The sequence below is a fragment of the Aliiglaciecola sp. NS0011-25 genome, assembly GCF_040370605.1.
GTDB classification, from domain to species: Bacteria; Pseudomonadota; Gammaproteobacteria; order Enterobacterales; family Alteromonadaceae; genus Aliiglaciecola; species Aliiglaciecola lipolytica_A.
On the sequence record NZ_BAABWR010000029.1, the window covers coordinates 1 to 49,343 of the forward strand.

31 protein-coding genes and 1 pseudogene are annotated in these 49,343 nt (G+C 41.3%); 13 read left to right on the forward strand and 19 right to left on the reverse strand.

Translation table 11 applies throughout. From position 1 onward, the window contains the following. Window positions 1-430: 430 nt before the first annotated feature. The 8 genes from ABWV72_RS19330 to ABWV72_RS19365 form a co-directional block, all read right to left on the reverse strand. The gene (locus ABWV72_RS19330) at window positions 431-1,048 is read right to left on the reverse strand and encodes a PEP-CTERM sorting domain-containing protein (protein WP_353372487.1); all 618 of its coding nucleotides are present in this window, start codon (window positions 1,046-1,048) and stop codon (window positions 431-433) included. Between the two features lie 358 nt (window positions 1,049-1,406). Next, window positions 1,407-1,991, reverse strand: a complete 585-nt coding sequence (locus ABWV72_RS19335) for a c-type cytochrome (RefSeq protein WP_353372489.1) — start codon at window positions 1,989-1,991, stop codon at window positions 1,407-1,409. 20 nt (window positions 1,992-2,011) lie between these two features. Next, window positions 2,012-2,461: a cytochrome C gene (locus ABWV72_RS19340; RefSeq protein ID WP_353372491.1), complete on the reverse strand. Its 450-nt coding sequence runs from the start codon at window positions 2,459-2,461 to the stop codon at window positions 2,012-2,014. A gap of 6 nt (window positions 2,462-2,467) precedes the next feature. Further along, a complete protein-coding gene (locus tag ABWV72_RS19345) occupies window positions 2,468-2,980 on the reverse strand; it encodes a methylamine dehydrogenase light chain (protein ID WP_216049550.1) in 513 nt (170 codons plus the stop codon). 1 nt (window position 2,981) lies between these two features. Next, window positions 2,982-3,602, reverse strand: coding sequence for a redoxin family protein (locus tag ABWV72_RS19350; RefSeq protein ID WP_353372493.1), 621 nt, complete (start codon window positions 3,600-3,602; stop codon window positions 2,982-2,984). Further along, window positions 3,602-4,141, reverse strand: coding sequence for a MauE/DoxX family redox-associated membrane protein (locus ABWV72_RS19355; RefSeq protein ID WP_353372495.1), 540 nt, complete (start codon window positions 4,139-4,141; stop codon window positions 3,602-3,604). Before ABWV72_RS19355 ends, ABWV72_RS19350 begins: the two co-directional genes overlap by 1 nt. After that, complete coding sequence (locus tag ABWV72_RS19360) at window positions 4,141-5,403, reverse strand: amine dehydrogenase large subunit (protein WP_353372497.1); 1,263 nt, start codon at window positions 5,401-5,403, stop codon at window positions 4,141-4,143. The genes ABWV72_RS19355 and ABWV72_RS19360 overlap by 1 nt, the downstream gene beginning before the upstream one ends. A gap of 129 nt (window positions 5,404-5,532) precedes the next feature. Then, a complete protein-coding gene (locus ABWV72_RS19365; RefSeq protein ID WP_342805101.1) occupies window positions 5,533-7,824 on the reverse strand; it encodes a TonB-dependent receptor in 2,292 nt (763 codons plus the stop codon). A gap of 775 nt (window positions 7,825-8,599) precedes the next feature. Here ABWV72_RS19365 and ABWV72_RS19370 point away from each other — a divergent pair. Continuing rightward, window positions 8,600-9,172: a DUF2780 domain-containing protein gene (locus tag ABWV72_RS19370; RefSeq protein WP_353372500.1), complete on the forward strand. Its 573-nt coding sequence runs from the start codon at window positions 8,600-8,602 to the stop codon at window positions 9,170-9,172. Window positions 9,173-9,385: 213 nt separating this feature from the next. Then, window positions 9,386-12,493 carry a DUF748 domain-containing protein gene (locus ABWV72_RS19375; protein ID WP_353372502.1) on the forward strand — a complete coding sequence of 1,036 codons (3,108 nt, stop codon included), beginning with the start codon at window positions 9,386-9,388 and terminating at the stop codon, window positions 12,491-12,493. A 96-nt stretch (window positions 12,494-12,589) separates the two neighbouring features. Here ABWV72_RS19375 and ABWV72_RS19380 read toward each other — a convergent pair whose 3' ends face one another. Further along, window positions 12,590-13,834, reverse strand: a complete 1,245-nt coding sequence (locus ABWV72_RS19380) for an NHL repeat-containing protein (RefSeq protein WP_353372504.1) — start codon at window positions 13,832-13,834, stop codon at window positions 12,590-12,592. A 380-nt stretch (window positions 13,835-14,214) separates the two neighbouring features. On the opposite strand from ABWV72_RS19380, the gene ABWV72_RS19385 reads away from it, so the two are divergent. After that, complete coding sequence (locus ABWV72_RS19385) at window positions 14,215-15,939, forward strand: M28 family metallopeptidase (RefSeq protein ID WP_353372506.1); 1,725 nt, start codon at window positions 14,215-14,217, stop codon at window positions 15,937-15,939. Window positions 15,940-16,004: 65 nt separating this feature from the next. On the opposite strand, the gene ABWV72_RS19390 is transcribed toward ABWV72_RS19385, so the two are convergent. The 3 genes from ABWV72_RS19390 to uxuA form a co-directional block, all read right to left on the reverse strand. Next, on the reverse strand, window positions 16,005-17,294 hold the full coding sequence (locus tag ABWV72_RS19390) for an Nramp family divalent metal transporter (protein ID WP_252729334.1): 1,290 nt from the start codon (window positions 17,292-17,294) through the stop codon (window positions 16,005-16,007). A 192-nt stretch (window positions 17,295-17,486) separates the two neighbouring features. Continuing rightward, window positions 17,487-18,569 (reverse strand): class I mannose-6-phosphate isomerase, encoded by a 1,083-nt coding sequence (locus tag ABWV72_RS19395; RefSeq protein WP_353372508.1) that lies wholly within the window; start codon window positions 18,567-18,569, stop codon window positions 17,487-17,489. Beyond that, window positions 18,566-19,780, reverse strand: coding sequence for a mannonate dehydratase (uxuA, locus tag ABWV72_RS19400; protein WP_353372510.1), 1,215 nt, complete (start codon window positions 19,778-19,780; stop codon window positions 18,566-18,568). Before uxuA ends, ABWV72_RS19395 begins: the two co-directional genes overlap by 4 nt. A 665-nt stretch (window positions 19,781-20,445) precedes the next feature. On the opposite strand from uxuA, the pseudogene ABWV72_RS19405 reads away from it, so the two are divergent. Then, window positions 20,446-23,437, forward strand: a pseudogene (locus tag ABWV72_RS19405) (TonB-dependent receptor). A gap of 378 nt (window positions 23,438-23,815) precedes the next feature. On the opposite strand, the gene ABWV72_RS19410 reads toward ABWV72_RS19405, so the two are convergent. From ABWV72_RS19410 to manD, 5 genes are all read right to left on the reverse strand, one after another. Beyond that, window positions 23,816-25,618: a DUF885 domain-containing protein gene (locus ABWV72_RS19410; RefSeq protein ID WP_353372512.1), complete on the reverse strand. Its 1,803-nt coding sequence runs from the start codon at window positions 25,616-25,618 to the stop codon at window positions 23,816-23,818. 138 nt (window positions 25,619-25,756) lie between these two features. After that, on the reverse strand, window positions 25,757-26,602 hold the full coding sequence (locus ABWV72_RS19415) for a hypothetical protein (protein ID WP_303499348.1): 846 nt from the start codon (window positions 26,600-26,602) through the stop codon (window positions 25,757-25,759). Window positions 26,603-26,650: 48 nt separating this feature from the next. Next, window positions 26,651-28,414, reverse strand: a complete 1,764-nt coding sequence (locus tag ABWV72_RS19420; protein ID WP_353372514.1) for a sodium:solute symporter family transporter — start codon at window positions 28,412-28,414, stop codon at window positions 26,651-26,653. 11 nt (window positions 28,415-28,425) lie between these two features. Further along, entirely contained in the window at window positions 28,426-29,565 is a 1,140-nt protein-coding gene (locus ABWV72_RS19425; RefSeq protein WP_342805080.1) for a Gfo/Idh/MocA family protein, read from the reverse strand. Window positions 29,566-29,614: 49 nt separating this feature from the next. After that, window positions 29,615-30,832, reverse strand: a complete 1,218-nt coding sequence (manD, locus tag ABWV72_RS19430) for a D-mannonate dehydratase ManD (protein ID WP_353372517.1) — start codon at window positions 30,830-30,832, stop codon at window positions 29,615-29,617. 113 nt (window positions 30,833-30,945) lie between these two features. Here manD and ABWV72_RS19435 point away from each other — a divergent pair, with 113 nt between their 5' ends. The 3 genes from ABWV72_RS19435 to ABWV72_RS19445 all read left to right on the forward strand — a co-directional run bounded on the left by ABWV72_RS19435 (window position 30,946) and on the right by ABWV72_RS19445 (window position 34,290). Next, window positions 30,946-31,950: a LacI family DNA-binding transcriptional regulator gene (locus ABWV72_RS19435; protein ID WP_353372519.1), complete on the forward strand. Its 1,005-nt coding sequence runs from the start codon at window positions 30,946-30,948 to the stop codon at window positions 31,948-31,950. Window positions 31,951-32,270: 320 nt separating this feature from the next. After that, a complete protein-coding gene (locus tag ABWV72_RS19440; RefSeq protein WP_353372521.1) occupies window positions 32,271-33,134 on the forward strand; it encodes an aminotransferase class IV in 864 nt (287 codons plus the stop codon). Between the two features lie 67 nt (window positions 33,135-33,201). Continuing rightward, complete coding sequence (locus ABWV72_RS19445) at window positions 33,202-34,290, forward strand: YkvI family membrane protein (RefSeq protein ID WP_353372523.1); 1,089 nt, start codon at window positions 33,202-33,204, stop codon at window positions 34,288-34,290. A gap of 53 nt (window positions 34,291-34,343) precedes the next feature. On the opposite strand, the gene ABWV72_RS19450 is transcribed toward ABWV72_RS19445, so the two are convergent. After that, a complete protein-coding gene (locus ABWV72_RS19450) occupies window positions 34,344-36,989 on the reverse strand; it encodes a helix-turn-helix transcriptional regulator (protein WP_353372525.1) in 2,646 nt (881 codons plus the stop codon). Window positions 36,990-37,193: 204 nt separating this feature from the next. On the opposite strand from ABWV72_RS19450, the gene ABWV72_RS19455 reads away from it, so the two are divergent. The 3 genes from ABWV72_RS19455 (at window position 37,194) to ABWV72_RS19465 (ending at window position 40,998) form a co-directional block, all read left to right on the forward strand. After that, complete coding sequence (locus ABWV72_RS19455) at window positions 37,194-38,201, forward strand: hypothetical protein (RefSeq protein ID WP_353372527.1); 1,008 nt, start codon at window positions 37,194-37,196, stop codon at window positions 38,199-38,201. A gap of 444 nt (window positions 38,202-38,645) precedes the next feature. Next, window positions 38,646-40,136, forward strand: coding sequence for a SulP family inorganic anion transporter (locus ABWV72_RS19460; protein WP_216049577.1), 1,491 nt, complete (start codon window positions 38,646-38,648; stop codon window positions 40,134-40,136). A gap of 10 nt (window positions 40,137-40,146) precedes the next feature. Further along, window positions 40,147-40,998 (forward strand): universal stress protein, encoded by an 852-nt coding sequence (locus tag ABWV72_RS19465; protein ID WP_353372536.1) that lies wholly within the window; start codon window positions 40,147-40,149, stop codon window positions 40,996-40,998. Window positions 40,999-41,150: 152 nt separating this feature from the next. Here the strand turns inward: ABWV72_RS19465 and ABWV72_RS19470 are convergent, their stop codons facing one another. After that, complete coding sequence (locus tag ABWV72_RS19470; RefSeq protein WP_216049579.1) at window positions 41,151-41,711, reverse strand: hypothetical protein; 561 nt, start codon at window positions 41,709-41,711, stop codon at window positions 41,151-41,153. Window positions 41,712-42,155: 444 nt separating this feature from the next. Here ABWV72_RS19470 and ABWV72_RS19475 point away from each other — a divergent pair, with 444 nt between their 5' ends. The 3 genes from ABWV72_RS19475 to ABWV72_RS19485 form a co-directional block, all read left to right on the forward strand. Continuing rightward, entirely contained in the window at window positions 42,156-44,294 is a 2,139-nt protein-coding gene (locus ABWV72_RS19475) for a S8 family peptidase (RefSeq protein WP_353372530.1), read from the forward strand. 275 nt (window positions 44,295-44,569) lie between these two features. Continuing rightward, the gene (locus tag ABWV72_RS19480; protein ID WP_353372532.1) at window positions 44,570-49,066 is read left to right on the forward strand and encodes a hybrid sensor histidine kinase/response regulator; all 4,497 of its coding nucleotides are present in this window, start codon (window positions 44,570-44,572) and stop codon (window positions 49,064-49,066) included. After that, window positions 49,056-49,343, forward strand: a 288-nt coding sequence (locus ABWV72_RS19485) for a response regulator (RefSeq protein WP_353372534.1), incomplete at its 3' end; no start/stop codon positions are given. The genes ABWV72_RS19480 and ABWV72_RS19485, both read left to right, overlap by 11 nt.

The following is a 49,343-nucleotide window of genomic DNA, read 5'->3' on the forward strand; positions in this document are numbered from 1 at the left end:
TGGTTGTCGTTTGATGCCATGGCCTAAAGACCATGCTACAGGTGGTTTTTTTGTGCCTGAAATTTGAGGTTGCCCCCAGTAATGATGAAAAGCTCACTTTTGTAGGCGGGTGCTTTAGCCTCGCGGTTGCCGTTTGATGCCATGGCCTAAAGACCATGCTACATGTTGTTTTTTTGTGTCTGAAATTTGAGGTTGCCCCCAGAAATGATGAAAAGCTCACTTTTGTAGGCGGGTGCTTTAGCCTCGCGGTTGTCGTTTGATGCCATGGCCTAAAGACCATGCTACATGTTGTTTTTTTTTGTGCCTGAAATTTAGAACAGATATTTTGACAAAGCTTCGATGTAATAACTAATAATAGTGGGCTCGATGGGGGCAAAAGTAATAAGGTTAGCGATCAAATTAATTGATAGCTAACCTTGTAAAGAATCTTCTAGCTGGCTCTTTTACGAGCGAAACCTAGGCAAAGTACAATTAAAGACATAAGTGCTAAGCTACTAGGTTCGGGTACGTCTGCAGCATCAAAGCTCAAATCGTCCATAGCCCATGCCCAACCATCAGCGGGCTGAAGACCTTCAATTCTTTTAACGCCCGTGGCGGCAAAAGAGACAGGAACATAAGCAGAGAATAATCCTGAGGTAATAGACTGAGTTTCAATCAATAAATCATTCATATCAAATAAGTTAAAGGTAACTGATGAACTACCTAAAGTATCAAGCATTAGAGATATATTCGAAGCACTAGATGCAAATAAAATCTCCACTATATCAGCACGATTTCCTGGACATGTCGAAGTTGCATTAGCACAGTTCGTTAATACATTAGGTGAGCTTGGGGCAGTCACGCCGTCTGGATCGGGGGCCGCCGCAATGTCAGCTAAAACGCCATCTTCAAAACCAGCAAAGGTCACACCAAGGCTTTGATATTGATTGGTGATAGGTGTATTAGCCGCAATCGCCACACCATTTGCGTCAGCATCAAAATTGATAATGGTTGCAGTAGCAAAACTACTGAAAAAGATAAAACTTAGACCAGCTATTAATTTATTCATTTTATATGTTCTCTTTATAAGTGAAGTTCATAATTTAACTATCCAATCTTAACTAAGCATAAAATGAACTACTATTTAAATTATTAAATATCAAATACTTAGATTTTGTTTGTATAGCGAGCTAAGTAATCTGTTAAAAACATTGACACAAATAAGTATTAACACTGATTGATTATGAACGCTTGCCTAATTTACTGAGTTCATCGCCTATTCACCTATTCACCTATAAGTAAAAAGAACATACCAGAATCGTTTCTTCACCTTTATTTTGTTTTTGGGCATCAATTAAATGGTGAAAAACACTAGCATTGTTATGGAGGTTCTAGATTTTATTTCTTGACGGAATATGTTGCATACTTTATTGCACCGTACCTACTTGTTCATAATACTCGGCAACATCTTTCATTTGTTGTTCGGTCAACTCGCTAGCAATTACGTTCATAATGATTGAATGTCTTTTGTTGCTACTGAAGTCTTTAAGTTGTTGTAAAAGATAACCTTTATTTTGACCGGCTAAATTAGGCCAGGTATCGTTAATGGTTTGCCCAGTCATGCCGTGGCATGAAATGCAATTGGCGCGTACATTTTGGCCGTCTTTATTAATTGGTACTGCCTGCGGTTTTTCAAATGATAGGCTAGAATAATGTGCGGCTATTTTGGCTAAATCTTGCTCCGACATAGTATCTAAAAGGCCGGTCATAAGCATATTCTCTCGGCTTCCATCTTTAAATGCTTTTAGTTGCGCTAAAAGGTAACCTTGTTTTTGCCCTGCTAAGCTTGGCCATTCGTTAGCGACCGCCACGCCATTTTCACCATGACAGGCAACACAGCTAGCGGTTAAGGTTTCGATATTATCGGCGGCAGAAGTTTGTGCAGTTAATAAACAAAAACTGACTAATAAAAATATATTAAGAGACACGTTTTTTAAGGAGATTTTCATCATTATTTTTACTCAAAAAGTGTTTAATTTATTGTGGTTGCTGATGTGCTGTTGGTTATAATTTGGTTCAGCACCTTAGCTCTATGTTCAACAACTTCCATTAATGGTTCTTGTCGTAATGTTTCGACTTCTTGTTCGGTGTAGGGCACAAAGTCATCTGGAACACTGTCTTTTCCCATAATAGGGAGCATCCAGTTCATCAATTCCGCAAGCTCCTTATTGTCCAACGCACTATTGGCTGCGCCGGGCACTTTAATCAGGTATTCACGTCCTTCGGCACTATTTAAAAATATCCCAACTGCGCCATTCATATTGGGCACATCTTTTCCTCCGCTGCCATCACCGACGTGACAGCCTTGGCATAACATTTGGTAGTTAAACAATGCTCTAGCTTCATTAATGGCCTCTTCGGCATTGCAAGTAAAGCCAAATAAACAACAAAACCACAGCAGACGACTAAGATGTTTTTTCATCTGCATTTACTTATCAAACGCGATACCAACCACGATTGCGGTTGAACAGTGATACACAGAACTGCTAGCACCTAAACACCAGTTCACGTCGTTAGATTTGTCTGAACGATATAATGGGCGGTCGCCTTCGTCTCGTTGACATAAGCAGGTATTGCACTGAGTTTTGCCACAGCAATCGTTGTAAGAAATCACATAATTACGGCCATCCACAGGGTTAGTACAAGTGCCAATCCAGGTAATAGGTGACATTTCAGTACCAGGAGGGCAAGAATTAGTCGAGCCACCACAACATTCACACAAAAATCCGTCTACTGCACAATAGCGCCAATAGTCACAGCTACCAGGATCGCCGACTTCTTGCGGGAGTCCTTTTGGTTCGGCTGCTCTGGCAACGGGAAGCAATGGAATAGCACTTGCACCTACTAAAGTCGCTCCAAGCTTTTTAAGCAATCCTCGTCTTCCGTTGGTTTGTGCTAACTCACGTGCCTTTTTTTCAAACATTCGGTCTAAAAATTTCATTTTATTTAACCTCCACAAACTGTTCTTCGGCTTGTTGGCCTTGCATGAAATCTTGGATTGACGCTATTTTTCGCTCTTTAGCTTCAAATAAGCTATCTAAATGCTCTCTGGAATTGATGATCCCCATAGATGCAACATTGCCCAATTCATCGATAACCACCGCATAGGGTAGTTTAGCTACACCGTAAGATTTCCCTAACAACTCAGACACTATGTAGGGGTAATCAGAAAGTCCATATTGCTTCACAAAACCGGCGTGGTCTTGTGTTTTTCCGTCACTAGCTAGGATTAAATCAATCCAGGCACTTTCAGATTTAGCGGCAGATTTCAGTGCGGGTAATAAACTCTTACATACAGGACAATCGGGTGAAACGAAGAAGACTAATTGAGATTTGTTAGTCTTCGATTTCCCGCCCACATCCACCAAGGTAGAGGCTAATGTCTGAAGACTTAAATTAGGTGCAGGAGCACCCACTTCTAATGTTTGATTGATAGCTAGCGCCCCTGCGGGTGCTACGCGCTCAAACAGCACGCCTACTTGGCGAGTTAATGCAAATATTACAATCGATTGTAGAATAACAATTATCCACAACACGCTATTTGAAACAGTAATAAAGTCCATTAGTGGGCCCTCAATATTGAAATTTTTTGCGCATTAGCGATTAAGTTCTCAACGCAAGAATAAGTTAAAATTAGAAACGCCCCCGTCATGAGTACGGCGAACCATAGGGAGGATGCAAAGCCGGCAGAGGGTATTGTGCAGGTTAATACCAGTGGCACTAATAGCGCATTTCTTATTATCAAAGACCAACTGACTTTTAAGTGAGAATTTGGGCCACTGCATCCACAACTGATATTTCGTTTACCTTGAATTAGCTGAATAGTCATGCCAATGAGGTAAGCACTTAACAGTAACGCTGCAACAATTGAGGCACTTGTGCGGCTCCCATCAAAGATTAGAGCCACTGCAATAACTAATTCTAAAAAGCCCAGAGTGTAACGTAATGTAGATGCTATCTTTGTTTGAGTAAAACCATAATCGGCAAAGGTCTGTTGGTAATATTCGGCATTATCGGTTTGTAATTTATGTATGGCGGCACGTATAAACAGCCACATAAAGAACAATACAATAGCATCGGATAAAAAGTTTAACAGGTTCATTAGTAAGCCTTATGAATGACAAGTGGGGTGATGTTGCCAAAGTCACTTATGGTTTTAATAAGCTTGCCAGTTCTTGGGTTAATAATGTCTAGATTCATTTCAGCGTTAGAGACCACCAACATAGGATCTTTACCTCGAGTTACGGCAACGGATACCGCCCAGTTAGGTGCATCGATTACAGCAATACGCGATTGAGTTTTAACATCAAATACCCATATTTGCTCGCCGCCATGGGTTTGTGAGCCATCGAATCCGTTAGGATTCATTACCACATACATTAAGCCTTGTTCATCAGTGTCGGCAATGGCCAATCCCCCTGGTCTCCAACCTGCTGCTTTTTCTTGCTCAGTAACAAGGCTCCACTTTCCTTTGTAAGTAGCTACTTCGGCAGATAAATCGATTGCGTGAATTTCGCCTTCGAAACTAGGGAAGTAGGCGATATTATCGATATATGCGGGGCGTTCAAAAATAGGTGTTTTATCGGTATCAAAAAATGGAGCGACTCGTTGTTGAGAAGACTTTAGGCCATTTTCATCTAAGATTGTGGTCAGCAAACTGCCATTGCTGCATATTGATGTCACGCTATATTTTCCAGTGGGGAAGGGCAAAACACAGCCTGGAGTTCCTACTGTTCCAACAACCTCGTGGGTGTCTAAATTAACCACTGTGAAAGATGCTGCAGGGCTAAAATTAGCGATATAGAGAAATTTCTCGTCAGCTGACAATGTGACAGCATCTCGTCTTGGCAGAGACTGCAGTCGAGTATGTTCTAAAGTGATTTCTTTGATTGGTGTTAGGGTCACTTTGTCATATATAGCGAGCACATCTATCTTCGGGCCTCGACTACCGCGAGAGTGAAAAGACTCTACAATGTAGAATTCAGGTCGTGTTTTTGCAGCAGCAAAATTACCTAATAAATTTTTATCTGCTGTTCCTTTTATTCGTTTGGATTGTTTCGGCTCATTTATGTCTAAAATGATGACTTTGCCGCCGAACATACTGGTAAAACTTGATTCGTCTACAAACATCCAGCTTTCAGGGTACTTGGCTGGCAAAACTTCGATTTTACCGGTTTTTTCGATTGGTAACGGAGGTAAACTGGGGTCTACTTTTATAGTGCTTGTGGCACTGTCTTGCGTCGCATTTGAGTTGACCATTGGTTCTTCTTGCGTCATATCTGAACTAGTTGTACAACCAGTCACAAATACTGAAATTACGACGCTATTTAGTAGTATTTTGGAGAGCTTTATGTTCATAAACATATTGTTTTAATCCTAACCGCAGCTATGTTTTATTTATTTGCGATTTAACGGGTGAACCGATCTTGTTTTGAAGTTATCAAACATCACCCGTTAATATATCGTTTTTCAAATCTATTATTTACGTCCTTTTTAGTAATAATTATATTGAATGTTTACACCCATCCATCTTGGTCTGGCGTAAAACTCTTGGATAAAGCCAGCACTTTGCGTGAAATCAAATGAGTACACTCTATATTCTTCATCGGTTAAGTTTTTAACAAAAGCCGAAGCCTTCCAGTTATCATTTATTTGATAACCAAGACGCGCATTAAAAACGGTATATGATTTTTCTTTCGATATATCGCTATTTGTGATGTCGAAGAATTGCTCACTCTGGAGATTGAAATCCAATTGAGCAGAGATCTTCTCAGTCGCCTGATATCTTACTATACCGTTAACTGTATACTTGGGCGCAAGTACCATTTCGCGATCTTCTACTGTGCCTACACCGCGCACAACCACACTTTCAATTTCTGTATCCAGTAAACTAGCTCCAAGCTTAATATCCCAATCATCACCAGGCACCCACGTAACTTCTACATCTAGGCCCTGCAATTTCGCATCGGAATTATTGATAAATTGGCTTAAGCCAGCGAATGTCAAAGCTTGATAATTTTTATAATCATAATAGAAGATACTGCTGTTAATTCTTACATCGCCACTGGCCAAGGTGGTTTTTATGCCAGCTTCATAGCTTGTCAGTTCTTCTGAGTCAAACGCTACGTCTTCTTCGGTTACGCCATCGGTGAAGTCGAGAAAGCCGCCATTGAACCCACCACTTTTAAAGCCATTAGCGATATTGAAGAATACTAAGGTATCTTTGCTAATTTTGTAGTCCAGCCCAATTTGGCCTGAGATATTATCATCGTCGATACTTGTTAGGTCTGCTGCAGTCGGATTTTGATCAGTAAAGTTAAAATAATAATCTGTACCAGGGTAACTTGAATCACCGACTAAACCACAAACATCTCCGGCTGGAATAAGACATGAGTTTACAACAGCGTCAGGTTTTGTTGTCGCTAGATTTTGATAATCCATGCTGCGGTCTTCTGATGTATAACGTAAACCAAGGGTTAAGGTCAGCTTATCGGTTAGTGGTGTTTCGATTTGTCCAAAAAGGCCATAGGATTCCGTATCTTGATCATAGTCAATATCGTAATTCACAAAAAGCACTAGATCTGAGCCAAATGTGCCTTCTGGTGCGCCTGTTATGGCATCGATGAGAGGGCCTGGATAGTTAATATCTAAATCAAGAGCACCTGTGACTTCATTTTCAAAATAATAGGCGCCTGCAATCCAATCGAACGATTCTGCCGAACCACTTAATCTAAACTCTTGACTGAATTGTTCATTTTTCGATGAAAATTGAGGAACTAGTCCACTATAAGGACCGACGTCGGCATCTTCCTGATGTAGTTTTTCTACATTCTCTATTGCTGTGATAGAGGTAAACGTATAATTAGTATTTTCCCAGTTTAACTTTAAAGAGGCACCATCTGAGTCTATATCTAACACGCCTTGTCGATTATATTCACCAGCAAAGTTATCTCCATCGTTATCGGCATACCCGTAAAAATCTGAGGTTGTATTTCCAGTCCCGTCATCCGATGCCAAATGCTGGTATTGAGGAGCATTTGTATTAGATTTACCACCATGAATATTAAACAGTGCGGAAAAATCATCAGTAATATTGAAGTTTAACTGTAAGCGATAAGCTCGGCTGTCAGCTTCATTTGCATCTTTACCAATTCTATTTTCAACATAGCCGTCGTGATTGTTGGTAGCAATCGCTAATCTTCCTTGTATAGAGTCAGTTAAACTGCCACCTACTGCCGCTTCCGTCTTAATTTGATTGTATTGTGCAACGGTAACATCAAACAAAACTTCAGTGTCTTCGGTTGGTTCTGCGGATATGAAGTGGACTAAACCACCGGTTGCGTTTCTACCATATAGAGTACCTTGAGGTCCTCTTAGTACTTCTACTCGCTCTAAGTCAAATAGCTGAAAGGTTAGACCTGGCATCGCTGATTGATATACTTCATCGCGATATACTGCTATTGGTCCTTCATTGTTATCATTGAAATCATTAAGCCCTACACCACGCAGAGAAATTGAAGGGTTATTACCTTCTCCAACCGGTGTACCAATATTTAACCCTGGGGTTTGCGCAGAGATATCAACACTATCGGTCATGTTAAGCTCACGAAGGGCATTACCAGAAAAAGCGGTAACAGAGACACTTACGTCTTGTAAATCTTGTGATTTTTTCTTTGCAGTGACTTGAATTTTTTCAAAAACACTATCTTCTTGTGCATAAGAAATGGACGATAAGCCCAAGCTCAAGGTTGTTGCAATGGCGAGGGCTAGTTTATGGTGTCTCATGTTTCAATACCTTCTTAATTATTAGAATTTTTATATCTGAACAGTAAAGTCTTATCCAAGAATGCGCTTTGAATCTTGGGTTTTAGTGGATTAATAGCGTTAATTATTACTTGATTTATCAACTAAGTGGCTAATATATACACATTGTTAATGGCTTGTCAAAATTTATAAGAAGAGAAAGGCGTTAAAAAATTAGTCAATCAGTGAAGGTTTTTTAAAATATAAAAGCCAAAATATTGCTTCAATAATTCAATAATTCAATAATTCAATAATTCAATAATTCACTATTGCTAATAATTTTGGTTTGCTGAACTGTTGGAGGCGGGTACACGGTTATGCCATGGCCTAAAGGCCATGCTACGGGAAGAATGGCTCTTGTAGGCGGGTGTTTTAACCCCGCGCAGTTGCGCGACCTTCCATGGCCTAAAGACCATGCTACGGGAAGAATGGCTCTTGTAGGCGGGTGTTTTAACCCCGCGCAACGACCTTCCATGGACTAAAGACCATGCTACAGGTGAGGGTTTTTATTTAGTATAAGCACCTCGGCGGTTAACCATGAATTTATGAGTGGAAAATAGACTGTTTTGTAAAGACAATCTTTACACTTCTGGTAAAGAATCAGCCGTCAAATCATGTTAAAATTTGCGCTAGAAATATCCATACATTAAGAAACTAAACCAACTTAAATTCTCAGGACATAACATGCATAAAAAGCAAGTTGTGTTTTTTTACATGTTTGAACGTAAAAAATGGGCTTGAATTAAAGGAATATTAAATGAAAACTTTATTAGCTTTACTCATCACGACACTGACTATTTCTACTAACGTATCAGCCAACGATACTGTGGATAAATTAAAGGGGTTATTAGGTAACACTGCGACTATCAATAACGAGTCTACCCAGTCTGAGTCGTCAGAACAGACTCAATCACTTGATGTTTCAAGTTTAGTTAGTTTGGTCTCTGATAACCTAGGAGTATCTGAAACACAGTCGGAAGGTGGCTTAGCTTCGATTTTTGATTATGCTAAAAACAACCTTTCAGGAACTGATTACACTCAACTTGCGCAATCTATTCCTGGTTTGGATTCGTTGTTAGAAAACGTTCCCACATTAACTTCGGATTCATCTTCTAACAGTTCATCAGTTTCTGGTTTACTTAACAAAGCTTCTGAATACAGTTCATCTTTGAGTGCAATTAATGAATTAAAACAGCAATTTGAAGCGCTTGGTTTAGATACTGATATGATTGCCAACTTTATTGCGCAAATTAATAGCTACTTTAGTGAAGAAGAAGATACGCTATCTTTGTTGCAGTCTGGTTTAGGCAACATAATGACCGCACTTTAATCATTTTATTTGTGGGTAACGTCTAGCGGGCAACACTTTCGCGTAAGGTCCTAGTGGATATTGTTGTAATCCAAGATGTTACTCGCTGTTTATAAGTTCAGGTTTTTACTACTCTCAGGCTATTTGTAACGCGCAATTTGTTTACAGTGCTCACGCAACTTTAAAATGCTAAGGCTATCTAAGAGGCTTTGGCAATATTATAAAATCATTATTATGTCCCTTAGAAATTTACCATCAGCATTTCGTAAACAGCCCAAGTGGTTGCGAATAACCACTTATTTGCTTTGCGCATATCTCACTTATGCTCTTATTTTGGGTGTGCTAACGCCATGGATTCTGCAATCCCAATTAGCGCAATTATTAAGTGACAAATTGCAGCGTGTTGTCAGTATTGAAAAAGTGAGAATAAATCCTTTTTTACTGCGTATTCGCGTTTCCAATTTGGTTATTGAAGAAAATAAAAGTCACCAACCTTTTGTTAACGTTTCGCTATTTGAAGTGGATGCTAGCTTTTGGCAAACCTTGCTACATTTCACACCGACTTTGGAACACTTATCTATCATCGAGCCTTATGGGCATATAGCTAGACTCGCCGAAGGTGAACAGGCTCAATTTAACTTTTCTGACATTATTGATAGTCTAAATGAAGCCAATGCTGAAAAAAAACCCGTCGAAAAAGAACAGACTGAAATTCCTCCTCTTCGTGTGAATAGAGTGAGTCTTGAGGGCGGACAGATTCGATTTTCTGATGATGTATCCAATACCAATATTATTTTTCCGAATCTGGCTTTTGAAGTAACCGATTTCGACACCCGCGCAGCGACATTTAAACTAACTGAACAACAAAATACCGCAACCGAAGACAATCATTATAACGTTAAGATTGAAACCTCTGAAGGCGGCTCCATTGGGTTCGCTGGTCAAGTTCAATTGGCACCTTTTGAGATCAAAGGCAATATAGCACTGTCGGCGATAGCCCTTGCACCTTTGTGGCCTTTATCAAATGATGTCATTGAAGCAAGGCTGACAAATGGATTATTAGATTTCTACGGGGATTATCATTTATCAGAAGGACAAGAAAGTCTTCGCTTTCAGGCTAATAATACGCAGCTTACTTTATCTGAACTGACAATATCCGATTTAACTCAGCCAAGAATTACAGTGGCCGAAATCAACATACACGACCTTAGTTTGGACACAGACACAGAACAAATTGATGTGGCTGAAGTTATTATTAGTAAACCCTGGATTGACGGAAACCTTGATGAGCAAGGCTTGGATTTACAAGCTATGTTTATGCCATCATCAATCGCAACGACAAAACAAACCTCTTCTTTAGCTGAGCAGCAAGTCAATACTCAAACGAGTCAAATTGATGAATCCAACTGGCGAGTCATTTTGCAATCTTTCGCGCTAAATAATGGGGATTTTCAGATCAATGAAAGTCATGTTTCTAAGGGCATGCATTGGCGAGTTTTTGATTTAAATGCCGCCACTGGTGTTGTTGATACAAGTTTTCAGCTACCTATCGAGTATAGCCTAGACTTAGGAGTCGGTGGCGAGGTTAGGGGGTATCCTGAACAAGCTTCTGGTTACCTTAGTAGCGATGGGAAAGTCAACGTAGCTTCTGAGCAAGTTTCTGGTTCTTTTGATATTAAACAGTTTGCGTTAAGCCAACTTCAATCCTATTTACTTCCCTATGTAAACGCGACCTTGCAAGATGGGGCCGTGGGGATCTCAGGGACATTTGATGCTGGAACTGCGAGTCCAATCACTTTCACAGGCGATGCCAATATCGCCAACCTGACGGTGATTGACGGACTGCAACAACAACCCTTACTTAAATGGCAGGATATGAATATCCAAGGTATTCAATATCAGTCACTGGAAAATCAACTTTCAGTACAAGCTGTCATGTTCGATAAACCCTACACCAAGTTCATTATTCACAAAGACAAACAAACGAATATTGGCGACCTTCTGGTGCAAAATGCTTCAACCGAGGCTGATTCCGCGCTGGTTGCAGATGATGCTTCACCACCAGAGTCAGCGGCGCAAGAAGGGACTGAAGATACTCAATCTGCCTCTAATAACATCGCCATAAGGATTGACGATATTAGTATCAATGATGGCAGTGCTTATTTCGAAGATAATTCTTTAAGAGCCCCTTTTGCATCAGGTATAGAGGCATTGAACGGAAACATAAAGTCACTTTCCTCCACGCCAGATACCACTGCAAATGTTAACTTAATGGGTAAAATTGATGGTTACGCACCAGTGATTTTAAAAGGGGAAGTTAACCCTCTTATTGAACAGATTTATCTGGATTTAAATTTCTCTGTTGACGGTGCAGAACTGACCTCAGTTAATCCCTATTCAGGTACTTATATGGGGCACTTTATTGATAAAGGATTACTGTCACTAAATGTGGAATATAAGCTCGAAAATAACCAGCTAGTGGGTGACAACAAGATCGTTATCGACCAACTCACCTTGGGGCGCAAAACTAATTCGGAGCAGGCGGTTAATCTGCCCCTATCCTTAGCCATTGCATTATTACAGGACTCTAACGGCGTTATTGATCTGGGAATGGAAGTATCTGGAGACTTAAATAACCCGAGCTTCGGTTTTGGTTCAATCATATTCAAAGCCCTTGGCAATATCATCACTAAAGCGGTGACAGCCCCTTTTTCCTTATTGGCAAATTTAGTCGGTAGTGAAGATGAGCTGAATAAAGTGACCTTTGCCGATGGCTCTGCTGAGCTCAACGAAGCGGCTTCGCAAACCCTTCAAACCTTAGCAGCAGCCTTGGCAAAACGTCCGGGGCTGAAAGTCGATATTGAAGGCTCGGTGAACGAAGTGACGGATGCTTATGAGTTGGCTGAGCAAAAGTTACAAGCCAACCTTCTGGAAATTTCCAAACAAACATCTCTTCCTGAAGGTTTTAGTCCATCTACAGTGCCACTTTCAGGTCCAATTGCAGATGCCTTAAGAACCCTGTTCACTACAGCTACAAATAAAGAGATTGAAGAACAAAGAAAGCTGATAAAGGCGAGATTGCAAGAAGGAGATAGCGAGAAAATCGTTCCAGAGGAGCAATTAGAGCAAGCGTTGATGATTGCGATGTACAATCAAGTTCGAAGCACTATCAACGTTCCTCGCCATGAATTAGCTAAACTTGCTGAAGATAGGGCCAAATCGGTAAAAATGTTTTTAAGTGAAAACGGAAGTATTGATCCCAACCGACTGTTTTTACTCAACAGTCGCCAACATTTAGCCAGTGCTGAAAGTGGTGTAACACTTACGCTGAAAGCCAACTAAGCAGTTAATCTCTTGAAATTTATCAAGCTTGCTCCTTATCTGCATGGGCAAGCTTGATAGTATCCAGTGTAAAAACAGTATTATTCGCCTAGGCCACTAATCGCCAGCAAACCCAGTGAACACAAACTTCTGCACCCGTCTGCCTGTGCTTACTTCTGAGGTATATAAATTACCATCGCTGTCTACAACTACGCTGTGAAGCCAGGTAAATTGGCCAGGATAGCGTCCGGGACGTCCAAAGCTGCCTAACACTTCATAGGTGTCGTGCCACAAAATCCATATGCGTCCATTCATCATATCGGCGACGTACATGTACTTGTTGTCAGGTGAAAAGTCGATATCTGACGCGGTTCCTAAGCCACCAGTATCTCCAGCGATAATAACATCTTGAATGAACTGAATTTTTCCTTCTTCATCAGCTTCGAATACTTGAATACGATTATTTCGTCGGTCACAAACATAAATTTTGCCGTCAGTTGACTGTGTTACACAATGCACAATGTCGCCAAAACTTTTTGCTTTAGTGCTGGTGTTTTCACTGTTGCTGGTGGCTTGTGAAACGTCGAATGCCCCTTGTCTTGTTCCGCCTCCAGGTTCGCCACCATAAGCTCCCCATAATTGATCAAAACTGTTGTCATTCGTGTCAAAAGCCGTAATTCGTTTGTTGATATAACCGTCGGCAATAAATACTTGATCATTGATGCTGTTATGGAAAATATCAGCTGGATTACCCAAGGCATCTTGGCTCAAATTTCCATCGGTTTTACCACGTTGGCCATACTGACGAATAAATTCCCCTTGCGCGGTAAAATTCAATACAACGTGGTCATCTTTGCCATTTCCACCAAGCCAAACTGTATTATCTTCATCAACGTAAAGGCCGTGAACGGTAGCGGGCCATTGATTAGTTCCGGCTAAACTCGGCGCTAGTTCTGGACCGCCCCAAGCCTGAAGTAATTCTCCATCTGGTGAAAATTGCATAACATGTGGGGCAGCTTCACAACATAAGCCTGTGTTGTTGGTTAAACCTAAATCTAAGCCACTAAGTGAGTTAGGGCGATGTAAAATCCACACGTTATTCTGTTTATCTACGGCTAGACCTGGTACTTGTCCCATTAACCAAGTTGCTGGCATCTTGGGCCAGCTCGCATCGACACTGAATTGTGGAACTTTGTGATTTGGGCTAGTTGCTGGGTAGCGTTCAACCGACACCAAACTATTTTCAGTCGTTTTAGTAAGCTTGGATGGTTCAGCTTCAGATACGCCACAAAAAAGAGAAAACAGGCTTAACCCAAGTGCTTTTAATCCCAGTTTGTTAGATGGTAAATATGATTGAATCATCTCTGCGCCTATTAATTCTATGGTTGATTTAAATGCAAGCAAACTACAGCATATTACTTAGCGACTGCTTAAATAACGGTCAGCTTGCTACCAGACATCATCCTAGGTAAAAACTTATGCTAATAAAATTACTTTACGTCGAAATGCAGATAATAGAAGACCTAATTTTATTAAGTTTGAAAAGACTATTATGTCGCACCCACTAAAAAATTGTAAATAATGATATACTCGAGAACCACTATGGCCCTTAGTATCAACAGAGTTTTTATACTCTAGTGACTGCATTGACCGCACTATGCGATGGGATTCGCGTTCCAGTAAAGAACAGCTATAGCAAAACAGCTTACTGCTCATCTTTTAATTTTGTCGGAATAATATTTATGAAGCTCGTTACCCAATTGTTTTTCAGCTTAACCTTAATCGTCGGAATCAGTGCTTGTTCCGATTCAACTGAGCCTAAATCAGTTCAAGATAGCGCTAATGAAACTGCCTCACAAAAGCCCTCTAATTCGATTGATAGCCAACATCTTTCTGACATTGTCAAAGTACTAGCTTCAGAGGAGTTTGAAGGTCGCGCTCCTGGAGGACCGGGAGAGGCAAAAACTGTTGCCTATTTAATTAAGCAATTTCAATCTCTGGGTTTGGAACCCGGCGGCACTGATGGTGGCTGGACGCAGTCGGTACCGCTGGTGCATACACAGTTAGACTCCAGCGGTTCACTGAATATAAAAGTAGCAAACACTGATCAAACATGGCGGCAGGGAAGTGATGTGGCTATTAGCACTGCTCGTGCGGTCGACAAAGCAAGTATTAAAGATGCCCCTTTGGTATTTGTGGGATATGGGGTGAATGCACCTGAACGTAACTGGGATGATTTTGCTGATATTGACCTAACCGGCAAAGTTGCGGTCTTTTTAGTCAATGATCCCGACTTTTCAGCTGCACCAAATGAAGCCGTTGCTGGCCGGTTTGGCAATAAACGCATGACATATTATGGTCGTTGGACATACAAATATGAAGAAGCTGCGAGACGAGGTGCATTAGCTGCGTTAGTTATTCATGAAGACAAGGCTGCGGGTTACGGTTGGAATGTGGCATCGTCTTCCGCCGGTGAACAGTTTACCTTGGCTGAAACCAATGGCCCTTTGCCTCCTTTGCTGCAAGGTTGGCTGCATTACGACGCTGCAACAGCATTGTTTAACGCTGTTGGCTTAGATTTAGACGAACAGCGCAAACTAGCTCGTTCAGATGACTTTAGTGCTTTTGAACTGCCAGAAGCGAGATTATCAGCTGACTTTACGGTCTCAATGGATAATATTAATTCACAAAACGTGTTGGCGCGATTGCCAGGAACCACTCAACAAGACGAAACCTTAATGGTATCTGCTCATTGGGATGCTTATGGTCAAGGAGAGCCGGATGAATTGGGCCGCACTGTTCGTCCAGGAGCTAATGATGATGCACTTGGCACCGCTGGTGTAATTGAATTGGCTCGCGTGCTTAAAGCTGGACCGCCTATGGCGCGAAGTGTGGTGTTTGCAGTTTGGACTGCTGAGGAGAGTGGATTATTAGGTTCTGCCGCTTATGCCTCGAACCCCATTTATCCTCTATATTATACCGTCGCCAACTTTACCTTAGACATTTTACAAACAGCGGGTCCAGCTAGAGATGTTATTTTGGTTGGTGAAGGTCAAAGTGATCTTGAAGATGATCTTGCTCGCGCAGCGGCATTGCAGTCTCGCGTGGTTACACCGGAAAATTTGCCTGAAAATGGTTTGTTTTTCCGTGCAGACCACTTCTCATTGGCCCGTCAAGGCGTACCTGTTTTGTTGATAATGGGCATAGCCGGTGGAGCTGATTTGATAGATGGAGGACGTGCTGCGGGCGATCAATGGATTGCCGACTATACCGGAAATTGTTATCACCAAACCTGTGATGCTTGGAGTGACGATTGGGATTTACGCGGTGCGGTTGAAGACATCGAATTATTCCACTCGATTATACGAGATCTAGGCGATTCGAATCGCTGGCCACAGTGGAAAGAAAGCTCTGAGTTTCGCAAAATTCGCATGGAAACTGAGAATATGAGAATGAGATCTCAGTAGCTTGCAATGTACAAAAAAAGCCAACTAACTAGTTGGCTTTTTAAGGCAAATATAACGGTTCGGTTTTAAGCAACCACTAATTGCCAAACTCCTTTTATGCCAATTGCCGACGTGAAGATTGAAAACAGTAAAATCGCGGCAAGAATGACATTGGCTATCCAACTGTTAGCATGCTCTTTCATTAAATCCTTGCGATTACCCAGATAGAAAATACAAGCTACGGTAACTGGCAAGATAACGGCGTTAAACGCTTGGGAAATAATCATCACAAACACCGGGCGTGCATCAAAAATCGGTACAACTAAGCCAAGCAGTGAAATAACAAATACCATGATACGGAATTTAGCTAGGGTCATATCGCGTTCTGCGCCGGTGTAGTCACACAACAGCCAAGGTAGCATCAATATATTAGGAAATTGTGAGGACACGCCAGCTGCTATCAATCCAAACGCAAATATTGAGGTCGCTAAGGTTCCCGCTAGTGGTTCTAAAATACCTATCATTTGAGATGCTTTGGATAAACCAATACCTTCAACGAATAAGGTGCCCGCGGCTGCAGCCATAATGGATGCACTAATGATGAACATCAGAAATACCGAGAAAATAGCGTCATTACGTTGTTTGTTATAATCAGCCAAGGTCCAGCCCGCTTCCTTTACCAAGGTGGTGCGGATAATAAATAAACCGGAAAAAACAGTGGTGCCAATCATTGAGGCGATGACTAAAAATGGCCCCTTGTCGGTAGCTGATGTCACTTCTGGAATACTGGGTATTAAGCCTTTTAGAATCTCCATTGGAGGCGGCATCATGATAAAGAAGTTTATTAAAAAACACGCCGACATTATGGCGACAATAACCGCGAGGCTACGCTCGAAAAACTCGGTTTTACCATTCCAAAATATGAAATAAACCAAGCTTAGAAAAAATCCAGCAAAGTAAATAGGCGCAATACCACCATCGATAGCAGATTTTGACCATTCATAACAGATATCGGCCACTATACCCATTACACCCATTACACTGCCACATACACCAAAGGTTAGTGCCACTAAGAAGAAAATGCCGACACCTGGGTGGATGTGCTTCCTAAATGCTTGAAGAGCCGTTTCGCCAGTGATTAAGGTATAACGACCATACAAGTTAATCATGAAAAAAGTACATAAACAGGAGGCTATGATGGTCCACAATAATGACATGCCATATTCAGCGCCTGCCTTTGCCATTGCGGTAACACTGCCGGTGCCAATGTTGAATCCCAGTAAGAAAATACCGGGTAGAAAAAGAGCCAGTCCTTGGGCAAACTTTTGTTTAAAAGACTTTTTGTTCGGATGATCCATTTGTGGTACCTCTGTCATTATGATGACTCCGGTTGTTGCGCAATGGGCGCTGCTTTATTACCACGCAACTCTCGCTAGGATTTATGCTTCCCAGATATTCGAGTAACCCGGATTTATAATAAAGTCGATTTTAGCTATGATTTCGCTGCCTAATCGCAACTTATTTACTCACTTTCGCAACATAGCTAAGTCAACTTTTTTATTTTATTGTTATTTTTTGTCACTTCCTGGATAGCATTCCAGTACAGTCATTCCCGATTCAGATTCGTATTGGAAATCTTCAACGTTTGCTGGACAAAAGAAGCGATCCCACTGATTTAATTGGGTAACTTCATTTCCTGCTCGCAAAACACCACTTCCTTGGGTTACTACCCCTATGAAAAAAGCATCTTGTTTACGCGGGAAATTGCCTTGAACGGCAGCACGTCTGACGGTAAAGCAAGGGGTTTTATCAGGACCGATTAGCTCTTCGAGGGTGTTACCCGCGTTGTCGTCAATCAGTACTTCTGGGATGCAACGAAATTCATCATCTATCTGTTCAGGCGGAACAGGGGAGAAGTTGAACGCATCTAATGCGGTCTCTATGCCGCGGTCCATAAAGCGTGCTTTTTCAGGGATCACATAACCACATCTTTCGAATTCAAATCTGACTGCTAAATCAGATGGTTCCATGATCTCCAACATCAAAATGCCTTCTCCTAACGCATGGGGACGTCCGCCTGGCAGCAAAAATACGTCACCTGGTTTTACAGGTATGCGATCGAAACACTTTTCAATGGAGGCAATATCTTGTTCTTCTATCCATTTTTTGAGCTGTTCACGACTGGGTGATCTTTGAAAGCCGGCGTAAATGTAGGGATCAGTTACATCTTCGCGGATCTCCAAAATAACATATGCTTCGGTTTTCCCACGAGGATAACCTAGTCTTTGTTGTGCGAATTCCCGGGTAGGATGCGCTTGGAAATGCAACCGTGTGGCACTGTCCAGGTATTTTACTAGCGGAATGTCATCTAACGAGCGAGCAGAGTTATTAACAGAACCTAAAAAGTGTTGTTGATCTTGATTCAACAAGTCACGAAACGTCACTGATTTGCCATCTTCAAGCTTGACGGTTGCTAATCCTTCAGAGATCTCTTCGCGGCCAATGTTACGGGCTTCTACCGTTGAACCAATCCAATCTTCTGGAAAACTGGAATCTTGTGGATTCTCTTTGCCTTCGATTAGATCGAGCAATTTTCCACCTTGATAGGTTCGCCAAACACGGTTTGCCGAAAACTTAATGATATTATTCATGATGATTGCTCTTCGAACTGGGCAGAGAGGGCTCTTATTACCCCTCTAACTTCGGCAAGACCTTTCAAACGACCAATGCCGGAATAGCCTGGGTTGACGGTTTTACCGATGTCATCCATCATCTGATGACCATGATCGGGACGAATAAATATGTCTTGATCTAGCGAGTTGGCTTGTCGACGTCGGTTTTCTTCATTCAACAATTCTTTCACCACATGAATCATGTCTATGTCACTATCGAGATGGCTAGCTTCGTAAAAAGTGCGCTGTTCATTAGGGTCACGGGTGACACCGCGAAGATGAGAGAAATGAATACGCGGTCCAAATTGCTTAGCCATAGCCGGTAAGTTGTTGTCTGGACGACTGCTATATGTGCCTACGCAAAGGGTAATACCGTTTGAAGGGCTAGGTAGTGCATTAAACAGAATATCCAAGTCGTCTGCGGTACAAATAATACGCGGTAGTCCAAGCATGTCTCGAGGTGGATCATCAGGATGAATGGCCAGTTTAACGCCCATAGCTTCTGCGCGAGGAAGAACTTGTGCTAGAAATGCAAACAAACTTTCACGTAAAGTATCACTTGTTACATCTTTGTAGTTGCTTAGCATGGCGCGAAAATCGTCCAGTCCATAAGCGTCAGTCATTTTACCAGGTAGACCAGCAATTATATTGTTGGTCAGTTGTTCTTTATCGGCCTCAGACATAGCTTCAAAGACCTGTTTTGCTTCTTCTATTTCAGCTGCACTGTATTCTGCTTCAGCGTTATCACGTTGCAAAATAAAAAGATCGAAGGCGGCAAACTTTTTCTGATCAAAACGCAGCGCATATGCACCGTTGGGAAGTTTGAATTTGAGATCGGTACGCGTCCAATCAATCACCGGCATGAAGTTGTAGCAAATTGTTTTTATTCCGCATTTGGCTAGGTTTTCCATCGATTCGATCCAATTATCGATGTACTTTTGATGGCCAGGTCGTCTCAGTTTTATATCTTCATGGACAGGAATACTTTCTACTACACTCCATTTAAGGGGCATAAGATCATCTTCACAGTTTTCTATTAGAGCCTGATATTGACGAATCGCTTCAATTGACCAAACGTCACCGGTAGGAATAGTATGCAGCGCACTGACAACATCAGTTGCACCTGTTTGTCTTATATCATTTATGGTTACGGGGTCGTTGGGACCGAACCATCTCCAAGATTCACGCATTTTAAGTTTCTCTAATTAAAATAAAAAAGTAAGCTTTTCACCTTCACTTCATCAGCAACGCCATAATGTGTTTACAATCCGTCTTTGCTCATTTGAAGTAAGTGTCTACTATCAACAGATTATTAGAGTAACCTTCCGGTGGCAGCTTTACACATTGAAATTAGTACCCGCTCCCATTGAGGGAGATGCGTGATTGTGAAAATGAAAAATTAAAGTATCCAATAATACCAAATTGGTCAACCAATATATTCTGTCCATCGTGCCACTCACCCCCTATTTCGTTTCTTTTTCACACTATTTAGTTACATGAAAATCTATAGCATCTATACATAATCTTTACTCAATGCCATATCGAGGGGTGTTTATAACATGTTGATATATATTGTTATTTTAAGGTTTTTATTGATTTTCACATACTTTGGTTATTAGAATGTAAGCATTGGCTAGACCAATACTTTAAATTTTTGTTAAAAAATATATTACCAAAAGGTTGACCTTTACAGGGTAAATTGTAAGTATTACGTAAATTATTTGTAAGTCTTGAACCTTTATCTTGTGAAGTAATAAGTTTGTGTAAATTTTTATCTAAACTATATTCCATAAAGATGATGTTCAATTACTGAAAAATAAGCTTAAAACACACATAAAACTCACAGGAACAATATATGCAACACAGATTATCGAAAATTACTTTAGCGATGCTTTCAGCAACCGCGCTAAATATGTCCGCATCTGCTTTTGCACAAGATGCGCAGCCAAGTGCAGATGACGATTACGAGGTTATTCAAGTAACAGGTATTCGTAGCTCACTAACCAACGCCCTTGCCGAAAAGCGGGAATCGAATAACTTGGTTGAAGTCATTGAAGCGGTTGATATTGGTAAGCTACCAGATCAAAACCTTGCGGAAGTACTAGAGAACGTTACTGGTATTCAGATTACAAGAACAGCTGGTGTTGGTACCGGTGTTCAAATCCGCTAACCGAACGGAAATCAACGGTGTATCTACTGTGGGTTCTGGCGCTGGACGCAGCGGTATTAGTTTTGAAGATGTTTCAGCAGGAATTATATCTGGCGTTGAGGTGACGAAGTCTCCTGAAGCTAAAACAATTGAAGGATCTGTGGGTGGAACTGTAAACCTGAAAACAATACGTCCACTTCAGCTTAATGACACCCTAATCTCCGTTCGTGTACAGGGTGAAAATAGTAGCTTATCTACAGACAGTACTTTTACTCCTAGACTATCAGGTACTTTTGGCGACAATTGGGATACTGATAACGGCGAATTCGGTGTAGTAGTAAGTCTTAACTATGCTGAGCAAGATGTTACTGCTTTCCGTCCTCGTGCTGATAGAGATAACTCTGTAGCTGCAGATAGTGGCGCGGCAAGTGCACAAGATTTTGATTACTTACCAATTCAATTCTTCGTACAAGATTATGACAACTACGAATATGAATCTACTAACATTGCCGCTACTTTTGAATGGGCGCCAAGAGAAGAGTTGAAGTTGTTTTTTGATGCCGTTATTAACGATCAAGAACGCAGACAAGAAAGTTCAAGAATTCAAGCATCAGGTATTAGTGGACTTAAAGACATTGCCGCTCCTAGTGAATTCGAAACGGTTAACTTTGGTTCTTTAGGTGGCCAAGACCTTGGTAGCATCCAAGCAGCTGTTCGTGGTGTCATTCCAATTGATGGAGATGGTTCTGACGGTAACTTACGTTTCTCAGGTGATACAAATTCTCGTATAACCAAAAGTGAAATTTACAGACTTGGTGGTGAGTGGACCGGTGATAACTTTAAAGTGAGTGCTGAGCTGTCTTCTTCAAGCTCTGATACTACTACTCCTAGCTTCAATACTACATTGAACTTTATCAACCCTAACTCTCCATTAAATGCTGAAGCTCTTCTAGCCAATCACTTTGCCAATGAAGAAAACGGTAATGAAGACCTATACGATTCAAACGAAAATGGTACGCCATTTATTTACGATTTAACCGGCAACGCACTAACCTTTGGTGTTGCTACAGGTGAAGTAACTGGCCCTAGCTCTGAACAACTACTTGACCCAGCTAACGTGGTATTGCGTGATGTGGCGATTGGCCAAGATGTCGCGGAAAACAGTGAAGATGCTTTCCGTACTGATTTCACTTATTACCTAGACGGTGTTGTGACTTCGGTTGATGTTGGTTTCCGTTACAGTAAAGTAAACAGTCTTCGTGACGAGATTACGACCAGCGTAGGTTTAAGAGAATTCGCAGATAGCCCTACTGGTGATTTGTTCGCAGAACTACTGGTACCTGGGCCGACTAACTTTAATGATGCTGATGGTAGAGAATTATACGTACGTGATTTTCTTCTTATTGACGCAGAAAGAGTTGCTTCAGATCCAGATGGCGTGTTAGCTATTTTAAATGATGCCATTGTTGCTAATAATGCTATTACTGGTTCAACTCGTGGACCTATTAGTTCACCAACTTCAAGCTCAGCTGCTTTCTTTGATATTGAAGAGAAAACGACTGCTTTGTATGCGCAAGGTAACTTCTCTTATGAAATGCTCCGCGGTAACTTTGGTGTGCGTTATTTAAAAACTGACGTGACTTCAAGAGGTAACTCTGTAACTAACGATGTGGTTACTGCTGTTACAACTGAAAGTGATTACGACTTCGTATTACCACGTATTAACGTAGTAGCCGATGTACACGATGATGTTGTTGTTCGTGCAGGTTGGGGAAAAGATATTAGACGTCCTGATTTTGATGACCTTTCAACGTCATATACATTCTCTACTAGTCCAAACCCAGCAGTACAACTAGGTAACCCTGGTTTGGCTCCTGAAGAAGTGACTTCATTCGATTTGTCTGCTGAATGGTATTTTGCTGAAGCAAGTATGGTTAGTCTTGGTATTTTCCACAAGAAACGTTCTGAATTGCACGTAACTCAACAAGATGACCCATATGAAGATCCTGTAACTGGTTTCCGTGATATCACAGATCCTTGTGAAGGCGGCGGTATCTTTAACCCAATTGCAGACATCAACGTATTTGGTCCAATTGGTACCGGCGTATGTGTTCCTACATCGCAAAAAATTAATGACACTGGTGAAACGACTCAGAAAGGGATTGAATTTGCTGTTCAATATGACCTTGCTGGTTTCGAAGATGACCTAGGTTGGGCTTCTGGTTTCGGTGTGATTTTCAACTACACCATTCAAGAGTTCTCAGGTGGTGAAGCAGAAGATTCAGCAACTAGCCGTGCTAACGCTGTGTTTGCATTAACAACGGGTATTGACGATATCAGTGTTTCTGCAGTTCAGGGCTTACTTGACTTGTCTGAAAACTCTTACAACTTTACGTTGTACTATGAAAAGTATGGTTTGTCGGCTCGTATGCGTTACACATGGCGTGAAGCGTACCGTTCAACTGACTTCGGTAGTACTTCTAGCTTACCTTGGGGATTCCCAGTGGTACAAGAAGACAGAGGACAACTTAACGCTAGCGTAAGTTATGATATCAATGAGCAATTCAACGTTGGTATTGAAGCTGTTAACCTCACAGAGTCTGAAGTTGAGCAAAGTTGTATCAACGAAGGTGGCTTGCTTTGTTACCAAGGTTTAACTGACCGTAGAATCACCATTGGTGGTAGCTACCGCTTCTAAGAGTTGTAAATATACCTAACTAAGATTGCCATTATTGATGGCAATCATTTTCCAAACAGATGTTAGGGTTAGGTATTTATATTACTAAATTGAAAGCAAGCCCTCTGGCTTGCTTTTTTATTTGCTGCAAATAACACCTTCTATTCTGTATCGCTTTGCATTTCTCAATACTTTCTGTTTCGGAATCCTGTCCGTTTAGCAACACCAACTTATGTTAAACCTTGAAAACCTGCGGGGTCAGAGCTATTGATTTAAACCTGCGGGGGCAGAGCCAATGATTTGAACCTGCGGGGTCAGAGCCATTGATTTAAACTTGCAGGATCAAAACCATTGATTTTATTTCAACGGCTTTGACCCCTTTTATTTCTATTTTTGGGACTATTTGGCAGATTTTACCGATGTTATCCAGTTTTCAATATTCGTCTCTAATACCGATAGTGGAATTGAACCGCTGCCTAATAAAGTATCGTGGAAATCTTTTATGTTGAATTTATCACCTAACTCATTTTGGGCTCGTTCGCGCAGCTCCAACATTTTTAATTGTCCAATTTTGTAAGCAAGGGCTTGACCAGGCCAAGATATATAGCGATCGATTTCGTTAATAATATCTTCCTCACTTTTAGCCGCATTTGCTTTAAAGTAGTCAATAGCTTGCTGTCGAGTCCAACCTTTGTAATGTATGCCCGTATCTACCACTAAACGCACTGAGCGCCACATATCATAGGTTAATTGCCCAAAGCGGGAGTATGGGTCTTTGTACAAGCCCAAATCGTATCCCAAGCGTTCACTGTACAATCCCCAACCTTCTACAAAAACGGTAAAGCTTAAGAAACGACGGAAGTAGGGCATATCATCCAATTCCATTTGTAACGCCAATTGCAAATGGTGTCCTGGTACCGCTTCGTGAACACTCAGCACTTCCATTTCATATTTAGGACGGGTTTCTGGTTGATATAAGTTCACATAATAATAACCCGCACGGGAACCATCTGCGGCGGGCGGATTGTAATATGCTGTAGTCGAATCAGGGGCAACCGCATCAGGGATAGCTTTTAAGCCATAGGGCATGCGAGGAAGTTTACCAAATAATTTGACGATCTCTGGGTCGATACGTTTGCTGATTGCGAGATATGCATCAAATAACTCTTCGGGCGTTTCATAATAAAATTGTGGATCTGTACGTAAAAAGTTAACAAATTCCTCAAACGTGCCGTCAAAGCCGGTTTCTTCCATGACTTTATCCATTTCTGCACGATTGCGTGCTACTTCATCCAAACCAATCTGATGGATTTCATCTGGTGTCAGGTCAGTGGTGGTAAAATAGCGAACCTTTTGCTGATACGATGCTTTACCATCAGGCGTATCCCACAAACCATGGGTAGAGCGTGTTGCAGGGAGATATTGGTTAATAAAAAATTCGTTAAATTCAGCATAGGCTGGAATGATATGGTCAGCAATAATGGCTTTAGCTTTTAGCTGTAAGCGCGCCTGTTCAGCAGATGATATATGGTCACTGATATTGATAAAGGGCCGATAAAAAAGACTTTCCTCTGGTGTGTCGACAAGTTGTTTTTGAATTTGCGCAGGGATGCGTAGCATAGTATCGCGGGCAGGCATCATGCCTTGCGACATACCGGTTTCCATCAAGGTTTGATTTTGCTCAAGTAACCTAGGGATTTTTTCCAGTCTTGTTAACCAATTTTCATAGTCTTTGACCGAACTTAGCGACACGAAGTTGGCCATATCGTCCAAGGTTTGCACCCCTTGGTTTTGGTCTATCGGCATAAGATAGGACTTATATTTGTGCTCTTCTATGGACATTTCTAGCTGCCATTTAAACAACTGATAGTTAGTCTGCTGACTGTCCGTTAATTGTTCGACATCAATACTAGAAAGCTTTGCAAGGACGTCACGATTATGAGCGTCAATTGCATTGATTGCCGACAAACTCATGTCTTGCCAACGACTATTTTGCTGATCATTACCTAATCCAAGGTAACTAGCATAAGCAGGGTAAGTATCTAGAAAGTACTGCCACTCCTCATCGAGTATTTGTTGCAGTTGTTGCTGTGCATCATTAGGCGCTGTTACTGATATGGAGTTTTTAGTTTGTTGTGGAGCGGCACAAGCAGTGAGCAGCATTGCCGCAAATAGCATTTTTATAAACAGTTTTATAGGCATCTTGACTTCCCTTTCGAGTATGTTTTTTAACCATACTCTTTTATAAAGGGTTCGTACAATTTTAGCAAATCTTTGCTTAGTTTGGTAAGCGCAGCAAACACTGTTATTTGCGCGCTATGCAAATCATGTGAAGTTCACTTATTTCAGTATATTTCTGATTTGTTGCGCAACTTCAGGATAATCAGATGACTCAATAAATCCTAACGAAAATGATTGAGGAGTGCTCAGATATTTGTCTTTTTCATGACGTCCAAAGCCTAATACTGTCATATATGGTCTGCTTACATAATCATCCGGATATGCATCATCTTGATGATGTAATAAATAGATCATTCTCGATGTTTTTACATCCCCAAAAGCAAACCATTCAGGTGCGGGAAGATCACCAATAAAAGCTTCATTTATGGGGTGTTGTTGGTCATCGACAGAGGCATACCAGAAATCAGTTTCGTCCATCTCTCCACCGGGTACGCCTTCATATTGCACCCAATATTTATAGCCTTCACTGACTTGTGACATCGTGAAATCGCAGCGATCTGGATAGAAGTCCCATTGTCCCTGCCATTTACCATTACCTGAAGTGAAGGTAATTCTGACGTGTTCATCCGTTTCAATATCAATGCTTGAAGTCGACAGCTCGGTTCCCGCGTTTAACGCATGGAAATAATTTCCGTCTTGTTTGTGTATTGCATTTGGAAAACCACGATACTCGCCTTTCCAACCTGAACCTTTCTCATCGTGGAACCCAATCCAATCCACGCCATCTTTGTCTAACATACTTGATAGTCCACCACCTTGTTTTTCAAGATAAAAAGTGGCGTTATCGATACTAATTATATAAGCGCTAACACCACCGGCAGACTCATCCACACCATGGCTTAGCGTGACTGATTTTTGTTCATGTTTTTCTTCAATAGATGGTTTGCAAGCGGCGAGTAGCAGAAGACCACTGGCAATAAAAACAAATTTTAATTTTGAAAACATCCGATTTACTCGTGTAATAATTCGTTAAAATAGAAGCAATAGCACCGCCTATGCGGTGCTTAGTGCTTTTTTCGATGTGGCGCTTCTTTTCAATAAGAAACCGACAGCGAGTATGGCAAGTGCACAGCATACAAATACCAGGCGTCCCCACATTGGATTCGGAATCAACATCATCGCCAATACCCCAGCTCCCATATACATCACCATTGAACCTAATTTGTGACGTTGTTGACGGTCGAATTCATCTTGCTCAAAATCGGCAATGAAAGGGGTCTCTAGATCTTCAAAAAACAGCTCTCTTTCATTGATATGTTGATCTTTTTGTTCTGCATAAAACAAACTGGATATACAGAAGAAACTGGCGGTAATAAGTAAGTGTCCGCCGATAGTGATCATCAAGTTGATATCAATCGATTCACGGCGAGTAAATTCTTGTTCCATTCCTATCAAATCGGCCAAAACTTGCGGCGTGAAGATATTTGCTGCAAACCAAGAAACAAACAAGCCCACTATTACAGTTGCCCAAGGCGCCCATTGCGGTGTCTTTTTAATGAACAAACCAAAAATAAGCGGAATAAGCAAAGGAACTTGAATCATGGTCGACACGTTCATCATCAAGTCAAACAGACTGAGCTCTTTCAATGACTTGAAGAATAGCGCCACTGCGATAACCAAAATCCCACTTATAAAACTGACAATTTGACTGATGGTAAGCAGGTGTTTATCACTGACATCTTTGTTTCTTTTAGTCAAAAGAGGTTGGTAAATACTGCGGACGAAAATGCCTGAATTCTTATTTAGGGCTGAATCCATTGAGGACATAGTGGCTGCAAACAAACCGGCTAACAATAAGCCGACGGTTCCCACCGGCATAGCGTTGCGGGTAAATACCAAATACACCGCATCAGCAGCTTTGTTGCCTAGCTCCGGGTAAGCTGCCGCCGCGTCAGGGTATAAGGTTGCTGAGGCCCAAGGTGGTATAAACCAAATAATACTTCCTACACCCATTAGTACCATGGCTAACAACGCTGCTTTACTTGCATTTGCTGAGTCTTTTGCGTTTAAGAAGCGAAATGAATCATGCATGTTCATGATAGTGATCATTTGTTTAGCTAGGAAAAATACAAATGTGGCCACTAAAATTAAGCCATAATTCATATCTGGTCCCATCACAAAGTCCACTGGGAAGTTATCTATCATCGCCGTCGGTCCACCCACTTTGACAAGTGCGATAATGGCGCAGGCTATGGAAATGACGGCAACCACTAAGGTTTGTACAAAGTCAGAGGCGACTACGCCCCAAGCACCAGACAATACCGAAACAAATAATACAGTTAGGCCGGTGGCGATGATGGTGGTGCTCACATCAGCGTCAAAAACCACACTGGTGAACACTCCTAGGGCATTAAGCCATACTCCGGCGTTGATAAAACTGAAAATAATCAGTGCCCATGAGAAAAACTGTTCATTTTGATGACCAAAACGACGCTTAATTCCTTCGGTAGGAGTATCTACGCGCATTTGACGAAAGCGCGCTGCAAAAAACGCCCAGCCGCAAAAATAGGCAAAGGTATTGGCAAAAAATACCAAACTAATCGAGAAACCATCAGTAAAGGCTTTGCCTGCTCCGCCGGTGAATGTCCAAGCGGAGAACTGCGCCATAAACGCAGTTGAACCAACCATCCACCAAAGCATGCGTCCGCCACCACGGAAGTAATCGCTGGTTGAGTTTGCAGCCATTTTTTTGAACGCAAAACCAATCCCGATAACTAACATAAAATATCCGGCAATAACTATATATTCATATAACATGAGTAGGCCTTTTATTGCAGATGACTAACGTCAACCCAATTGTCGTTTTTACGGATTATGTCGATCAGTTGCTGATATTGGCTGCCTTCTTTAAACGTTTGATAAGGAGCAACGTTTTCGCCTTTAATATCATTTAGTAGTTCTCTGATAAGGTAGCGCCAATTCTTTTCGGTATCGCCTTCAGCTTCAGGAACGTTGTTAGCAATGTCCTCTGGTAATGCAAGCTCTTGCCATCCTTTGGTTTTGTCATGCACATACAATGGCCCACTAGCATAGTGTCCTTTAATGTAGATCGCGCCTTCACTACCATAAATCACCACATGGTCTTCATGGAAGCGAGGGTGTAATCCACCGTGTTTAAATAACACTGAAACTGGATTTTTAGCCATTTCACTTTCAATTTGAGCTAATACCGTATAGGTCCATTCGACGTTCGATTCGCCCCATTTAAGAGCAGGATCATTTAGATCACTAGGAATGAAATCGCGACGTTTTTTAAAGTTATGCACACCTTCAACGATTGGCGCTTTGCCTAGATCGTCCCGCACCTCTCCCATAATCGATAGGATTTTTTCACCAACGATGGAAGTGACAATAGACAATTTGTGAGTAAAGTTATTATTTAGTCGGCCACCGCCATGTTCTTTTCTGTGTGACCAGCCAAACGGAATATCGCGTTCTAAATTGAAGTGAGAAATACACTCAACTTCTAATGGTTCACCGATAGCGCCGGCTTCAACTAAACGCTTGGCGTGAATCACATCAGGCATGTAGCGAAAGCTTGCGGCAAATGCAGTTTTGACATTTTTTGCAACCGCCAACTCATAAAGTTGTTTTGAGGTTTCACCACTTTCAGTTAACGGCTTATCACAGAAAACGTGACAACCACTTTCAATCGCTGCGGTAATTGCTTCAACGTGAGCACCACCTGGTGTTGCAATTGAAACGACATCTGGCTGACAATCTTGCAATGCTTTTTGCCAATCTGTGCCGGCATAGGGGATATTCATGTCTTTAGCTACTTGCTCTACAACACTTTGAGTTCTGCCTACGATGCCGACGACTTCGGCACCCATATCTCGAAATGCTTCAGCATGTCCTTGGCCCGCAAATCCGGTGCCGAATATTAATACACTTATCTTTTTGCTCATGTTGTTTCTCCAACTTAACAAAGCTTAAATTCAAAAAAGTAGAACTGGATTACCAATTCCAAACGGTTCCATCTTCTAGTCGACTGACAGGCAGATAAGAACGTTTATAGGGATATTTACGTGCTTCTGTTTCATCAAACTCAATCCCTAGACCAGGGGCGTCACTGACGTATGCCATGCCTTGCTCTACTTTAATTTGATGTTTGAAAATTTGTTTGGACTGCTCGTTACCAAAACCAACAAATTCTTGAATGCCAAAGTTAGGAGCCCATATATTTAAATGCATATGCGCAGCAAAACAAATTGGTGACAAATCAGGAGCGCCATGTGGAGCAGTTTTAACGTTATATATACTGGCAAAATCTGCCATACGTCTTAATGCTGTAATTCCGCCAGCGTGAGTTGCGGCTGCTCTAAGGTAATCAATCAGTTGGTTTTGAATCAAATCCTTACAATCCCAAATAGTATTGTAAGTTTCACCAATCGCGAGTGGGGTAGTGGTGTGCTGTCGAATTACTTTATAACTGTCTTGGTTCTCAGCAATAGAAGCGTCTTCTAAGAACATTAGGTTATAGGGTTCAAGTAACTTACCCAGTTTTGCTGATTCTATTGGGGTTAAGCGGCTATGCACGTCGTGTAATAGTTGGATGTCATTGCCAAATCGTTCTCTGGCCTTCTGAAACAACTCAACGATCATGTTAAAATATTTTTGCGTCGACCAGGTCTCTTCTGGCGGTAACGGACGATTACCTTGTAATTCGAAGTAATCTTTTTTGTCTCCAAGTACGCCGTAAGTGACATTCAAACCGGGCACAGCAGACTGCAATCGAATTGCTTTAAAGCCCTGATTGATAAGGTCTTCCGTTTTATTCAAAGTGTCTTCGATGTCTTCACCACTAGCATGGGCATAAAGTGTTACTGCTTGTCTGCTCTTACCGCCTAGTAACTGATAAACCGGCAAGCCTGCAGCCTTCCCTTTGATGTCCCATAAGGCCATATCAATAGCGGCTATAGCGGCCATATTAACTGCGCCTTTACGCCAGTAAACGCCTTTATACAAATATTGCCATATGTCTTCGATATCATGGGCATTGCGACCGATAAGGCAAGGGGCTACATGTTCTTCCAAATAGCTGACAACCGCCATTTCGCGACCGTTGAGTGTAGCATCACCTACACCGTATATGCCTGCATCAGTAGTGATCTTCACCGTGACAAAATTTCTGCCAGGGTTACAAACAAATACTTTGATTTCTTTAATTTTCAACTGATATTCTCTCTTTGCAGATAAAGTTACTAAACCGGTTTAGTTGAATAATTTAGCATAGTATTGCAGTATGTCAACTTTCCCATAATAAAATTAACAATAGCGATACATAGATGGCAAAAGTGAAATTAATTGATGTAGCTCGTTTTGCAGGAGTATCAAAAAGCACAGCTTCACAATACCTAAATGGGCGATTTGACTACATGTCGAAAGAAACCCAAGAACGAATTCGCGCAGCAATTGCTGAATTGGATTATGTTCCCAATCCCATCGCGAGAAACCTTAAGGCGACCAAGACTAAAACCATTGGAGTGGTGGTCAGAGATATAACGGGCTTTTATACCAGTCGGGTTATCCGAGGGGTAGATGATTACTGTAAAGCGAACGGCTACAACGCACTAATTTATAACACTGATTTTGCCCCTGAGATTGAAGCAAAGTCTATTGAGGCGCTGTATCAACTGCGTGTTGATGGAATTATTATTGCGTCATCAGGTAACAATAATCAGCTCGTTACTGATTACATTGGTAAAGGTATGCCGATAGTACACTTTCAAATTGAAAATGATGGAAGTGAACAAAACATCGTTTTATCTGACTACAAAAAAGCGGCGTTTGATGCCACTGAATACTTAATACAGCTTGGCCACAAGAAAATTTGTTTTGTCACCCAAGACTTTAAAAATGTTATCTCCAGAACGGAACGCTATCAAGGATATGCAGACGCACTTACCAAGCATGGTATTCCAGTAGAAGATAGTTTAGTGCAATTCTGGCAACGTGAATCAGGTTTTCAAGTAGAGCCAACGGAAATCATTAAATCTGCGGCTCCAACTGCATTTTTCACGCAACATTTACCTATCACTATCGAATTGTTAAGAGACTTAAATCAAGCCAATATATCTGTTCCGGACGATGTTTCATTGCTTGGTTTTGATGAAATCCCAATGGCCGAATTCTTTAAAGTACCAATTACAGTAGTTAAACAAGAACCCTACACCATAGGTATGGAAGCAACTCAGTTACTGCTTAATAACATTGCTAACGAGAGTAATCTTTCCCACAAAATTCTAATTCCGTGCTCTTTAGAGTTAAGAGAGTCTTGTAAAGCAATCTGATTTCGCGGATTGCTTTCTACGTTTATGCGTATAAAGATGAATAAATGGCAATTTTTGATAAACCGATTTACCTGTTGGTTTATTGCTGTAAATTAGATCTCAACATCGCTAATCCAGCCAAAATTGAGTTAACCAATTGGCAACCCCTAGATTCGCTTAATTTCGCCATGGAAAGAGAGTTTATAAATGTGCTCTGCAGTGGTTTTTTGATTGTTTAGTCATAACACTTAGCACTCAGAAAAAGGCTACACATATGCCGAATTTACAGTACAGTATATTTCTGGATTTTATACTGAAGAACTTTGTGGGCTTTTGCTTATATGGCTAATGATAAAACGAACAACTCCGATAGCGCTGCATATTTTAATGGCCAATACATACCTTTGAGCCAAGTCAGCATTTCTCCTTTAGATCGCGGCTTTCTATTTGGAGATGGGATTTATGAAGTGGTGCCTGTCTATAACGGTAAACCTTTAGGCGGTGAACAACACTGGCAACGTTTGCTTGAAGGACTAGAGGCCGTAGACATTCCACTGGGCTATAGTGTGCAGGAGTTAAAGGATATTGCACAACCGTTGTTACCGAGTAATCAGCCCTCGCAAATGCTTTATGTGCAAATAACCCGTGGCGTTGAAGCGGTTCGCAAGCATCGATTCCCAGTAGAAGCAAAACCGACAGTACTGATGTTTAGTACCCCATTTACACCTCCTTTCGACAAAACATATCAAGGCTGTGATGCCTATTTTCAAGAGGATTTGCGCTGGCAGCGCTGCTCTATAAAGTCCATTAGCTTGATGGGGAACGTGATGTCCTATCTACAACTGGCGCAAAATGGTGTGCCCAATAGTGAGGCATTGCTAGTTAGAAATACGCATGTAGTTGAGGCTCCGAGCAGCAATTTATTTATTGCTAAAGACGATATTATTTTTACACCGCCGGTGGATAACATATTGGCCGGTGTGACCCGCAAACTGATTATTGAAATTGCTGAAAAACAAGGTATCGAAGTACGCCTAGTTTCTCCCACAGTCACAGAGGTCAAACAAGCCGATGAGGTTTGGGTGAGTAATTCTTATGAAGAGTTAAAGCCGATTACTTATATTGAAGGTGAGAAGGTGGGAGAAGGCAAACCTGGACCCATCTGGCAGCGTTTATTTTCCAGTTATCAACGACTGAAACAGTAAACTACTTTTGTCTGAATTAATCGCAAAAAGATCAACTTAGTTCGCTACAGCTAAATAAGAGATAACTATGCCAACAAGCTTTTTCCAACGGATTTTATTGCCCGGTTTTATTCTACAGTCAGTTTTGATTGGAGGGGGCTATGCGACAGGCCGAGAATTAGTCCAGTTTTTTCTTAGTTCGGGTCCGTTAGGCGGATTTTTAGGGATTTTAGTGGCAACTGCTGCTTTTAGCTTAATTAGTATGCTGAGTTTTGAATTTGCTCGATTAACCCAAAGTTATACATACAGAGGTTTTTTCAAAAAGCTATTGGGTAAAGGTTGGATTGTCTATGAGTTGGCATATTTTGCCCTAGGCATTTTAGTCTTGGCGGTGATTGGTTCTGCTGCGGGGGAAGTGGTTTCTGAACATTTGAATATATCCAGTACCCTTGGCACTGTATTGTTAATGGTCTCGATTTGCGTACTAGTCGCTTGGGGAACTAAGCTGATTGAGAAGGTCTTAGCCGGATGGTCGTTTCTTTTATACCTAGTGTACGGAATATTTGTTTATTTGTACTTGCGTGAATATGGTGGAAATTTAAATGAACAACTATTTTATGGGGAAATTAAAGATAGTTGGTTTATCAGTTCAATCCAATACGTTGGTTACAACATTGCAGCCTTACCACTAATTTTGTTTTGTGTTCGCCATATGGCTGATCGCAAAGATTCATTTCTGGCAGGCGCCTTGGCTGGTCCTTTAGCAATGTTGCCAGCATTATTTTTCTTTGTCGCTATGGTGGCAAATTCTGCACAAATAACAGAAGCAAAGGTGCCATCTGACTTGATGATGCAGCAATTGAACATGCCTTGGCTAAAAGCCATTTTTTACGTAGTGTTATTCGGTACCTTTATCGAAACAGGCACTGCGTTTATCCACGGCATGAATGAACGAATCGCTGAAGTGTATGAGGAAAAACAACGCATAATGCCAAAATTTTTGCGTCCTGCAATTGCTGCTATTGTTTTAGTGTTATCAATTTATTTAGCTTCCTCAGTTGGGCTGGTTAGTTTAATTGGTCGTGGCTATGGCACTCTTACTTGGGTTTTTGTGGTGGTATTTGTGTTGCCGATTCTCAGTATCGGCAGCTACAAAATTTTTCGCCGCTCAGCATAGGCAGATTGATAACTACGTTTAACCTGTTCATATCAATATATGATGGTGTTGCTTTATTCTGCTAACCAAGGTTCGTTTTGCACTCTGAGCATAGCTTCAACTCGGTTTTCCACATTCAGTTTACTTAAAATCGAAGACACGTGATTTTCTATTGTGCGATTTGATCGACAAAGCGTATTCGCTATCTCAAGGTTACTTGCGCCTGTGACTAACAGCTTCAAAACTTGTTGTTCTTTATTGGTGAGTCCAATTGGGTGTTTTCGTGTTTTAGAATAAGGACCGCGGCGAAGTTTTGGAAGAATATCGGCAAACCCTTCTGATGCGGCAATATTTCTCACTTTTTGTTGCAGGGCTTTGGCCTGCATCTTTTCGAATAGTTGCCATGCGTTCACGAATGAAGATTGCCGACGCTGCCCCTGAATTGACAGTAGACAAATCGCAGCGTTGAAAGGCATTCCAAGGGTCTGCCATGCAGAATAAGCCGCTTCGTCGTTACCTGCTAATTGAAGTTGATAAGGTTTTGATATGCTATCTTGCCGAACATTTGGTATTTCATATTGTAAAAGTTTAGACCAAAAAAATAATTCGCCTGACTGCCATTGGTTCAATACACCAGGCGGCAATTCATTTAACCAATCTATATGCTTTTTAGCTTCTTCTATACAAGTTGTGTTGTCCGCGTTTAACCATTGGTATTCAATAAGTCCTAACCTAGCTGGAATGATGTATTGGTTTTCATTGGTTGATTGGGCGTTTTTTAAGGCTTGATTAAGCAACTCATGACTATTCGCAACTCCCAGACGTAAGTTGACTCGTGCGAGAACAATTAACGCCGGCAGTTTCATTAATAGGGTTTGGTTTTGAATCGATTGCACGCCGGCAGCAATGGTTTGTGCATCTATTAATCTTCCTTGTTCCTGACGCAGTTGGGCTTGTAAACCTACTAAATAATAAGTCCACGAATCTAGATCATGAGCGATATCGTATTGAATGCCTTTTTGAGTCATAGTTTCAGCCAAATCAAGTTTCTTAAATCGAATACAATAGTCTGAAAAGTTTGTGTAAACCCTTGCTACATCCTCGTGGAAACCATGTTGTTCTGAAATAGCTAAACTTTGTCTTAGTTTATCTTCGCCCGTGGCATCGCCATGCATCAATAAAGCCGTCCCAATATTATTTAGCGCATGTGCTTTCACCCTAGGATTTGAAAACTGTTTTGCCAGTTCAAGGGCTTTATTTCCCCAGTGTATGGCGTCGTCCGTTCGGTCGTTGAGCATATCCAATTGTGAGCGTAAAGAGTAGGCCATGGCCAGTTCGCTAGAGGCTGGTATCGACTCAAATGTTTTAATCGCCTGGTTAGCGTATTGCTCGGCTTTTTCGGCATGGCCTTGATACCAATAAAGACGTGACAGCGAACGTAAGTTTTCACCTACTTTATCTTGTCTGTCTAGGGCTCTCCATAGGCTAATGGCGTGGCGTCGTGCGTCGATTACAGTTTGTTGCATGTGGGTTGTTAAGCTAACTTCATATGCCCAGTTTTCATGCAGGCTTGCAGCAAGTTCAGGTTCAGCATATTCAACAAAACTTAGGGCTTTGCTGTAAAACGATGCGGCTTCCTTATGGGCTCCTAGTTCAGCTGCTTTAGTCGCTGCATTAGGTGCGTATTTAAGCACTCTTTCGGCATCTAAAGCCCCCTCAGCATGATGCACCAACCAAGCTAAATTAGTGCCTAAAGACAGTGTTTCTAAACACTCAATTATACGCTTATGAGTTAGTTTGATTTGCGGCGGTGATTGATTTTCCAATATGGCTAACCGAACTAGTTCATGCTTAAACCGAAATATACTTTGCTGATCACATACCAATAATTTTCTGGCAACACAGGCCATTGCGAACGATTCACCGTTTTCATCAAATAATTTGCCAATCAAAACGGCTGGAATACTATATGGAATAAGACTCAAAACCTGCAAAAGTTCTCGTTCATTACGGCCTAATAATTGTACTCTGCTGCTCACCGCCTCTCTAATTGACGCGGGAATTGTGTGATTGTTATAACCGTTATTAGCTAACAATTCTGCAATAAAAAATGGGTTTCCACCGGTGATCTTGTGTAAGGCATCTGGATCATAGCCACTGTCTTTACTTAATTTTGCCACCGCGTCTTGGCTTAATTGTTCGAGATGAACGCGCACTGTATGTGCAGAAGGCACTAATGAAAGTACTGAACTCAAAGGATGATTTTGCGTCACTTCATCGACTCGATAACTTAGACACAGTAAACAGGGCAAAAATGAGATACGTCTTACGATATATTTGATTAGGTCTAAGCTGGCATGGTCGGCCCAATGAACATCTTCTATTACCAAAATAGTTGGTTTTCCCAATTGGCTAATTGCCTGAAAAAAGCTGGAATAAATTAAGTTAGGTACGGCACCATTTTCCAATTGCGTGAGCAAGGTAGGCGATAGCAACTGGGCAAAATCGTATATTGGAGCATATGGGCGAGGCGTAAATAAGGGATCGCAACCTGACCAATAAATGTCTACTGTGCTATCTGCATGGGAACGGACGTGCTCCAACAAGGTGGTTTTACCGATACCGGCTTCACCACTTAGCAGCAATATTTTTCCCGATTGAGCTATTTGAGAGATACTGTTTGATATCTTATCAATAGCGGCTTCTCGCTCTAAAAACATTCTAATTACCTGCTCCGCTGAGCCTCAACTATATATTCTAATTTAAGTTAAATTTCGCCAAATTGCAGGATTTTGCAAAATTTAGGTGGTTGGTTCACAAAAAACAGGTGTCAGTACTCAGTTTTAGCCACGTGCAAGTATTTATACTTTGATAACTAGGATAGTGGCTTAATTTGGCTTTTAAATGCGTAAAAAGGAGCGACCATGAAAACTCTTAATTCAATTTTTATAGGTATTATGGCAACAACCTGGTTAGGAACAGGCATGGCTGTCCCCATAAATGCTAATAGTGGTCTGTCATTTTACCATGACTTCATTATTGCAGGCGGAGGTCAGTTGCCTATTGGATTAGAGGTTAATAGCGATGGCCCGATTTATTCTTACTCAGTGAATACCGAGCTACAAGCGGCAGATAGTGTTGAATTTGATGACTTTGATGTGGTGATTGCAGGTGACGCTCCTGACAACCCTTCGAGTTTCACAAGCGTTGGCAGTAGCACACGTAATGCTGGTACCGAAGGTGCTTTCGGCATGAATAATACACAGCTATATCAAATCGTTGAATATGAGTTAGTTCCTGATGGTAATAGTGATGTTTCTGAATATGGAATATGGGGGAATGGGCAGGCCCAGGCAACCATTAGCTCAGAACTTTTTGATACTCAAGCTAACACTGATGCGTCTTTTCAAAGAACCTATACTCTTTCCAATCAAAATACCACAGCATTGACATTTTCAATTGAAGGCGAATTTGAAATGGGGATGTTTGCAATAGCGGACGGAGAAAGTAGTGTCGCAGAAGCCTTCGCAATGCTAGATATGTTTTTCAACTCTAGTAATGCGTTAGATATCGTTTTTGCCGACACTAGTCCGTATATAAATAATCAAACTGAAAGCGGCGATAATGCGATTATGTCATTAATACGGGAAACGGACATAACAAATACCGGCCATATGAGTTTTACTGGCAGCGCAAGTGCAACGGGCACTGATATTGGAGGCAGCCAGCAGGCATTCGGTGATGGCACATTTTCCTATGCATTGGGTATTACTTTGCAACCCGGAGAAGAAATCAGTATGTCCCACCTTGTTACTTATTCAAATTTAGCGTTAATCGAGCAGCAAATTACACAGGTAAACGAGCCTTCCACGCTTCTATTTATATTTTTAACCTCTGCTTTTATCCTGTTTGTCCGAAAAAATCCTACATGAAGTCATAACCTTGAATTGCTATAGCCGCTAAATCTAAGGGGTTATTCTGGCTTATTAACTTGAAGTGTTTTTAGTTGCGCTAGGGCAATCTTTTTGGCACAAGAAATCTCACTATTTGAGTTTTTAATTAGCGCCATTTAAAGTAGTTTAAACAATAGTTAATTCGAGCGTACCATGCAGAATTAGGATTATGACCGGTGTTTTTAGGTGATTTCAACTGGTTGTACTTGTATCAAAATTACTAAAGTTATATTGTTCGCATCTAGTCGTTAACAACTATTAAGGAACTCGAACTTGAAACTCACGCCGCCCTAGGCTGTCCTCCCTCTATCATCTCGTTGATTCTTGTTGTGCAAATGTCCCACATTGCTCGCGGACTTATTTGTTTTGAAAACTGTTACTTTCCTTACGTTACAAGGGAAGGTCAAATTTTAGGTTATTTACATGCTCGAAAACATGAAAAGAGAGTGGTTCTCTAATATTCGTGGTGATGTGCTTGCTGGTATTGTTGTGGCATTAGCCTTGATACCGGAAGCGATTGCTTTTTCAATTATTGCCGGAGTGGATCCTAAAGTGGGTCTCTACGCTTCGTTTTGTATCGCCGTCATTATTGCATTTGTGGGTGGCCGACCAGGAATGATTTCCGCTGCTACCGGAGCAATGGCACTGCTCATGGTAACCTTGGTAAAGGAGCATGGGTTGGAATACTTGCTGGCCGCCACTTTATTTACCGGTGTGCTGCAAATTATTTTTGGTTTCCTCAAACTTGGCAGTCTAATGCGCTTTGTTTCCCGCTCGGTGGTAACCGGTTTTGTTAATGCATTAGCTATTCTAATTTTCATGGCGCAATTACCTGAATTGACCAATGTTACTTGGCATGTTTATGCTATGACAGCGGCCGGTTTAGGCATTATCTATCTATTACCTTATGTTCCTACTATTGGTAAAGTTGTTCCGTCACCGTTGGTGTGTATCGTCACCCTTACTATTGTTTCGATAGCGTTAGGTTTAGACATTCGAACTGTGGGTGATATGGGCGAACTACCCGATACGTTACCGATATTTCTGTGGCCGGAAGTTCCGCTTAATTTAACTACCCTTGAAATTATTTTACCTTACTCCCTTGGGTTGGCCGTGGTTGGCTTACTTGAGTCTTTGATGACGGCAACAATAGTTGATGATCTAACCGATACAACCAGTGACAAGAATAAAGAATGCAAAGGGCAGGGCATGGCGAATATTGGTGCTGGTTTATTTGGTGGTATGGCTGGTTGCGCCATGATAGGCCAGTCAATTATCAATGTGAAATCAGGTGGCCGCGGCAGGTTGTCTACCTTTATTGCGGGTCTGTTTTTAATCATTATGGTGGTATTTCTTGACGACTGGGTTGGCCAAATTCCAATGGCTGCGCTGGTGGCAGTTATGATCATGGTATCAATAGGAACCTTTTCTTGGTCATCTATCACTGATTTACGAAAACATCCCATGTCTTCAAATATCGTTATGGTGAGCACTGTTATTGTTGTTGTTGCTACCCACAATTTAGCTATTGGGGTATTTATTGGTGTGCTGTTAGCAACCTTGTTCTTCTCCAATAAAATCGGCCGTTTTATGGCTGTCAAGTCCCACTATAACGAAGTTGAAAAAGTGCGAACTTACGAGATAATCGGTCAGGTGTTTTTTGCATCAGCAGAACAATTTGTCAACGAATTTGATTTTAAAGAAGCTGTCGAAACCGTTGTGATTGATCTTAGCCATGCACATTTTTGGGATATCACTGCGGTGTCATCCTTGGATAAAGTGGTAATTAAATTCCGGCGCGAAGGAGCGACTGTTAATCTTGTGGGAATGAATGAAGCAACGGAAACAGTGGTTGATAAATTTGGGGTTCACAATGATCCTAAAGAAGTCGAAAAGCTGTTTGGCGGACATTAAGGAGATAATGATGACGAAAATAGTGACTTGTGTAGATGGTTCTGCAATCACCCCAGCCGTGACAGCGGCTGCTGTCTGGGCATCAAAGAAACTCAACAAACCCATTCTGTTTTTACATGCTTTGGAAAAAGAACAGCAGCATGGCGCTGATGATTATACTGGTGCCATTGGCCTAGGTGCGCGTTCAGCTTTGCTTGAAGAAATGACAAAGTTGGATGAACAACGTGCCAAAGTAGCTCTGCAGTTAGGCCGTGAGTTGCTTGACGATGTAGTTCAACATGCACAAACTTCTGGTGTTGCTGAGGTTGAATCATTACAAAGACATGGTGAAGTTGTAGATTCGATAAACGACATCGAAGACAAAACCAGACTCATTGTTATTGGCCGCAATGGCAAAGGACATGATAATAGCTTTAACGCACTAGGATCGAATATTGAGACCCTACTGCGCAAAGCAGTGCATCCTGTTTTGTTAATTCCAGATACTTTCAACCCACCAAGTTCGTTTATGATTGCTTATGATGGCAGAGAAACTGCTGACAAAGCATTGCAACGGGTAATTGATGGTGGGTTATTGCACGGGCTTCATTGTCATTTGGTTTCGATAAAAAATAACGAAAAAAATCTACAGGATAAATTCGAATCTGCTCAGCAACGATTGCAACAAAAAGGCTTTCAAGTGACTGCCTCTTACCTTGAGGGGGATATTTTTGAGTCGCTTATGGAGTACAAAAAATCCCATAATATTGAACTCATTGTTATGGGCGCATTTGGGCACTCTAAGCTTCGGCAGTTTTTTGTTGGCAGTAATACGATGAAAATGCTTGAACGAGGTGATGTACCTATGATCGTGCTGCGTTAATACCTTTATATTGATTGCAAATACAGCCCAACCTTTACGCGCTATTGCTTAAAGTATTGGGCAGTGTTGCACAAGTGGCTTGCAAATGGGCAGGCGGCTTAGCTAGTAAACTTAAAACTAGTCACTATATCTGGGGTGTCTATATTCTTATTTTAATTAACCGCATCATGACTTTTATCTAAAATATTAATGGTCACAAAGCAATTTTCGTTCAAAGATTGATTATCGTATTGAGCATCCACACATTCACCGCCATCACTAGCGGTTTGTCTGCTACCAGAGTATGCAAACACGGCAGTACCATCATCTTGCAATTCAATTAAGCTTTCTAAAAAGTAATCTGAGACAACGGCGATCGCAGTTGGCCGTTGCTCAGTTTGCAAAAAAGCTTCGGTCTCGAAAACGACAAAATAAGGATGTCCTTCTTCGGCGAAACTCATCACTGAGTACTTTCCTTGTGTCGAAAATCCCCAAAACCAACTTATAGCAACATCTCCTTTAATAACCTCAATAAGCACAGGCAGATGGCCCTTTTCTCGTTTGTACAAAATCAAGTCATTCACTGGGAAATGCTCTGCTTGGGTGGAAAGGGAGCATATTTCAAGGTTTTTTTGCGGAACGATTTGGCACTCCAATGACATTAAATCTGCAGCGGCGATTCCGTTGGTGGGAATAAACAAGGATAATAAAATTAGACCGTAAAGTGTCTTCATGGATATCTTTTACTATTAGCGTTCATTTATCAATGCTCATTAGTGACCTACTTAATTCCAACAAATAACACTATCTTAGATTACGATTCTCGGCATTCGTCGTACCTATTCCTTTAAATTACAGGTTAACTTAACAATATTCTAGGCTTGCTTAGGCCAAATCATATTTTCTAATCTTTATTTGCCCCTTTTAACTTGATATTAAATTTCTCAACGTATGATATTGAAAAAAATGAATGTAAATATTGAGCTGTCATTTCATTTTTTGCACTCATATTTTTCTGTTTGATTGCATTCATTATTTTCACATTAGACTAAAGGCTAATAAAACCGCGGGGGTAACTATTGGCATGAGGGTTGCTATATCTGATGGATAAATAGGAAACCTGTATTTTATGTTTAACGACATTCCATGTACGGTCAAAAATACTAGAGACAAATAACATGAAACTAAACAATAGAAATAAGATTGCAGTTCTCATAAGTGGGTTGTTGAGCTTTTCTACTCTAAATGCAAGCGCGGCAAGCAGCGGCCTTTTGGGGCTTAATCTTGAAAAAGTCACAGCAATTACAGATGTCTCAGAATTGACAACATCTTTGGGATTGCCAGAGCTTCCAGTGGTTAATAGCATCTTAGCAATGGATAATGAAATTTTAATCCAAGGCGGTGATATTGCGGTACTCAACGATTTAGTTAATTTAGTTGGTGGATTGGTTACCCACGAATTGCCGTTGGTCGGAGGAATTGGTGTACGAGTTTCTGATTTGCAATTGGAGCTGCTTAAAAGTCTACCTGCTCTGATTACAATTACTGAAAATCAACCTCTTTTTACTGCTGGTGCCCTTGATAATTGCCTAGTGTATGGAAGTCATGTTGTTGACCTAGAAAAAAATAAGGTGAGCTGGAACTTATATAATGCCCGTGACATGAATACTAATGTCGACGAAATGAGTTTCACTTGGCCTACAAGTTTGGGCAACATCAAATCGGTTAAATTCAATGGTACAACTGTGTTTTGGAGCTTGTTTGGCCGCCAAAATGGAGAGTTAACCCTAGATTCTTCTTGGTTAAGTCGTTACGCAAAAATGAACGCCTTTGATGATGCAAAAGTTGAATTAACTTTCTCCCGTAATGGTACAGAAAATTATCAACAAAACGACTTTTCAATGGACGTTTCGTTTACCCAAAATTGTAGTCGTGACCTAGTGAAAGGATACGACACTCAAGCCAATGAAGGCGATAGCAACAGCTACTATGTAAACACCATTGGTGCTGATGAGTTACATGACAATGGTATTACCGGTAAAGACATTACCGTTGCGGTTATCGATAGTGGTGTATGGGCGAGTCACAAAGCGCTAAAAAATGACACCTACAATAATCCTAGAATTACTGCTGCTTTTGATGCAATTGAAAATCAGGAATTACAACCAGAAGATATAACGGATGAAAATAGTCATGGAACACATATTTCTGGGATCATCGCCAACAGCGACCATGCAGTCGTTGATGGACAGATGCGCAGTTATTATCAAGGGGTTGCTCCAGACGCAAACCTAGTGGTGATTAAAGCGTTCTATGAAGATGGCCATAGTACTTATTTAGATGCACTTAGAGCGATTCAATATATTGCTGATAATCACGAAGAATTTAATATTCGAGTTGTGAATTTATCCTTTGGTGCGCCGCCACGTTCGAATTACTGGGCGGATCCAATCAATCAAGCGATCATGAAATTATGGGAAGAAGACATTGTAGTGGTAACCTCTGCTGGTAACACTGGACCGGCGGCAATGACTATCGGTGTGCCTGCCAATGTTCCTTATGTTATTAGTGTTGGCGCAATAACTGACAACTACACGCAAGATAATCCTCATGATGATGAGTTACTTTCATTCTCATCTCAAGGTCCAACGCACGAAGCTTTTGTTAAGCCCGATTTGGTTGCGCCAGGTGGACATATATTTAGCTTAGCTAATGAAGATATGTATGTGCCTAATAAATTTCCGCAATATATGGTTGGAAATGATCGCTTTATTATGTCTGGTACGTCACAAGCGTCCGGTGTGGTAAGTGGGATAGTGGCGTTAATGCTGCAAAACGATCCGAGTTTAAGTGCTAACGATGTGAAGTGCCGCTTAATGAGCAGTACTACCATGGCGCAGTTATCAAATGGGCAACTTGCTTACAGCCCCTTCCAACAAGGTTCAGGTAGTGTAAATGCTGTTAAAGCGGTTGAATCGACTGCTATGGGATGCGCTAACAATGGCCTGGACATAGCTGCTGATCTAAGTGGTGAACAACACTATATGGGCGCTGCTCGTAAAGATGAAAATGGCAACTATTACATCGAAGGTTTTGAATTTGAGGTTTGGGAAGAAGCTTTCATTTGGGAAGAAGCCTTCATTTGGGAAGAAGCTTTCATCTGGGAAGAGGCTTTCATTTGGGAAGAAGCTTTCATCTGGGAAGAGGCTTTCATTTGGGAAGAAGCGTTCATCTGGGAAGAAGCTTTCATTTGGGAAGAGGCTTTCATTTGGGAAGAAGCATACGTGAACCAAGAAAACTTTTTGTTGCAAGAATAATCCTATTTACTTAATACCTTCAGCCCCTCAGAGTTTATCTTTGCAGGGGCTGAGTTGTTTTTTATCCATGTAATATTTTGTTTATTCCTTTCATTTTTAATCAGTATGCTTAAAGTGGCTTTATATAACCTTGCGTTAGGCTTGAATACTAGGTTAAACGCGCGCTTTTTAGGCTATTTACAGCAATTCATTGGCATACGTATTTCATTAGGTTAATCTAATTTAAAAACGATGAGCAGTGAAGAAGTATGTTGAAAAGAGGAATATTGGGTTATTTGTTTTTTCTGTTATTAAGTAGCAGTGCAGTTGCCGCAGATGCTCCTAATTTCAATTTCTCCTCAGACGATTTAACTAAGCAGCTAGCTCAAAAAAGTGTACGACAGATATACCACGATAGTACTGGCTATATGTGGATAGTTACCCAAGTAGGCGTCAGTCGTTACGATGGGTATCAATTGTTACGTTTCGTTCATGATCCTCGAAATGATACATCTCTTAGTTCGGATAACGCCTTCGCAATTATTGAAGATCACCAAAAGCGTTTGTGGATAGCCACTGACGGTGGTGGGCTTAACTTGTTCAACGCTGCAAAACAAACGTTTACAGCGTGGAAAGAAGCCGATAATTCTGCTTCTGCACCCACATCAAATAGACTTCAAACGTTATTCTTAGACTCCCAAAATTTTATTTGGATTGGTTATCGAAATGGTAATTTTAGCCGTTTTAATCCTGATGACATGATTTTTGAGCATTTTAATACCCGAGAGCTTCTACCTGAGCTTGAAAAAGATGCCTCTATTACATCCATTGTTGAAGATGAAGAGTACATTTGGCTTGCCACCAATGGAAATGGTTTAATTAAATTCCACAAGCAAAAGCAAACCGTAGAGCGATTATTTTCGGGGCCAAATTCAACATTTTTTAGTAACTCGTTAAAGCAACTATTTGTTGATGCCCAACAAAGGTTGTGGATAGCCAGCCAAGACGCTGGTGTGATAGTTGCCGATCCTAAAAAATTAAAGTTCTCTAATTGGCAACATCATGAAAATCTAAAACATAGTTTACCTTCCAATCTTGCTTATGCGATTTTTCAGGACCACCGTCAACGTATCTGGATTGGCACCGATGCTGGCGTTGCGCTTTGGGATGGCAAAGATGGTTTTGACACTTTTACAACCGAAGATGGGGTGACCGATAATATCATCTTGTCAATTCAGCAAGATTCTACTGGGTTAATTTGGCTGGGTACCTTTAACGGTATTACCAAAACCATTGAAGTACCCTTTGAGCATATAGCGAAAGGATTAGCGAATAACGTTGTTTTAGGATTTGCTGAAACCCATGCAAGTGATGGCGTATCGTCAATTTGGATAGCCAGTTATAGTGGGTTGACACAGCTAGATGCGAACGGAGAAGTAATTCAAATCATCAATAAAGAAACTCAACCAGCGTTATGGGACGCAAGAGTTACAGCGGTTCTTGGTGAAAATAATATATTGTGGTTCGGGACTCGGGGGTCGGGGTTGGGGAGACTCAATGTCGATAACAATCAAATAGACTTCTTTTCCCATGATCCCGCAAATCCTGATAGCCTAAGTTTCAATGGTGTCACCAGCGTTTTAGCCGATAATGCGGGCAATATTTGGGTAGGAACCTTTGGTGGTGGCTTAAATTATTTGCCTGCGGGAAGCGATCAATTTGTGCATTATCGGCATGATGAAAATGACCCAGAAAGCATAAATAGTGATCGGGTTTTGGCTATTTATCAATTGCTTGATGGCACTATTGCTGTTGGCACTGTGTCCGGTATCAATTTACTTGATTTGGCTGACAGTAAATTTCAACGTATTGAGCATATTCCTGAGGATATTAATAGTTTGTCCGCTGCGACGGCATGGACCTTTTATCAAGATTCAAAAGCACAATTGTGGGTTGGCACTCAGGGGGGCGGGTTAAATAAATGGCTGCCTGAAGATATGCAAGCAAACAACAATAACTTTACACACTATGACAGTTTTAGTGGTCTTCCAAGCAGTCATATTTATGCAGTTTTAGATGATAACAATGGCAACCTTTGGTTAAGTAGTACTGCAGGGTTAACTCGGTTAAATGTCGAATCAGGTAAAACAAGACATTTTGATAGTTCTCAAGGATTAAAAGAAAGCGAATTTAACTATGGTGCGGGCTTTAAAGATAGTAACGGGTTTATGTATTTTGGTGGTATCACTGGCTTTATTCGTTTTCATCCCGACCAGATAAAAGACAGTTCAGTGGTACCTCCTGTGGTGGTGGTTAGAATCAAAAAATTGAATGAACAAGTTTGGTTTGATGTGCCTTATCAGCAGTTACAGCAGCTAGAATTAGACTACAAAGATTATTTTATTTCATTTGAATTTGCAGCCCTTGACTACAATGCGCCGGGCCTCAACGAGTATCGATATAAATTAGACGGACTTGATTCCGATTGGATTGAACTAGAAAATCGACGCATTGCAACATTCACCAATTTACCGGCTGGAAACTACACACTTAAAGTGCAGGCGAGTAATAACCAAGGATTGTGGAATACAGAAGGTATTGTATTGCCGATAAATGTGCTCCCTCCACCTTGGAAAACAATGTGGGCTTACAGCTTGTATGCGCTCATTGTGATTCTAATTGTGCTAAATACTATGTGGCGCTACCGACTTAAACGTTTGGCCGAGATCCAGCAACTGATTGACCTAGAAGAGAAGGTTGAAGAACGTACCAAAGAGTTACGACATGCCAATGCGCAACTTGAAACCAGTATGCAAGAAACAGAAAAAGCCAGAAAGTTAGCAGAACAAGCGAGTAAAGAGAAAAGTGATTTCTTAGCTATCATGAGTCACGAAATTCGCACTCCAATGAATGGTGTACTGGGCATGACAGAAGTATTGTTAAGCTCTGATCTTAAACCTAAACAACAGCATTTTGCCCAATTGGTGTATCGTTCGGGGCGGTTGCTTCTCGATTTACTCAACAATATTTTAGATTTTTCCAAGCTTGAAGCCGGTAAAGCGACTCTGGAGTCAGTGCCAGTTGATCTTGAGGCTTTGGTTGAAGAGGTGTGTGATTTGTTTAGTGAGTCGGCCTATAACAAAGGCTTGTACGTAAACGCTATTCTATCTCCAGATCCTCTCCCTGAAGTTTACGCCGACCCAGCTAGATTACGACAAATCATTGCAAACTTAACCAGCAACGCGATTAAGTTTACAGAGCAAGGCGAAGTGAATGTCAGTATTAGGCGTGTTCCTTGTTATACCTCCCATGCAGATTCTTCGGAAGCGCCCAATAATTACAGTGGTTTTGAAATAAGCATTCAAGATACTGGTATAGGTATGGCACCTGATCGACAACAGAAAGTCTTTGAAATGTTTACCCAAGCAGATGCCTCTACCACCCGAAAATACGGCGGGACAGGATTAGGCCTAGCGATTTGTCGTCAGCTTACCACGTTAATGGGCGGTAACATTGATGTGCAATCTACACTAGGGCAAGGCAGTACATTCAGCCTCGAAGTTGATTTGCCATTAACCCACAACCAGGTTATCGACTATACGCCAGAGACTCGTTTTCCCACTGTACATTTGGTGAATCTTAACGGTGGTTTAGGACTGGCAGTTACTAATATGTTGAGCAAATTAGGTGTTAAAACCTTACATGTGCAACGAGTTAACGGACAATTAGCCTCTGCAAAGGATGGTTTATGGATCAGCCTTAGTGAATATGAGGGGGCAATACAAGAAGCGCAAATCCCATTGCAAAAATGGATATGCTTGTTGCCCTCCTCACAGTGGCAAGAAAACGATAAACGCAATATTTTGCCGCTACCTATTCATTTGAGTGAACTACAGGCAAGTTTACATAAAGCCATAGGTCTTAAAAGTGCAGATCGTCAGCACAGCAATAACGACTACCCTAATCATCAGAAGTTTAATGCGAATATCTTGGTAGCAGAAGATAGTTTAACTAATCAAGAGGTAGCGAAAAGCATGTTAGGCATGCTTGGTTGTGAAACATGGTTGGCAGATAATGGCGCAGAAGCGGTTGAACAAATAAATCTACGTCAACCTGATTTAGTGTTGATGGATTGCCAAATGCCTATTATGGATGGCTACAAGGCCACCATGGAGATCAGGAAAAACTGGCCGGACATTCCAATTATTGCACTAACTGCTGGTATGGGAGATGATTTACGCCAACAATGTTTAGGGGCAGGCATGAATGATGTTATGACTAAGCCCTTTTCATTGCGAGAACTTGAACATACTTTGACGCGCTTTTTAGGCACTGCAAAACAACCTCAGGTCAATGATTCACCAGACAGTGAGCACGATAGTCTAAATGCCCCTCATAGTGGGAATAGCGCAGCCAGCGATGAAGAGCCAGAATCGGAGTTAATCGATATGGCAACGGTGGATACGTTATTGAAAATTAGTCGAGATACCGGAAATCCAGTGTTTGTAAGAGTGTTGGATGCATTTACCCAAGAAGCTGAAAAATTAATCACACAGCTGTTTACACAAGTGAATAGTCCAGACATGGATTTGCATGAGGTTGCAGAAATTGCACATGCCTTAAAATCGATGTCAGGAAACTCTGGCGCTAAGGCATTGTATCAAATATGTCAAACCTTAGAGAGCATGTCAAAACAGCAACAATCGGAAGGAATCGATACTTTAGCACACAGTATACAAGCTACTTTTTTACAAAGTTGCGAGCAGTTGGAGACATTCAGAAATGTCAGTTGAATCAAAAATTAAAATCCTAGTGAGTGACGATGATCTCACCGCGCGAATTTTAATGAAAGAAACACTTAGCAGTGACACCATTGAAGTGCTTGAAGCCGAAAATGGGAAACGCGCTTTGGAGCAGTTTGACAAGCACTCTCCTTCACTGATTTTACTAGATGTTTCTATGCCAGAAATAAATGGATTTGAAGTATGCGAACGGATCCGCAGTTTAAAAAGCGGCGAGCATGTTCCTATCATTATGGTAACAGGTTCAGATGATTTGGAGTCTATTCAC

Bases quoted from the DNA above. Each gene is read 5' to 3' on its own strand.
- ABWV72_RS19365 (WP_342805101.1), bottom strand. From the start codon at position 7,824: ATGAGACACCATAAACTAGCCCTCGCCATTGCAACAACCTTGAGCTTG.
- ABWV72_RS19340 (WP_353372491.1), bottom strand. From the start codon at position 2,461: ATGAAAAAACATCTTAGTCGTCTGCTGTGGTTTTGTTGTTTATTTGGC.
- uxuA (WP_353372510.1), bottom strand. From the start codon at position 19,780: ATGCGTGAATCTTGGAGATGGTTCGGTCCCAACGACCCCGTAACCATA.
- ABWV72_RS19445 (WP_353372523.1), top strand. From the start codon at position 33,202: ATGCCAACAAGCTTTTTCCAACGGATTTTATTGCCCGGTTTTATTCTA.
- ABWV72_RS19380 (WP_353372504.1), bottom strand. From the start codon at position 13,834: ATGATTCAATCATATTTACCATCTAACAAACTGGGATTAAAAGCACTT.
- ABWV72_RS19440 (WP_353372521.1), top strand. From the start codon at position 32,271: ATGGCTAATGATAAAACGAACAACTCCGATAGCGCTGCATATTTTAAT.
- ABWV72_RS19470 (WP_216049579.1), bottom strand. From the start codon at position 41,711: ATGAAGACACTTTACGGTCTAATTTTATTATCCTTGTTTATTCCCACC.
- ABWV72_RS19390 (WP_252729334.1), bottom strand. From the start codon at position 17,294: ATGACAGAGGTACCACAAATGGATCATCCGAACAAAAAGTCTTTTAAA.
- ABWV72_RS19345 (WP_216049550.1), bottom strand. From the start codon at position 2,980: ATGAAATTTTTAGACCGAATGTTTGAAAAAAAGGCACGTGAGTTAGCA.
- ABWV72_RS19355 (WP_353372495.1), bottom strand. From the start codon at position 4,141: ATGAACCTGTTAAACTTTTTATCCGATGCTATTGTATTGTTCTTTATG.
- ABWV72_RS19375 (WP_353372502.1), top strand. From the start codon at position 9,386: ATGTCCCTTAGAAATTTACCATCAGCATTTCGTAAACAGCCCAAGTGG.
- ABWV72_RS19350 (WP_353372493.1), bottom strand. From the start codon at position 3,602: ATGGACTTTATTACTGTTTCAAATAGCGTGTTGTGGATAATTGTTATT.
- ABWV72_RS19415 (WP_303499348.1), bottom strand. From the start codon at position 26,602: ATGTTTTCAAAATTAAAATTTGTTTTTATTGCCAGTGGTCTTCTGCTA.
- ABWV72_RS19455 (WP_353372527.1), top strand. From the start codon at position 37,194: ATGAAAACTCTTAATTCAATTTTTATAGGTATTATGGCAACAACCTGG.
- ABWV72_RS19410 (WP_353372512.1), bottom strand. From the start codon at position 25,618: ATGCCTATAAAACTGTTTATAAAAATGCTATTTGCGGCAATGCTGCTC.
- ABWV72_RS19395 (WP_353372508.1), bottom strand. From the start codon at position 18,569: ATGAATAATATCATTAAGTTTTCGGCAAACCGTGTTTGGCGAACCTAT.
- ABWV72_RS19460 (WP_216049577.1), top strand. From the start codon at position 38,646: ATGCTCGAAAACATGAAAAGAGAGTGGTTCTCTAATATTCGTGGTGAT.
- ABWV72_RS19425 (WP_342805080.1), bottom strand. From the start codon at position 29,565: ATGAGCAAAAAGATAAGTGTATTAATATTCGGCACCGGATTTGCGGGC.
- ABWV72_RS19450 (WP_353372525.1), bottom strand. From the start codon at position 36,989: ATGTTTTTAGAGCGAGAAGCCGCTATTGATAAGATATCAAACAGTATC.
- ABWV72_RS19420 (WP_353372514.1), bottom strand. From the start codon at position 28,414: ATGTTATATGAATATATAGTTATTGCCGGATATTTTATGTTAGTTATC.
- ABWV72_RS19435 (WP_353372519.1), top strand. From the start codon at position 30,946: ATGGCAAAAGTGAAATTAATTGATGTAGCTCGTTTTGCAGGAGTATCA.
- ABWV72_RS19330 (WP_353372487.1), bottom strand. From the start codon at position 1,048: ATGAATAAATTAATAGCTGGTCTAAGTTTTATCTTTTTCAGTAGTTTT.
- ABWV72_RS19370 (WP_353372500.1), top strand. From the start codon at position 8,600: ATGAAAACTTTATTAGCTTTACTCATCACGACACTGACTATTTCTACT.
- ABWV72_RS19385 (WP_353372506.1), top strand. From the start codon at position 14,215: ATGAAGCTCGTTACCCAATTGTTTTTCAGCTTAACCTTAATCGTCGGA.
- ABWV72_RS19360 (WP_353372497.1), bottom strand. From the start codon at position 5,403: ATGTTTATGAACATAAAGCTCTCCAAAATACTACTAAATAGCGTCGTA.
- ABWV72_RS19475 (WP_353372530.1), top strand. From the start codon at position 42,156: ATGAAACTAAACAATAGAAATAAGATTGCAGTTCTCATAAGTGGGTTG.
- ABWV72_RS19465 (WP_353372536.1), top strand. From the start codon at position 40,147: ATGACGAAAATAGTGACTTGTGTAGATGGTTCTGCAATCACCCCAGCC.
- ABWV72_RS19335 (WP_353372489.1), bottom strand. From the start codon at position 1,991: ATGATGAAAATCTCCTTAAAAAACGTGTCTCTTAATATATTTTTATTA.